Annotated in this window: 51 protein-coding genes and 2 tRNA genes (1 of these 53 only partly in view); 21 read left to right on the top strand and 32 right to left on the bottom strand. The window is 42.8% G+C overall.

Translation table 11 applies throughout. From position 1 onward, the window contains the following. The 7 genes from pqiB to leuC all read right to left on the bottom strand — a co-directional run. Positions 1–1,283: the 5' portion of an intermembrane transport protein PqiB gene (gene pqiB / locus J6578_RS01870; protein WP_287953766.1), read on the bottom strand. 355 nt of this gene lie to the left of the window's left edge; 1,283 of the gene's 1,638 nt are visible here — the first part of the coding sequence; the start codon lies at positions 1,281–1,283; its stop codon lies beyond the left edge, outside the window. Next, entirely contained in the window at positions 1,280–2,593 is a 1,314-nt protein-coding gene (locus J6578_RS01865; protein WP_093093449.1) for a paraquat-inducible protein A, read from the bottom strand. Before J6578_RS01865 ends, pqiB begins: the two co-directional genes overlap by 4 nt. A gap of 109 nt (positions 2,594–2,702) precedes the next feature. After that, a complete protein-coding gene (leuB, locus tag J6578_RS01860; protein WP_287950304.1) occupies positions 2,703–3,773 on the bottom strand; it encodes a 3-isopropylmalate dehydrogenase in 1,071 nt (356 codons plus the stop codon). A gap of 96 nt (positions 3,774–3,869) precedes the next feature. Next, on the bottom strand, positions 3,870–4,511 hold the full coding sequence (leuD, locus tag J6578_RS01855) for a 3-isopropylmalate dehydratase small subunit (RefSeq protein ID WP_287953765.1): 642 nt from the start codon (positions 4,509–4,511) through the stop codon (positions 3,870–3,872). Between the two features lie 65 nt (positions 4,512–4,576). Continuing rightward, positions 4,577–4,717 (bottom strand): entericidin A/B family lipoprotein, encoded by a 141-nt coding sequence (locus tag J6578_RS01850; RefSeq protein WP_051608108.1) that lies wholly within the window; start codon positions 4,715–4,717, stop codon positions 4,577–4,579. A gap of 18 nt (positions 4,718–4,735) precedes the next feature. Further along, a complete protein-coding gene (locus J6578_RS01845; protein ID WP_080701765.1) occupies positions 4,736–4,861 on the bottom strand; it encodes an entericidin A/B family lipoprotein in 126 nt (41 codons plus the stop codon). 85 nt (positions 4,862–4,946) lie between these two features. Next, positions 4,947–6,362: a 3-isopropylmalate dehydratase large subunit gene (gene leuC, locus J6578_RS01840; protein ID WP_287953764.1), complete on the bottom strand. Its 1,416-nt coding sequence runs from the start codon at positions 6,360–6,362 to the stop codon at positions 4,947–4,949. 278 nt (positions 6,363–6,640) lie between these two features. Between leuC and gshA the strand changes: the two genes are divergently transcribed. The 9 genes from gshA (at position 6,641) to J6578_RS01795 (ending at position 15,060) form a co-directional block, all read left to right on the top strand. After that, a complete protein-coding gene (gene gshA / locus J6578_RS01835) occupies positions 6,641–8,002 on the top strand; it encodes a glutamate--cysteine ligase (protein WP_287953763.1) in 1,362 nt (453 codons plus the stop codon). Between the two features lie 100 nt (positions 8,003–8,102). Next, a complete protein-coding gene (trpS, locus tag J6578_RS01830; RefSeq protein WP_093093462.1) occupies positions 8,103–9,113 on the top strand; it encodes a tryptophan--tRNA ligase in 1,011 nt (336 codons plus the stop codon). 67 nt (positions 9,114–9,180) lie between these two features. After that, positions 9,181–10,152, top strand: coding sequence for a glutathione synthase (gene gshB, locus J6578_RS01825; protein ID WP_287953762.1), 972 nt, complete (start codon positions 9,181–9,183; stop codon positions 10,150–10,152). A gap of 51 nt (positions 10,153–10,203) precedes the next feature. After that, the gene (locus tag J6578_RS01820) at positions 10,204–10,611 is read left to right on the top strand and encodes a diacylglycerol kinase (RefSeq protein WP_093093466.1); all 408 of its coding nucleotides are present in this window, start codon (positions 10,204–10,206) and stop codon (positions 10,609–10,611) included. Between the two features lie 117 nt (positions 10,612–10,728). Next, positions 10,729–11,664, top strand: coding sequence for an AEC family transporter (locus tag J6578_RS01815; RefSeq protein WP_239362140.1), 936 nt, complete (start codon positions 10,729–10,731; stop codon positions 11,662–11,664). 51 nt (positions 11,665–11,715) lie between these two features. Then, positions 11,716–12,114, top strand: coding sequence for an EamA family transporter (locus J6578_RS01810; RefSeq protein ID WP_287953761.1), 399 nt, complete (start codon positions 11,716–11,718; stop codon positions 12,112–12,114). Between the two features lie 884 nt (positions 12,115–12,998). Next, the gene (dapF, locus tag J6578_RS01805) at positions 12,999–13,856 is read left to right on the top strand and encodes a diaminopimelate epimerase (RefSeq protein WP_287953760.1); all 858 of its coding nucleotides are present in this window, start codon (positions 12,999–13,001) and stop codon (positions 13,854–13,856) included. Then, positions 13,853–14,506: a DUF484 family protein gene (locus tag J6578_RS01800; RefSeq protein ID WP_093093478.1), complete on the top strand. Its 654-nt coding sequence runs from the start codon at positions 13,853–13,855 to the stop codon at positions 14,504–14,506. Before dapF ends, J6578_RS01800 begins: the two co-directional genes overlap by 4 nt. Then, positions 14,506–15,060 carry a hypothetical protein gene (locus tag J6578_RS01795; protein ID WP_287952627.1) on the top strand — a complete coding sequence of 185 codons (555 nt, stop codon included), beginning with the start codon at positions 14,506–14,508 and terminating at the stop codon, positions 15,058–15,060. The genes J6578_RS01800 and J6578_RS01795 overlap by 1 nt, the downstream gene beginning before the upstream one ends. A gap of 70 nt (positions 15,061–15,130) precedes the next feature. On the opposite strand, the gene J6578_RS01790 is transcribed toward J6578_RS01795, so the two are convergent. Continuing rightward, positions 15,131–15,370 (bottom strand): hypothetical protein, encoded by a 240-nt coding sequence (locus J6578_RS01790; RefSeq protein WP_093093482.1) that lies wholly within the window; start codon positions 15,368–15,370, stop codon positions 15,131–15,133. Between the two features lie 928 nt (positions 15,371–16,298). Between J6578_RS01790 and J6578_RS01785 the strand changes: the two genes are divergently transcribed. Further along, entirely contained in the window at positions 16,299–17,954 is a 1,656-nt protein-coding gene (locus tag J6578_RS01785; protein ID WP_287953759.1) for an electron transfer flavoprotein-ubiquinone oxidoreductase, read from the top strand. Between the two features lie 75 nt (positions 17,955–18,029). On the opposite strand, the gene J6578_RS01780 is transcribed toward J6578_RS01785, so the two are convergent. After that, on the bottom strand, positions 18,030–18,281 hold the full coding sequence (locus tag J6578_RS01780) for an NGO1151 family protein (RefSeq protein WP_037406612.1): 252 nt from the start codon (positions 18,279–18,281) through the stop codon (positions 18,030–18,032). 127 nt (positions 18,282–18,408) lie between these two features. Here J6578_RS01780 and J6578_RS01775 point away from each other — a divergent pair, with 127 nt between their 5' ends. Both J6578_RS01775 and J6578_RS01770 read left to right on the top strand, forming a co-directional pair. Continuing rightward, a complete protein-coding gene (locus J6578_RS01775; protein ID WP_239427829.1) occupies positions 18,409–19,371 on the top strand; it encodes a hypothetical protein in 963 nt (320 codons plus the stop codon). 356 nt (positions 19,372–19,727) lie between these two features. Then, positions 19,728–19,803 (top strand) — tRNA-Thr (locus tag J6578_RS01770). 183 nt (positions 19,804–19,986) lie between these two features. Here J6578_RS01770 and J6578_RS01765 read toward each other — a convergent pair. Both J6578_RS01765 and J6578_RS01760 read right to left on the bottom strand, forming a co-directional pair. After that, positions 19,987–20,967 carry a bile acid:sodium symporter family protein gene (locus J6578_RS01765; protein ID WP_287953758.1) on the bottom strand — a complete coding sequence of 327 codons (981 nt, stop codon included), beginning with the start codon at positions 20,965–20,967 and terminating at the stop codon, positions 19,987–19,989. 316 nt (positions 20,968–21,283) lie between these two features. Then, positions 21,284–22,879 (bottom strand): inorganic phosphate transporter, encoded by a 1,596-nt coding sequence (locus J6578_RS01760; RefSeq protein WP_100120923.1) that lies wholly within the window; start codon positions 22,877–22,879, stop codon positions 21,284–21,286. 115 nt (positions 22,880–22,994) lie between these two features. Between J6578_RS01760 and thiE the strand changes: the two genes are divergently transcribed. Together thiE and hemH are read left to right on the top strand one after the other, a co-directional pair. Then, positions 22,995–23,621, top strand: coding sequence for a thiamine phosphate synthase (gene thiE / locus J6578_RS01755; RefSeq protein ID WP_287953757.1), 627 nt, complete (start codon positions 22,995–22,997; stop codon positions 23,619–23,621). Positions 23,622–23,813: 192 nt separating this feature from the next. Beyond that, positions 23,814–24,821 carry a ferrochelatase gene (gene hemH, locus J6578_RS01750; RefSeq protein WP_093093497.1) on the top strand — a complete coding sequence of 336 codons (1,008 nt, stop codon included), beginning with the start codon at positions 23,814–23,816 and terminating at the stop codon, positions 24,819–24,821. Positions 24,822–24,893: 72 nt separating this feature from the next. Here the strand turns inward: hemH and trhP are convergent, their stop codons facing one another. Then, on the bottom strand, positions 24,894–26,261 hold the full coding sequence (gene trhP, locus J6578_RS01745) for a prephenate-dependent tRNA uridine(34) hydroxylase TrhP (protein WP_093093499.1): 1,368 nt from the start codon (positions 26,259–26,261) through the stop codon (positions 24,894–24,896). A gap of 181 nt (positions 26,262–26,442) precedes the next feature. On the opposite strand from trhP, the gene recO reads away from it, so the two are divergent. Beyond that, entirely contained in the window at positions 26,443–27,174 is a 732-nt protein-coding gene (recO, locus tag J6578_RS01740) for a DNA repair protein RecO (protein ID WP_287953756.1), read from the top strand. A 200-nt stretch (positions 27,175–27,374) separates the two neighbouring features. Here the strand turns inward: recO and J6578_RS01735 are convergent. The 9 genes from J6578_RS01735 to thrS all read right to left on the bottom strand — a co-directional run bounded on the left by J6578_RS01735 (position 27,375) and on the right by thrS (position 35,447). Continuing rightward, positions 27,375–27,451: transfer RNA gene (locus J6578_RS01735), tRNA-Pro, on the bottom strand. A gap of 35 nt (positions 27,452–27,486) precedes the next feature. Beyond that, positions 27,487–27,813 carry a hypothetical protein gene (locus tag J6578_RS01730; protein WP_239362106.1) on the bottom strand — a complete coding sequence of 109 codons (327 nt, stop codon included), beginning with the start codon at positions 27,811–27,813 and terminating at the stop codon, positions 27,487–27,489. Further along, positions 27,797–28,099, bottom strand: coding sequence for an integration host factor subunit alpha (locus J6578_RS01725; protein ID WP_037405883.1), 303 nt, complete (start codon positions 28,097–28,099; stop codon positions 27,797–27,799). The genes J6578_RS01730 and J6578_RS01725 overlap by 17 nt, the downstream gene beginning before the upstream one ends. Positions 28,100–28,199: 100 nt before the next feature. Beyond that, positions 28,200–30,557 carry a phenylalanine--tRNA ligase subunit beta gene (gene pheT, locus J6578_RS01720; RefSeq protein ID WP_287953755.1) on the bottom strand — a complete coding sequence of 786 codons (2,358 nt, stop codon included), beginning with the start codon at positions 30,555–30,557 and terminating at the stop codon, positions 28,200–28,202. 326 nt (positions 30,558–30,883) lie between these two features. Beyond that, complete coding sequence (gene pheS, locus J6578_RS01715; protein ID WP_037405877.1) at positions 30,884–31,873, bottom strand: phenylalanine--tRNA ligase subunit alpha; 990 nt, start codon at positions 31,871–31,873, stop codon at positions 30,884–30,886. A gap of 279 nt (positions 31,874–32,152) precedes the next feature. Continuing rightward, the gene (rplT, locus tag J6578_RS01710) at positions 32,153–32,509 is read right to left on the bottom strand and encodes a 50S ribosomal protein L20 (RefSeq protein ID WP_025330521.1); all 357 of its coding nucleotides are present in this window, start codon (positions 32,507–32,509) and stop codon (positions 32,153–32,155) included. A 12-nt stretch (positions 32,510–32,521) separates the two neighbouring features. Beyond that, positions 32,522–32,719: a 50S ribosomal protein L35 gene (rpmI, locus tag J6578_RS01705; RefSeq protein WP_037405875.1), complete on the bottom strand. Its 198-nt coding sequence runs from the start codon at positions 32,717–32,719 to the stop codon at positions 32,522–32,524. A 280-nt stretch (positions 32,720–32,999) separates the two neighbouring features. Next, complete coding sequence (gene infC / locus J6578_RS01700) at positions 33,000–33,518, bottom strand: translation initiation factor IF-3 (RefSeq protein ID WP_080701923.1); 519 nt, start codon at positions 33,516–33,518, stop codon at positions 33,000–33,002. A 21-nt stretch (positions 33,519–33,539) separates the two neighbouring features. Beyond that, on the bottom strand, positions 33,540–35,447 hold the full coding sequence (gene thrS, locus J6578_RS01695) for a threonine--tRNA ligase (protein WP_037405870.1): 1,908 nt from the start codon (positions 35,445–35,447) through the stop codon (positions 33,540–33,542). A gap of 245 nt (positions 35,448–35,692) precedes the next feature. Between thrS and tgt the strand changes: the two genes are divergently transcribed. The 3 genes from tgt (at position 35,693) to J6578_RS01680 (ending at position 40,800) form a co-directional block, all read left to right on the top strand. Next, positions 35,693–36,808: a tRNA guanosine(34) transglycosylase Tgt gene (tgt, locus tag J6578_RS01690; protein WP_093093546.1), complete on the top strand. Its 1,116-nt coding sequence runs from the start codon at positions 35,693–35,695 to the stop codon at positions 36,806–36,808. 126 nt (positions 36,809–36,934) lie between these two features. Beyond that, positions 36,935–38,317, top strand: coding sequence for an argininosuccinate lyase (argH, locus tag J6578_RS01685; protein WP_287953754.1), 1,383 nt, complete (start codon positions 36,935–36,937; stop codon positions 38,315–38,317). Positions 38,318–39,591: 1,274 nt separating this feature from the next. Beyond that, entirely contained in the window at positions 39,592–40,800 is a 1,209-nt protein-coding gene (locus J6578_RS01680; protein ID WP_093093541.1) for a hypothetical protein, read from the top strand. 401 nt (positions 40,801–41,201) lie between these two features. Here J6578_RS01680 and xerD read toward each other — a convergent pair whose 3' ends face one another. The 8 genes from xerD to rph all read right to left on the bottom strand — a co-directional run bounded on the left by xerD (position 41,202) and on the right by rph (position 47,954). Further along, positions 41,202–42,101, bottom strand: coding sequence for a site-specific tyrosine recombinase XerD (gene xerD / locus J6578_RS01675; protein WP_037490478.1), 900 nt, complete (start codon positions 42,099–42,101; stop codon positions 41,202–41,204). Continuing rightward, the gene (locus tag J6578_RS01670; protein ID WP_100139069.1) at positions 42,095–42,553 is read right to left on the bottom strand and encodes a methylated-DNA--[protein]-cysteine S-methyltransferase; all 459 of its coding nucleotides are present in this window, start codon (positions 42,551–42,553) and stop codon (positions 42,095–42,097) included. Before J6578_RS01670 ends, xerD begins: the two co-directional genes overlap by 7 nt. Then, positions 42,546–42,992 carry a peroxiredoxin gene (locus tag J6578_RS01665; RefSeq protein ID WP_093093535.1) on the bottom strand — a complete coding sequence of 149 codons (447 nt, stop codon included), beginning with the start codon at positions 42,990–42,992 and terminating at the stop codon, positions 42,546–42,548. Before J6578_RS01665 ends, J6578_RS01670 begins: the two co-directional genes overlap by 8 nt. Positions 42,993–43,026: 34 nt before the next feature. Next, on the bottom strand, positions 43,027–43,410 hold the full coding sequence (locus tag J6578_RS01660; protein ID WP_093093533.1) for a cupin domain-containing protein: 384 nt from the start codon (positions 43,408–43,410) through the stop codon (positions 43,027–43,029). Positions 43,411–43,481: 71 nt separating this feature from the next. Next, on the bottom strand, positions 43,482–44,720 hold the full coding sequence (locus J6578_RS01655; protein ID WP_037405858.1) for an MFS transporter: 1,239 nt from the start codon (positions 44,718–44,720) through the stop codon (positions 43,482–43,484). A gap of 8 nt (positions 44,721–44,728) precedes the next feature. Beyond that, entirely contained in the window at positions 44,729–45,661 is a 933-nt protein-coding gene (gene ttcA / locus J6578_RS01650) for a tRNA 2-thiocytidine(32) synthetase TtcA (protein ID WP_287953753.1), read from the bottom strand. Between the two features lie 108 nt (positions 45,662–45,769). Next, entirely contained in the window at positions 45,770–47,011 is a 1,242-nt protein-coding gene (locus tag J6578_RS01645) for an aspartate kinase (protein WP_100150831.1), read from the bottom strand. 205 nt (positions 47,012–47,216) lie between these two features. Continuing rightward, a complete protein-coding gene (gene rph, locus J6578_RS01640) occupies positions 47,217–47,954 on the bottom strand; it encodes a ribonuclease PH (RefSeq protein WP_287953752.1) in 738 nt (245 codons plus the stop codon). 161 nt (positions 47,955–48,115) lie between these two features. Between rph and J6578_RS01635 the strand changes: the two genes are divergently transcribed. Then, positions 48,116–48,988, top strand: coding sequence for a YicC/YloC family endoribonuclease (locus J6578_RS01635; protein ID WP_037405851.1), 873 nt, complete (start codon positions 48,116–48,118; stop codon positions 48,986–48,988). A gap of 100 nt (positions 48,989–49,088) precedes the next feature. Here the strand turns inward: J6578_RS01635 and dapC are convergent, their stop codons facing one another. Beyond that, positions 49,089–50,276, bottom strand: a complete 1,188-nt coding sequence (gene dapC / locus J6578_RS01630) for a succinyldiaminopimelate transaminase (RefSeq protein ID WP_239427819.1) — start codon at positions 50,274–50,276, stop codon at positions 49,089–49,091. A gap of 178 nt (positions 50,277–50,454) precedes the next feature. Further along, positions 50,455–51,624: an NAD(P)H-dependent flavin oxidoreductase gene (locus tag J6578_RS01625; protein WP_287953751.1), complete on the bottom strand. Its 1,170-nt coding sequence runs from the start codon at positions 51,622–51,624 to the stop codon at positions 50,455–50,457. Positions 51,625–51,971: 347 nt separating this feature from the next. On the opposite strand from J6578_RS01625, the gene J6578_RS01620 reads away from it, so the two are divergent. After that, positions 51,972–52,499: a C40 family peptidase gene (locus J6578_RS01620; protein WP_287953750.1), complete on the top strand. Its 528-nt coding sequence runs from the start codon at positions 51,972–51,974 to the stop codon at positions 52,497–52,499. Between the two features lie 58 nt (positions 52,500–52,557). Continuing rightward, positions 52,558–53,763: an acetate kinase gene (locus tag J6578_RS01615; RefSeq protein ID WP_287953749.1), complete on the top strand. Its 1,206-nt coding sequence runs from the start codon at positions 52,558–52,560 to the stop codon at positions 53,761–53,763. A 249-nt stretch (positions 53,764–54,012) separates the two neighbouring features. Here the strand turns inward: J6578_RS01615 and J6578_RS01610 are convergent. Continuing rightward, positions 54,013–57,671: calcium-binding protein (locus J6578_RS01610; RefSeq protein ID WP_502957983.1), on the bottom strand; the 3,659-nt coding region annotated here is incomplete at its 5' end.

The following is a 57,671-nucleotide window of genomic DNA, read 5'->3' as shown; positions in this document are numbered from 1 at the left end:
TGATCCTGAATCATGTCTAGCCCGGTATGACGTGTGCCGATTACGGTGTATCCCTGATAGTGTGTTACCGGTTTGAGCAGTGATTCGCCGGATTTGGCCTGTGTGAGGCTGATATACTGATTACCTGTCAGCAAGTTGTCTTTTTCCAGTGATGCAGATAAGCCTTTATTGAGTGCCTGCTGGATTTGTTGCTGCCAGATTTTGTCATCCTGTCTGCTGGCATTGATTTCCATGCGTCCCGGTTCGATGCGCAAGCGTACCGGTATCCAGCCATGCTGGAACAGTTTATGACTGTCATTCAGGGCAAAATAGGGTACATCGGCCACTGATCCGATGTTGATTCCCTGATACTCTACCGGAGCGCCTACACTCAGACCACGTACGGATTGTTGAAAGAATGCCACGTAGTATTGTGTGCGTGAGGAAGGCTGGTTATTCAGTTCACGTGCGCTATTATATAAGGTAAATTCGGTATTGTTCGCAACAGGCTTGCCTTTGCCCTCAAACATGGTTTTGAAAACAATGGCTCCTGAGAGCAGGGCAGGCAGTGGAGCGGAATCAATATGTACGCCACCACCAGATGCCGTTACCTGAAGGCCGCTTTGCAACCAAAATTTAACTTTGTCGCCGATCAGGCTGTCATATGGACTATTTATATAAACCTGATAATGGACGCTGTTGTCTTTGGGGTCAAAATAGGCCTTTTCTATTTGTCCGGCGCTGATGTCTCCGTAAAGTACGGGGCTGCCGGGGGTTAACAGTTTGTCGCTGTGGCCTTTCAGGCGCAGACGGATACCGCTTTGGGAAATGGCGCTTACTGGTGGTAAATCCCCTACAGTAAAGGTTTCAGCCTTTTCTTTGCTATGGCCGGGGGTAAAGGCAATGTAGGAACCGGATACCAAGGTATTGAGGCCAGTAATGCCACTTTGGTCTATGCGCGGTTTGACAATCCAGAACTGGGTATCTTTACGCAGCATATCTTTAACATCGGCACTCATCTGCGCTTTAATCTGCACTCCTTTTTCATCCGGACTGATGCTGATGGAGGTAACTTTACCTACGGTGACATTCAGTACTTTGATTGCTGTTGTATTAATCTCTATTCCATCAGCATCATTAAGATATAGCGTAATTTCCGGCCCTGTATGGCGCAGGTGCTGGATAAATAGCCAAGCTCCCGTTAATAATGCCAGTACTGGGATGGTCCACACCAGAACATTAAATGGCGGGGTATGTTTTACTGTAGCAGTTGTGTGTGTGGTTTCATTTTCTGTTTGGCTCATGATGAATGCCTTTTATTGCTACTTTTATGATGAGATGGATGTTGTTTTATCTCATCCCAGATTAAGCGTGGATCAAAACTGAGTGCTGATATCATGGTTAAAATCACTACGGCGCAAAAATAAATGGTGGCAGCACCCGGTGTCACGTGTGCCAGTGGTGTGGAAAATGCTGACATGAGTATGATGACAACGAAAATATCAATCATTGACCAGCGTCCGATTGATTCGGTAATGCGATATAAAACGGTTAATTTACGCGCAGACATCAGTGGGCGGTAAGCCGCAGAATAGAGTAATACCAGCATGGATATGATTTTCAGTACTGGAATGGCCATACTGGCACTGAAAATAACGACAGCTATCAGTACATCACCATCATTCCACATGTATTCAATGCCATCAAGAATGGTACTGGCCAGATTGGTACCCGGGGAACGAGTTATCATCATGGGCAGTAAATTGGCCGGAATATAGAAAATAATAGCTGCCAGTAAAAATGCCATGCTGATGCTCAGGCTTAGAGGTTTGCGCCGGCTTAAATAAGAACCGCAAACGTCGCAGACATTCTGGGTATCGGGTTGTTCAAACAGACAATAGTGACAATTAATGGTATCTTTATTATGCTTTTGTAATGTTGGATCATGGCCGGTGAGGCGTTGAATCTGATAAAAAATCCAATGTTCAGGCACGCCCTGAGAGGTACGGATGAGCAGAATGCCCAATACCATCATAAACCAGAAAGCCAGCCCGAAATGTATTTGTGCCATACCGCTGATTTTAATATAGGATACCAGCGTGGCAATATAAAATACATCTACCATGATCCAGTGACGCAGACGTACCAGTGTACGGGTGGCGTATAACATACCCGGTAATACTTGCTGATAACGCAGGCCGGTAAAAACGTACAGGCATAAGAGTAAAAACAGTACTGGGGAGCCAAAGGTCAGAAAAAACATTATTTCCGCCAGCAGAGAATAGTCTTGCTGTGCCAGTGTCGCTACCATATAGGGGATGGTTAACTCTACATGTATGCCAAACAAATCTATACTCATGTATAACTGAGTGTATACGATGGTCATGATGATCAGTGAGGCAATGGCGTAAGCTGTCGGCGTATCAAGCGGATGTATTTCAATTCGTACAAGATGCTGATGGCAGCGGGGACATAAAGCAGATTCACCCGGTGTCAGGGCAGGAATGGATAATGACAGGCCGCAGCAAGGGCAGCCAACTCGATGTGCTGGCAGACTGCTCGCAGGCAAGTTGGTTGAAGGACGATGCGCCGGTTGTGCTGAACGGTAGCTCAAAATATCAGGTTTCTGTAGTGAAAGCAGCTATATAAAAAAATAACTTAACAGAGACTTAATTTCCCTGTTAAGTTAAATATACGTAATTTAAGGCTAATGTGCAATCAGCTTATAGTGCTGCAAGTACCGCATCGCCCATCTGGCTACAAGAAACGCGTTGACAACCTTCCTCAAAAATATCACTGGTACGTAAGCCTTGTGCCAGTACTTTGCCAACAGCTTGTTCAATTCTTTGTGCTGCATGTTCATTATTCAGGCTGTAACGCAACAACATGGCTAGGGAAAGGATGGTTGCCAGCGGATTAGCCAGATTCTGGCCAGCTATATCAGGAGCGGAACCATGTGAAGGTTCATACATGCCTTTTCCTGTTTCGTTGAGAGAAGCAGAAGGTAGCATGCCGATGGAACCGGATAACATGGATGCCTGATCTGAGAGAATATCGCCAAAGATATTGCCAGTAACAATCACATCAAACTGCTTGGGTGCTTTTACCAGCTGCATGGCTGCATTGTCTACATACATATGGGTTACGCTGACATCAGGGTAATCCTTACTCATATCAGTGATGATCTCACGCCACAGTTCAGTGGTTTCCAATACATTGGCTTTATCAACGGAGCACAGTTTTTTATTGCGTTTCTGTGCAGCCTCAAAGGCAATTTTACCAATGCGACGGATTTCACTTTCACTATAACGCATGGTATTGATGCCTTCGCGTTCGCCATTAGGTAAGGTATGAATACCACGCGGTTCGCCAAAATAGATATCACCGGTTAATTCGCGCACAATCAGTATGTTCAAGCCAGAAACAACTTCCGGTTTCAGGGTTGAAGCATTAGCCAGCTCAGGATAGAGAATTGCCGGACGTAAATTACCAAACAGGTTAAGGTCTTTGCGGATGGCTAGTAAGCCGCGTTCGGGTCGTAAAGGGCGTTCCAGTTTGTCATACTGTGGGCTGCCAACGGCACCAAGTAATATTGCATCTGCCTGCCGACAGATATTCTGGGTAAATTCAGGGTAGGGATGGCCGTATTCATCATAGGCGGCTCCACCTAACGGCGCGTACTGATAATCTGCATCCAGCCCCTCTGCAATAAGCTTGTCTAAAACACGTACAGCCTGTGCAATGATTTCCGGGCCGATGCCGTCACCGGGAAGGATAGCAATATGTTTGCTCATTTTTATTCTTTCTGCATGTCAATGACTGACCAGTGGCCTTGCGGTCATCAGTCAGTTTTTTTAGATAAATGGAAAGTAAATTGTTATTTGATTTAATCAGAGCTTGTACAACCAAGGCTGCTGTTGCTGGTGTCTGATTTCAAATGCCTTAATCGCATCTGCATGTTGCAGCGTCAGGCCAATCTCATCCAGACCATTGAGCAAGCAGTGTTTGCGGTGTTCGGTAATTTCAAAATGAAAGTGCTTACCATTAGGTGTACTAACGGTTTGTTCTGGCAGACTGATGCTAAGCTGATAATTTTCCTGAGCAGCAACTTCTTGAAATAGCTGTTCAACAACTTCTTCAGGCAGAATTATGGGTAACAGACCATTTTTATAGCAGTTATTAAAAAAGATATCTGCAAAAGAGGGGGCAATAATGGCTCGGAATCCATAATCTTCCAGTGCCCATGGTGCGTGTTCCCTGCTCGAACCACAGCCGAAATTTTTTCGTGTCAGCAGAATATGTGCACCCTGATAGCGTGGCTGGTTAAGCACAAAATCTGGATTTAAAGGGCGTTTGTTGTTATCCATACCGGGTTCGCCGTGATCCAGATAACGCCATTCATCGAATGCATTGGGGCCAAAGCCGCTACGTTTGATTGATTTTAAAAACTGCTTTGGAATAATGGCATCTGTGTCTACATTGGCTCGATCCAGAGGTGCCACCAGAGCAGTAAGGGTAGTAAAAGATCTCATGCTAGTATTTTGGTATTTTGTAGTTAATGATTGAATTGAGCAAGCCCTGACGGGCTTGCGTACAGTTACATTTCTGAGCGTACGTTGTCAGAAGCATTACTTACTGCCTGACCACCGGAAGAGATATCGCGACCCACACCGGAAACAGTATGACAGCCCGCCAGAAAACCAACAATGGCAATACTCAAAAGCATCAGTTTTTTCATGATATTATCCTTGTTTGATTATTTATCGGCAGCATTAGATAAGTGCTGGCCACCAGCTCTTACATCCTGTCCCATTCCATGAATTGTGTGACAACCGGAGAGTACAGCCATAACCATTGCAGCAATTAACAACATTTTTTTCATGCTTACTCCTTAAACAAAGATAAAAGTTAACAAATTCAATCAGAACTACATGCTTATCATGCACTTGCTGGCTTAAAACTGCAAGTTATTCACTGTATATTTGTCGCACGTCGGTAAAATGTCCGGTAATTGCAGCAGCGGCAGCCATGGCTGGGCTAACCAGATGAGTACGGCCGCCGTTGCCTTGCCGGCCTTCAAAATTACGGTTGGATGTGGATGCACAGCGTTCCTGTGGCTGTAAACGGTCGGCATTCATGGCCAAACACATGGAGCAGCCCGGCTCTCGCCATTCAAAACCGGCTGCAATGAAGATTTTGTCCAGCCCTTCGGCTTCCGCCTGCTGTTTAACCACACCTGAGCCGGGCACAATTAATACTCTTTTCACATTGTCTGCTTTGTGTTGCCCTTCTGCCACTTTAGCGGCGATACGCAAGTCCTCAATGCGCCCGTTGGTGCAAGAACCGATAAATACCACATCAACCGGAATTTCATTTATTGGTGTGCCAGCAGTTAACCCCATATATTGTAAAGCGCGCTGCATACCTTCGCGTTTAACCGGATCAACCTCTGCAGCCGGATCAGGTATGCGTTGATTTATTGCGATAACCATTTCCGGTGATGTGCCCCATGTAACCTGAGGTTCTATATCTGCGGCGTTAAAATGATAAGTTTTATCAAAGTATGCGCCTTCATCAGACACCAGCGTTTGCCAGTAGCTGACCGCCTGCTCCCATAAAGCTTCTTTGGGTGCGAAATGGCGGCCTTTAATGTAATCGATTGTTGTCTGGTCTACTGCAATCAGACCGGAGCGGGCACCGGCTTCAATGGCCATATTGCATAGTGTCATACGCCCTTCCATCGATAAATTGCGTATGGCTTCGCCTCCAAATTCAATTGCGTAGCCAGTTCCGCCAGCTGTACCAATCTGGCCGATGATATATAAGGCAATATCTTTGGCAGTGATGCCGGGTTTGAGAATGCCATCAATTTCAATCAGCATGGTTTGTGATTTTTTGGCGGTAATACACTGAGTTGCCATCACATGTTCTACTTCTGACGTACCGATACCATGAGCAAGTGCACCGAATGCACCATGCGTGGAGGTATGCGAATCACCACATACTACGGTCATGCCCGGTAAAGTGGCACCTTGTTCGGGGCCAACTACATGGACAATTCCCTGATTGATATTTTGAAACGGATAATATTTCTGTACGCCAAAATCATGAATATTTCTATCCAGCGTCTGAACCTGTAGTTTGGATATTGGGTCGGTAATACCCTGATCCCAATGATCGGTAGGGGTATTGTGATCCGCTGTGGCCACAATACTTTGTTCCCGCCAGAGCGGGCGATGCGCCAGTTTCAGACCTTCAAAAGCTTGCGGGCTGGTTACTTCATGCACCAGATGGCGATCGATATAAAGTAAAACTGTACCATCTGACTGTTCTTGGACAATATGGCTATTCCACAGTTTTTCATAGAGGGTTTGTGCTTTCATTATAGTGGCTTTGTTTTGTCATGATTTATGTGTGAGGCATCTTAATACTGTTAAGACAGATTTACAAGTATTTTGTCTAAAAATAAAAAATTCTATGTTTTTTAGTAAAACCCTAAGTTATTTTTAGACTAAATGTCTAATCTTTATTGATTGGTATGGCTGAACCATTCTGTTAATGATTAAATTTACTGTTTTCTGCTGAATTGTTGTTTATTGTTATAATAATAACTGCCATATGAAGCAAAAATGCTGAGTGTGAATGTAGAAAGGAATGAAATATGAGTTTACCTGATGTGGCCGCAGCGCATCGTACTGAGTTGCAGAAATTTGAACGTGCAATTTTAGCCAGACAAACCCAAATTGAATCATGGTTTCGTGCTCAATGGCGACATCACCACGTTCCTTTTTACGGATCGGTGGACATCCGTAACAGCGGATATAAATTAGCCAGTATAGATATGAATCTGTTTCCGGGTGGTTTTAATAATCTGAATCCTGCTTTTCTGCATCTGGCGTCGGTAGCTGCGCAGGATGCGGTGGAACGTGCTTGTGCTGAAGCACATTCAGTATTGTTAATCCCCGAGAACCATACGCGGAATACCTTTTATCTGCAAAATGTTTATGCTTTGTATTCAATTCTGCGGCAAGTTGGTTTAAACGTCCGTATTGGTACACTAAACCCTGAAATTACTCAGATAACCACGCTTGAAACCGCACTTGGTGACCACATTACTCTGGAACCAATACAGCGGCAGTCAAACCGTTTGCAGTTGGCTGATGGGTTTACACCATGTATGATTCTGTTAAACAATGATTTGTCTGGTGGTGTACCAGAAATTTTACAGGGTCTGGAGCAGACATTGTTACCGCCAGTGAAAGCTGGCTGGACCACGAGGCGTAAAAGTACCCATTTTCATGCTTACAATCAGGTGGCGGCAGAATTTGCTCAGCTGGTAGGTATAGATGAGTGGACAATTAATCCCTATTTTGAAGTGTGCAGCGGGCTCGATTTCACTAGTCATGAAGGAGAAAATCGTCTGGCCGAAACTGTGGAACGGCTGTTGCAGCGTATTCAGCACAAGTATGATGAGTTGGGGATTCAGGATAAACCTTTTGTTATTGTTAAAGCCGATGCCGGTACTTATGGCATGGGTGTGATGAGTGTGCATTCGGCTGAAGAAGTACGCGGGCTCAATCGCAAAAAACGCAATAAAATGGCCAAAATCAAAGAAGGGCTGGAAGTTAGCGAAGTCATCGTGCAGGAGGGTATCTATACTTATGAAACACTGCATGGTGCAACAGCAGAACCAGTGGTATATATGATGGACAGATTCGTTATTGGTGGTTTTTATCGCGTACATCAGGATCGTGGACCAGATGAGAATCTTAATGCTGTAGGTATGCATTTTGTACCATTGAATTGCAATATTGCTTCGCTGGAAGAACAGGATGCCGAAGATGAAGCAGCAAGTAAACGCGAGTTTAAGCCCTGGGATCAGCTAGGTATTCCACAAACGGAAAATGCTACTCAGGCCAGTGATTGCGAAAGCACCCGTTTGTATGTGTATGGTGTACTGGCCAGATTATCCTTACTAGCCGCCGCTATTGAGCTGGAAAATATGCCTGAGGCAGCTGTTTAGCTTGTTTAAACTGATTTGATTGTGGTGTAGTGCTGATTTCCAGAAATCCGGAAATCAGCTTCAATTCTCATAAATCGCTATTGATAAAGTTGTATACAGAATGAAAAAAACTCGAGTATTAACCGGCGTTACCCCCAGCGGGATACCGCATCTGGGTAATTATGTTGGTGCAATTCGACCGGCTATTCAGGCTAGCCTGAATCAAGATGTAGAATCATTTTTATTTTTATCAGACTATCATGCCCTGATTAAATGTCATGACCCGGAAAAGGTATATGAATCTACAAAAGCAGTGGCGGCAACTTGGCTTGCCTGTGGTCTTGATCCAGAACGTACCACGTTTTATCGACAGACTGATATTCCGGAAATAATGGAATTAAACTGGATTCTTACCTGTAATACTGCCAAGGGTCTGATGAACCGAGCACATGCCTATAAGGCAGCCATGCAGGAAAATGCAGATAAAGGGCAGGAAGATCCAGATCATGGTATTGAAATGGGGTTGTTTTGTTATCCGATGCTCATGAGTGCGGATATTCTGATGTTTAATGCAGATAAAGTACCTGTCGGACGAGACCAGATTCAGCATCTGGAAATGGCTCGCGATATTGCCGGCCGTTTCAATCATCGTTTCAAACCGTTGTTTACCTTGCCGGAAGCACAAATCGACGACAATGTTGAAACACTTGTGGGATTGGATGGCCGTAAAATGAGCAAAAGTTATGGCAATACCATTCCATTGTTTGAATCTGAAAAGAAATTGCAGAAAGCAGTTAATAAGATTGTCACTAATCTGAAAGAACCCGGCGAAGCGAAACAGCCGGATGAAAGTCCCTTGTTTGATATTTACAAGGCATTTGCCACACCAGCAGAAACCGACCAGTTTACACAGATGCTCGCAGATGGACTGGCCTGGGGTGAGGCCAAGAAAATTCTGGCGGCAAAAATTAATGAGGAACTGGCTGAGAAGCGTGAACGCTTTGCACAACTGAACGCACAGCCTGCTCTGATTGAAGATATTTTGCAGGCTGGTGCTGTAAAAGCGCGCCAGCAGGCACGGCCACTACTGGAGGCAGTACGCGAAGCAGTGGGTATCCGTTCATTAAAATAGAGTATATTTTTATCCGGAAGGGAAAATGACTCTCCCTGCCGGATAAACACTCCGACAGGTAAACTCAATGAAAATCCTATTTATTGCCGACCCGATGGCAGGTTTTAAAACCTATAAAGACACCACGTATGCCATGATGCGGGAGATGGCCAGACGTGGCTGGAAACTGTTTCATACATTAGCCAGTCAGTTGAGTGTGCAACAGGAATGTGTTGTGGCTAGTGCGAGCGAGTTCAGCTTTACTGATGCCAGAAATGAGCATGATCATGACTGGTTTAAACCTTTGCCACCGCAACAATGCCCACTGAATCGTTTTGATGCGGTTATCATGCGTACCGATCCGCCTTTTGATATGCAGTATCTGTATGCTACGCAATTGTTGACACTGGCCGCCAAACAGGGTGCCTATGTGTATAACAGTGGTCAGGCAATGCGTGATTTTAATGAAAAGCTGGCCATTCTGGATTTTCCTGAGTTTACCGCCCCAACACTGGTTACGACGCACGCAGCTGATGTGCGGGCGTTTCTAAATGAATATCAAGATATTATTATCAAGCCGTTGGATGGAATGGGCGGGATGGGCATCTTTCGTCTAAAACAGAACGATCCCAATATTGGCAGTATTCTGGAAATGCTGATGCGTCTGGATAGCCGTACCATTATGGCACAACGTTATATCCCCGAAATTGTTCATGGCGATAAACGCATACTGATTATCGGCGGCAGAGTAGTGCCGTATGCGTTGGCACGTATCCCGCAAAAGGGTGAAACGCGTGGCAATCTGGCTGCCGGTGGCCAAGGTGTAGCACAGCCGTTAAGTGAACGTGATCGACAGATTGCAGAAACACTGGCGCCAGAACTGGTACGCAGAGGTATTTTACTGGCGGGGCTGGATGTAATTGGTGATTACCTCACTGAAATCAATGTCACCAGCCCGACTGGTTTTCAGGAAGTTAGTAAACAAACCGATTGTGACGTAGCCGCATTGTTTGCCGATGCAGTGGAAGAAGCGGCGCGCTTGCATGGTTCACCTGTGTAGCTTTTCATATATTCTATAAAAATCAGATGATAAAAGGGAAAAATTATTGTTATGCCTGAAAATAACAATCAGTACGCCATAAATATTAAAGGTAAAAAAGGTTTACGCCGTATATTCAATGCTTATGGTTATTCTCTGGCCGGTTTGAAAGCAGCCTGTAGCGAATCAGGCTTTCGTCAGTTGTTATTATTAAACAGCGTATTGATTATACTGGTGTTCGTACTGGATTTTGGTATGCTGACACGGATGGTATTGATTATGGCTTCATTTTTAAGCTGGATTGTTGAACTGTTTAATACCGCTATTGAGGCAGCCGTAGATCATACCTCACTGGCTAAACATCCTTTGGCCAAACGTGCCAAAGATACAGCCTCAGCCGCTCAGTTGTTAACTATGCTACTTCTGGCTGTTTTGTGGTCATTGGCATTATGGCGTGATTATCTGGTTAACTGGTTTTAAAAATATTGTATTTCTACTCTAGACAGTTGGATTGCTGATACGGCTATTTTTAACTTTATACAGTAATTGTTGATTGAATATAGGTCTGGCTGCTGTCTGAATAATAGAAAGTAAACAATGCATTTTTTGATAATTCTATTACCTGTATTTGGTATTTTTGTCACAGGTTTTATAGCGCAGAAAGTATTAAAATTTGATATTGCCAGTTTATCAAAATTATCGTTGTATATTCTTTCGCCATTTTTAGCTTTTAAAACGTTTTATACCCATCAGTTAACTGCTGCCTACGCTTATTATGCCTTTTATGTATTGGCTTTATGTGTTGGGCTGATTATACTGGTTTATCTCTGGTCGAAAGTGTGTCATTACCAGAATCAGGATAATTGTGCCCTGATTCTGGCGTCATGTTTTATGAATAACGGTAACTACGGTACGCCGGTAATTCTGGTGTTTTTCGGTTCTGCTGGTTTTGATGTCGCTGTTATCCTGATGGTATTGCAGCAGTTTATCATGAGTACTCTCGGTACTTATTATGCAGCCAAAGGCAGCAGTGATGTCGAAGGTGTCAGCCAGCGGACGATACTGAAAAAAGTTTTACGGATGCCGATTGTCTATGGTGCTTTGTTCGGGCTGATATTTCAATTGCTGCATATTCCCCTGAGTAAAGAAATTATGCTGGCTGTGGGCATGATAGGGGATTCTTCTATTCCGGTAATCATGCTGATTCTGGGTATGCAATTGGCTACGTTACATATCAGACAAATTGAAGTTGCCAAAATAAGTTTTGCGCTGGTAGTCCGATTGATGGTATCACCCTTGTGGGCGTTGCTGCTGGTGTATTTTATGCCGATAGACCTGATGGCGAAAAAAATATTGATTGTTCTTGCCGCCATGCCAACAGCAGCTAATACTACTTTGATTTCCGTGCAGTTCAACACCAAACCGCAATTGGTTTCTTCAGCTACTTTTTTTAGTACGGTATTAAGCCTGATTACCTTGCCGATAGTGCTGATGCTGGTTCAGCCGCCGGTTATCAATCTATTAGCGATTTGAGTGGTGATTTAAGCTAATAAATGTATATTTGATATATGCTTATTTGAATAAATGACAGGTCTTATTATTGGTGTGACAGGATCTGATTTATTCCCTGATGTAACAATACTTATTACCCATCCAATAATGTTCTTTTACTTGAAACGGATTATAACAATATACAGTACAATTTATTTTAGGTTAAAAGACATGAGCATAAACAAGCAACATGGTTGCAGAAGTATTGTTTATTTATTAATTACGGTAATAGGCTGGGGAATTATGTATCCAGCATCCAAACATGCAGTATCTTCAGGTATTGATGGCTATTACCTTACCTTCATCCGTTATGTTTTAGGCGCAGTGCTTGTCAGTGTGATATTAATTATTCTGGAAGGAAAACAAAGTTATCAGACTGAAGGTAAAACCTTACTACTTTGGTTTTCGGAAGTATCAGCTTTGCATGTCTAAATTTTCTCACATTCATAGGAATCGGTTATTCATCAGCAGAACATGCAACTATTATATTAGCACTCATGCCCTTATTATCGTTTGCTTTAACATGCATTATTAATCGTAGTTTCCCCGATACTAAAACCAGTTTCTATATGCTAATAGCTTTTGCCGGCATAGTTTTGGTTATTACTAATGGTAATTTCAGTCATTTGATGGCTTCATCTAGTTTTATTGGTGATTTGTTATTACTGGCAGCCACTGTTTGCTGGGTAATTTATACCTATTTTGCCAATATTATGGATTCAGTATATAGATGGAATATTTAGAAAGAAATTTTCATTATTTGAACCAGATATAGGTGCTTGACAATATTCTTGCAACTAAGTTTCTAGCATTGAATGATTGTGGAATTGTACATTTGTTTAAATTTGCAGTGTATGATGAGCTACAGAATAATAAATTGGTTGAAATTTTACCTGAATATTTTATTAATCATTTATGGCAATTTTGCTTTCTTTACCCTGAATCGCATAGAAAGTCAGAAAAATTAAGGGTTTTTACCGATTACTTCATTCAAAATATCAAATGATTGAGCAAAATTCGAGGTATATTTATGCCGATATATTTGGTATTAGAGTAATCAGGCAGCTTAAATTTTTAATAAATGCTTTATATATCGGAATTACCAAGCCGTAGCCCAAAATATAAATATATATTATTTGCTATTCAGGTTAATTCTGATTTAAAAGATGAAATATGCCAAATTGCAGATAAACTTCTTTTCAAAATCATATCTATGTAAAGATTTTTGTCTTTAGTGATGTTCATAACTTATCGTTATCACGATAAATCGGTATCATAGCCACTTAGACCTGCTGTAATGACAGACTGAGTGGCTTATGACAAAATTAAAATTTACCAAAATGCATGGTTTGGGTAATGATTTCATGGTTATTGATGGTATCAACCAGAAATTTGACTCGACAACAGCACCTATTGCTGCATGGGCACAACGGCATACCGGTGTAGGATTTGACCAGCTTCTTTTGATTGAAGCGCCGCAAACTGCAAAAGCTGATTTTCGTTACCGCATCTTTAATGCTGATGGTTCCGAAGTAGAACAGTGTGGTAATGGTGCACGCTGTTTTGCCCGCTTTGTCTATGATAAAGGTTTAACCAACAAGCAACAGATTGTGGTAGAAACGGCAGGTGGGGTGATTGTGCCGCATTTAAATGATGATGGTACAGTAACCGTGGATATGGGCGTGCCATTATTTGCGCCCGAACAGATTCCGTTTGCTGCCATTGATGAAGATGATGCCCAGCGTATCAGCCATCAGCTGGTTATCGGAAATGATACGGTTGATGTGACCTGTATCAATATGGGTAATCCGCACGCCGTTATGGTTGTGGAAGACATCGACCGGGCACCAGTACATCGGCTCGGCGCAGCAATTGAAAACCACAGACAATTTCCACAGCGGGTTAATGTGGGATTTATGCAAATACTGTCACCACACCAGATTCGCTTGCGTGTTTTTGAGCGCGGTGTTGGGGAAACACAAGCTTGTGGTACTGGCGCATGTGCGGCAGCGGTAGCCGGAATCAGTCTGGGAGTATTGGCTGATGATAAGCCAGTACAGGTTAGTTTACCCGGGGGGCTGCTATCGATAAGTTGGCAGCAACAGCCAGATGCTCATGTCTGGATGAAAGGCCCGGTGCAGACCGTATTTGAGGGGGAGATTGATTATTTATGAGTATTGATGAAGCAAAAGTGCGTGCTTTTTTACATGCACAACCACAGTGGCTGTACGATCATGCTGCTGAATTTAATTTGCGTCCGATTGAAAGCAAAATATTGTCATTTCAGCAGGGCAAGATGCAGGTGATGCAGCGTAGAACCGAAAAAATGGCTTCTCAATTAGTTCAGATGCTAGGTAATGCTGATGCAAACCATACATTGATGACTAAATTTATGGCATTTGATCAGCGCTTGCTCTCGGTGAATACTTTGACACAGTGGCAACGTGCAATCCGAGATGGTCTGAAAAATGAATTTGCTTTAACTTACTATGCTTTGAAAATTGTTACCGCTGTACCGAAAAATGTGCGTGTGCCGGCAACTTTACTGGCGGAAGACAGGATTAAAACTATTGCTGAAAAATTAACTGCTCCTGTTTGCGGTACTTTACCCGTAGCTGCTTTATTAGAGTTATTACCTGAACAGCCACGTCTGGAAAGTTTCCTACAGTTACCACTGCTCTGGAAAGATCAAGTGCTTGCAATACTGGTTATTGGCCACGAAGATGAAGCACATTTTACTCCTGATATGGCCACAGAATGGGTAACAGCTATGGCTGAGAATATGGCTATTGTTTTGGCACGTTTACTGAAACTGGTACGTTGATGGGTACACTAATAAGCTATGTTGTAGTAGTGGTATATGCCGTACTGTTTGTATGGCAATGCTGTAAATATGAGCTCCATGGCTGGCTGGCCGCATCAGTAACTGTCTGGTTGGTTCTGGCCAGTATAAGTAGTGCGATTTTGCCGGGGATTGCTGCTCCTTTTAAAACGGTGAATTCGTTTCTGGTGCCTATGTATGTTTTGCTGGGGTCATGTTTCGTTATGCACCAAGGCCGCAAACTTAAGCATAGCTCTTATTTAACTGTGTTGTTGTACAGTAGCTGGTTACAATTTGGGGCATTGGCTATCTGTCTGGCTTTAGTTTTGTGCCTGATAAAAAAAGCTACATTGATTATTCCTTTTCTCGTAAGTTTGCTTCAGATGTATGCTTGGCAACCCATTTTCTGGATTGGTAGCCAATGGATATTAATGATAATGTTATTTTTGAGTAGTGCCGATAAGGAAAAACCCATATGGCGCTGGCAGACTTTAATGCTTTTCAGCTTGTTTACGCAGCTGGTATATATGATGTTAAGCTTTAGAGGAAAATTGTAATTCTAGATAATAGAAACAGATAACAGAAAAGCCAGACTGTTCAGTCTGGCTTTTCTGAATTTATATATGCTTATTTAGAAGCAGCTGCAGCAGAGGCTTCAGCTTCGGCTTCAGAAGCAACAGCAGGAGCAGAAACTTCAGTAGTTGGAGCTACTACTGGTTCTGAAGCTGGAACTACTGGTTCAGAAGCAACAGCAGGAGCAGAAACTTCAGAAGCAGCAGTAGAAGCAGCAGGAGCTGCTTCTTCTTTATTACAAGCAGCCAAGAACAAAGACATCAGGGCAGCAGCAGCTAACAAAGATTTTTTCATGATTATGTACCTTAATCTGTATCAAAAAGTATTACTTTAATGATGGAAGTCCAGTTTTTGCACACTATATCATTTCTTCAACAAATAGCTATAGTGCGCATAACTTGTGCAAATCGAATTATGCCCCGCCTTGCAAACTAATGCAATCAGCCATGCGTGCATTTTTGTTAAATAAGTAGGTTGGCAAAGTTTGTTGTCTGTCTAAAAAGGTTGCTTGAGCTTACGTTGGCTTGCCTGTGTGATAACAGGCTGGTGGTATAATTTTGCTTGTAATATATTGATGATGTTTAATAAAATAAAGAAATAGTCAAAAATAATTTTACAGTTTAAAGCCAGTCAGCCAGAATTGGTAATGTGAATATTAGTTGTTTTTTTGCAACAAATAAACATGGGTGTGGTTTTATTGACTCATACTATTATTGGATAAATGTATTCAACCTAATATTTATCAATAACACAGTCGAACAGTTCATCAGTAGTTAGCGACAATATCTTTGCAGTTTTAATACTGTATTTTTTATGCGGTGTTCAATATTTTAATTTGTTTAATTCAATATGGGAAATAGCAAACCAGCTATCGCTGAATTAAGTTGATCCAAATATAATTAGAGAAACTCTTTCTTAAATATTGTTAGCTATGGTTAATATATTTAGAATCAGTCATTTGATTAGTTTTAAATCACTATACTAGCAATTTCGGCCATTTTTGCGACTTTTATTCAGCTGGCTTACTAATCTCTATCTTTATCTATCCTGTTTCCGCCATTCGTTGGTCTATCTATACAACTAGTTAAAGGGTGTTTAATGTCCGCAGCACTGCTGGATGCTATTGTTCGGTATAATTACAGGATGCAAAATATCCGGCAATACGTATATTGGGGATGCTAGTTGTTTTTAATTATCATTAATTCAATGCAGGAAGCTTATCATGACAGAAGCCGTAGAACGTGAAAACATGCAGTATGATGTTGTAATTGTTGGCGCTGGTCCGTCAGGCTTATCTGCTGCCATACATTTGAAGCAACTGGCCGCCCGGCAACAACGTGACATCAGTGTGTGTGTTGTTGATAAGGGTTCTGAAGTAGGTGCTCATATTTTGTCTGGCGCAGTTATCGATCCACGAACTTTGTCAGAGCTAATTGAAAACTGGCAAGAAAAGGATGCGCCATTATCTTGTCCGGTCAAAGAAGATCGATTGCTGTTTCTTACCCAGAAAAAAGCTTATCGACTGCCCATTGCGCCAAGCTTTAACAATCACGGCAATTATATTATCAGTCTGGGTGTGTTCTGTCGCTGGTTGGCACAGCAGGCAGAAGAGCTGGGGGTGGAAATTTATCCGGGCTTTGCTGCTGTGGAAATACTATATCATTCTGATGGCTCCGTACGCGGTATAGCTACGGGAGATATGGGGCTGAACCGCGATGGTAAGCCCGGTGATAATTATCAGCAGGGCATGGAGCTATTGGCACAGCAAACTATTTTTGCCGAGGGCTGTCGTGGTTCGCTTACTAAAACTCTGCTACAGCAGTTTGAATTAAACCGGAATTGTCAGAATCAAACCTACGGAATCGGTATCAAAGAATTATGGGAAATCGAACCGGAAAAATCTAAACCCGGCACAGTAATACATTCAATTGGCTGGCCACTGGATCAGCAGACTTATGGCGGCTCATTCCTGTATCATCTGAATGATAATAAGGTGGCTGTGGGATTTGTGATGGGTCTGGATTATCGCAATCCCTATCTGTCACCTTTTGCTGAAATGCAACGCTATAAGACACACCCAGCTATTCGCGAGATTCTTGAAGGTGGCAGACGTATTGCATATGGTGCGCGCGCGCTAAGCGAAGGAGGGCTGCAAAGTTTACCCAAGCTGACTTTTCCGGGTGGTGTGCTGGTAGGTGATACCGCAGGTTTTCTCAATGTACCACGTATCAAAGGTATTCATGCTGCAATGAAATCAGGTATGCTGGCAGCAGAAGCCGTAATTGATGTATTGAGTGCAGACGAAACTAATCATGGTGGTAACCGTGAAGCTGTGAGCTATAGTGAGCTGTTTAAAAATAGCTGGTTATATGATGAATTGCATAAAGTTCGCAATATGCGGCCAGCATTTAAATGGGGGCTGTTTGGTGGTCTAGCTTATGGTGCGCTTGAAGAATATCTGTTCAGAGGCAAAATGCCATGGACACTTCGGCATCATTGTGCTGATCATGCATCTTTACGTAAGGCACAGGATTGCAAGCCTATTGATTATCCCAAAGCTGATGGAAAATTAACCTTTGATCGCATGAGCAGCGTTTTTCTGGCCGGAATCAGCCATGATGAAAGCCAGCCGGTGCATTTACAGTTGCAGAATCCAGAACTGGCCATTAGTGTCAACTATCGTGATTATGCCAGTCCTGAGATTCGTTATTGTCCTGCTGGTGTGTATGAAATCGTGGAACAAGCAGGAGAGGTTCGGTTACAGATTAATGCCCAGAATTGTGTGCACTGCAAAACTTGTGATATCAAGGATCCCACCCAGAATATTAACTGGGTTTGTCCCGAAGGCGGTAGTGGCCCCAATTACGCAGAAATGTAATTATTAAAATCAGCGTGAGCTAGAAAATTCTGGTCAAACAAAGCCACAATAATATTATGGCCAGTCTGTTTTATTTTAATGTTCGCGCTCATGAAAGAATGCATAAGTTGCATCATGAAACAATTCTACTTGGGGATTTTCTTCATACTGCAATTGTGCAATTTCATTATCGAAAGCCGTACGAATAGATTCAGTAGCCAGTTCTGCCATATCAGACGGCAGCGCCCGCAATAAACCTTTCAGTGCAGTAGCCAGAACCCGGTTTTGCATGATTAATGCTTCATTACTTTCTTCAAGAAACTCAATACGCTGTTCGATTGTGCTCATCCTTTTAATCCTAAATTAATTGGGTAAAATATACATTATTTTAGCATTTTAACTTATAAAAGTTGTTATAATTGTCAAGATATAGTGCACTGAAGAATCATGTGCAATCTGTTTAAAATATATCGGGATGAAGAGAAGTGAGGGCATGGTGAAAAAACAGACTGAACAACTAAATCAATTTGTTTTTACTCTGAGTGAAGATAATCCGCCTAAACAGCAAACTGTCTCCAGGACGACTGCCGGTGCAGAAACAACGAGGACAGATACAATGCCCGAATGGGAGCGTAATCTTGAACGGTTGCGCCAGAATAAAAAAAAGCTAGATGGCAAGCCGGCTCGCCATGAGGAAACGAAAATCGTTAAGCCATCAGTAGTCGCTCGTCAAGCCAGAAGGCAGGAACATGGCTTAAATATATCGCCTAAGCCAATGGATAGCGTAGCCGACCGCACGGCCTATACAACTCCGAGTTCCAGAAATAATAAACCGTCTCAACCCAATAATGAGTTTTTACTCGATCCGGTACAGCGGGAACGGGCTTATCGTGCTTATTTGCAGCAATGGCAGCAGCAAAGTATTCGGGAAGCTGAGCAACAGGAATCTGCTTTAAATGATACTGCTTTATTGATTCAGGAAGACTGGCTGGCTGCACAAAGCTGTTTACAAAGTGCTCCTATTGACGAAACTTCGTCTTCTAGCTGCACCATTCAATTAAAAGGCAACCAATCTACTGTTTTACCAACTGAAAACAGCCAGAAAGATGTTGCAGATGATGGGCAGACTGATACAGCAGAAAATGGCCAGCCGGTTATTCATGTACACATGCATGTAATCGAACCACGCGGAATGGCCAACAAGGCAGTGACCTGTATTTCTGAGCAGGCATTATTGCAGCAATTAAGCGAGAAATTACGTCCTCATCTGGCCGATGTATTGTCAGGGATGGTACGTGTTGCCGTACAGAAGCATACTGCCGGATTAGTATCCACTTTGCAGCGAGAATTACTGGCAGAAGTGCCTGTGGCCGTAGAAGATATATTGAAGCATAATCTGGCACAAGTGATGAATAATTTTAAGAAAAGACATCGTTAATAGTAGTTTTTGCGCTTTGTGCGCAGATGGCTGAATATTTTATCTTCAACTTTGCCTATAGCTGAAAACAATTGTATTTTTATGATTTTTTCTGGTTAATCGAAAGATTAATAATTTGGCTGACCAGATATCAGTTTGGCTAAGATTATATTTTTCGGGGCAGGGTGGGTGTTTCGAATAATTGATAATGTTACTTTGATTCGTTTTATCGAAATTGGTGAAACTAACTTTCTAATAAAATATTGTTTTTAAATAAACTTATTATTATTGTGAAAGTTTAGATCATTTTGTCAATCATGGTGAACAAGTAGCAATTATGCTATAATGCGCATAAACTGGATTAAGCACAATGTAAAGCCAGTATAGCTCAGTTGGTAGAGCAGCGCACTCGTAACGCGAAGGTCGTAGGTTCGATCCCTATTACTGGCACCAGTTTAATGCATTGATTTTACAAATATTTTATAAAAATAAATTCATCTGCTTTTAATAGAGAAGCGCTACTGTGTTTATCTGGGTAGTTCGTTTTGGCTGATTTCTAAATGCATTAATAAATTTTTGAGTATTCTATTGGTGAAAATAGAAAATTTTGCCAACTCGGATTAGCTGCTTATCTTGTTACTGTGCAGTTTCGTTTAGACGTGCATAACGTTGTGCCAGTACCGCGCATATCATGAGTTGCAACTGATGAAAAATCATCAGTGGTAACAGCATAATTCCTACTATACTGGCTGGAAACAGAACATTGGCCATAGGAACACCATTGGCCAGACTTTTTTTGGAACCACAAAAAACAATAGTAATTTCATCAGCGCGATTGAAGCCTAGCAAACGTGCAACTAACGTATTAATGCTGAGGACTAAAAAAAGCATCAACAGGCTTAGCATAACAATCATACCAATTGTTCCCAAGTTAACCTTATGCCATAAACCCTCAACTACGGCATCACTGAAAGCAACATACACCACCAATAGAATTGAACTACGGTCAGTACGGTTTATCCATACTTTATGTTTATGGATCCAGTTTGCAAGCAGTGGCCGTGCCAAATGGCCTGCGACAAAAGGCAGCATCAGCTGTAACAGAATGGATTCAATTGCTGCGGTAGTATCAACGCTATTGCCACTGGTTGGCATCATCAAACCAACCAGTATTGGCGAGAGAAACACGCCAAGAATGCTTGAGGCTGAAGCACTGCACACTGCTGCGGCTACATTGCCTCCGGCCACGGAGGTAAATGCAATTGCAGATTGCACCGTAGCCGGCAGTGCGCATAAATACAGGAAACCTAGATAAAGTTCGGGAGAAATCCAGTGTGGTACCAGAATCTGTAAGCCTAATCCGATTAGTGGAAATAATATAAATGTACTGCAAAATACCACCAGATGCAGTCGCCAGTGCCTGATGCCTTCCGTAATAGCCTGGCGAGACAGTTTGGCACCGTGCATAAAAAAAAGCAATGCAATCGCGAGGGTGGTCAGATAGCTGAAAAATGTTTTTGCGATACCCTGACAGGGCAGAATAGTGGCTGTGCCCACAACGGTTAGCATCGCCAGTAAAAACGGGTCAATATAAAATTTTTTGAGCAGATTATTCATGGCAGTAACCGATATGTACGCGTGCGTTACCAAAGTGATTATTTTAACGTAAAAGACTTAAGGGCAAATAGCGGGTAAGTGAGTTAAAAAGGATTAATTTAATCAGGCGATTAGCTGTTAGTCATAAGATATGACTGTTTTGCCTCATTAAAAGGCGATTTATTTCAGCTTATTACTAAATAGTTACAAACATAATCAGGGCGATTATGCTAATTGTTGTCGGTTTGTCATTGGCAAAATAAAACATTCATACCACTGAAAGACATGAAAAACCGGATAGAAGCTGTCTATCCGGCGTGTCCGTTCAGATGTGGGTTCAGAAAAATGAATTGAGTCCGAGAAAAATCAGCACAGAAAGTAGGGCAGCAGATGGCAGGGTAATTATCCAGGCCAGTGCTATCGGTTTCATCAATTTCCAGTTGGCATTGTGGTTAACCAGACCAATACCCAAAACGGCACCAACCAGAATATGTGTACTGGATACCGGTAAGCCCATTAGTGTAGCCAGCATCACAATGGCGGCTGAGGACAGCTCAGCCGTGAAACCAGATGCTGGGTGCATTTTGGCTAAATTGGTACCTACAGTCTGAATAACTTCTTTGCCGATAAACCACAAGCCTACAATCAAGGCAACACCAAAAGTTATCATCACTGGTGCCGGAATCGGGGCGTTAGTATCCATGCCTGTATCACCGGTACGAATAATATCCATAATGGCTGCGAAAGGTCCTACTGCATTAGAAATATCATTGGCACCATGACTGAATGCAAAACCGGCAGCTGTAAATACCTGCATCCAACTGAACATCAGAAAGGTCGACTTGCTCAAATCCTTACGTTTTAATGTTTTGGCATAGATGAATGTGGCCATCCAGATGAGTGCGCCAATCATAATGATTAAAAGAAAATTGGTAACCACAGACAAACCAAGGTGCAGATTGGTTAATCCTTTAAATAGCAACATAGCGGTAATCATCATGCCACCACTGGCAGAAATTAAAGGTACCCAGTTATGCAGTGCTTTGAAAGCATCAATACTGTTTTTGCGGCTTTCAATATCAGCCAGCCCTTTATAATAATCTGACTCCAGCTCATCAACACTGTAATCAGGATCACTGTAGTTTTCAGCATCACGGGCAATTGCAGATGAAATAGTGATTTTTTCTGTTTCGCTTAGTTGTTCAAACCAAACTTTGTGTTTTTCTTTATAAGCTTTTTTTTCCTGCTTGATTTCTTTCAAAGCAGTATTCATGCGGTCGTTGTAATCGAGTACATGTTTTTTTATCAGGCTGAAAAGAATAAATGACAATGCTCCCCCTAGCACTGGAGAAATCACCCATGACAGGCCAATTTCACCCATTTTGTTCCACTGGATTAAATCAAATGCATTGCTGTTACCGGTAACGAGATAGCCCAGACACAGCCCACCACCAATCAGACCACCAATCAGAGAATGGGTTGTTGAGACTGGCAGTCCCTTTTTTGAGGCTATCAGCAGCCAGATTGCCGCAGCCAGCAATGCTGCCAGCATGACATTTATACATTGTGATGGTGTCAAATGCATGGCACCAAGGTCTATAATACCGTGACGAATGGTTTTGGTCACTTCACCACCGGCTATTACTGCTCCGGATACCTCAAAAACGGCAGCTATGCCCAGTGCCTGTGGTATTGTAAGTGTTCCTGCTCCTACACTGGTACCAAAGGAGTTGGCAACGTCATTGCCACCGATATTGAATGCCATGAAAGCACCAAACAGAGTGGCAATGATGAATAACAGTGGTGAGTGATGATTGGTATAACCTAGCCCCCAGTAAATAAAGTAGGCAATGGTGCCAATTAACAATGCTGCGAAAGTGTAATTAACCCGCATAATCAGGGGCGAGCGAACAGATGAAGTGTCTGAGGCCATAATGTATTTATAAAGTGGAGGATTCAGAACAGACACATGCAATCGCTATATGACGAATGCAGTGCTGCGTGAAAAACTGTCATTATAAAGATTTTTATTTCAATAGGAGTAAATTATGTATTCAAATTCATTTTTACCTATAGTTGCGCCACTGAAATTTTACGCAGTTGTTCCTTCTGCCGATTGGGTAGCACGAATGGTGGATGCAGGTGCCAATACGGTACAGCTACGTAATAAAACCGCGATTGGTTCAGCATTGTACCGTGAAATTGAGCGCAGTGTAGCTTATGCAAAAGATTCCCCTACGCAATTATTTATCAATGATTTCTGGTGGGAGGCTGTAGACTGTGGTGCCTATGGCGTGCATCTGGGACAGGAGGACTTGGAAAGTGCTGATTTGGTCATGATTCAGAGTGCCGGTTTACGGCTAGGCGTGAGCACTCATTCTTCTGAAGAGTTGGCAAAAGCACTGGCTGTAAGTCCAAGTTATGTAGCTTGTGGCGCAATTTTCCCCACTAAAACCAAAACTATGCCTAGCCAACCGCTGGGTCTGGACAAGCTCAGACAATACGTTTCACAGGCCGGTAGTATGCCTACAGTAGCGATTGGCGGAATTGATTTGAGTAACGCCAGCGAAGTTCTGGCGACAGGTGTAAGCTCGTTGGCTGTGGTACGGGCAGTTTCAGAGGCGGCTGAACCGGAAAAAATAGTTAAGGCTTTTCAGGCGCTTTGGCAAGAATAAAAATTGACTGGTTTGGCAGTAAAATACAGCGATTTCTAAGTTATTAGCGTAACTTACGCCAATGCAGGCTGCTTTTGAAATATTAATATTTACAAATACATTATGCAGAAAAAAAGGATATAAATAATATGAAGTAAATGATATCGGCTATACTGGTGCGGGATTTTCCTGATAATCAGTTGCTGCAAAATTATGTCGAAATTATTTCTTTCCGAACCAGAAACACCGAAAACGGCTATAGGCGTTCTGTTACTGAATCTGGGTACACCTACAGCACCCACAGCTCAGGCTGTACGCCCTTATCTGCGTGAATTTTTATCTGATCAGCGCGTGGTAGAATTACCACGTTTTCTATGGCAGATGATTTTGCGTGGGATTATTCTGCCTGTGCGCGGGCGTAAAAGCGCCCATGCTTACAGCAGTATCTGGCAGGATAATGGTTCACCACTATTGATTGGTACCCAGGCACTTACTACTGCTTTAGCCAAAATCATGCCCAAGGGCGTTATTACTCGTTTTGCCATGACTTATGGTCAGCCTAGCGTGGCTAATGTTTTGCAGGAGATGAAACAACAAGGTGTGCAATATTTGCTGGTGTTGCCGCTATATCCGCAGTATGCAAGTTCCAGTAGTGGTGCTGCACTTGATCAGGTTTGGCGGGTGATGCTCAGGCAGCGTGTGCAAATGGCGGTACGCAGCATCACCAGCTTTCATGCAGACAATAATTATATCCAAACGCTGGCCAGTCATATTCAGACATACTGGCAGAAGCATGGGCGAGGGCAATATTTATTACTGAGTTACCACGGCATTCCACAGGCGCAACATCTGGCCGGGGATGAGTATGTTGAGCATTGCACCACTACAACCCGTTTGCTCGTGGCGGAACTTGGTTTAAAAGAAAGTGAATATCGGCAGGCATTCCAAAGCCGTTTTGGTTACGCGCCATGGGTAGGTCCAAGTACACAGGATTTACTGGTTCAGTTACCACAGGCCGGAATAAGCAGTCTTGATATAGTCTGCCCGGGTTTTGTGACAGATTGTCTAGAAACACTGGAAGAAATTAATATTCGCGGTAGAGCAGATTTTCTGGCACATGGTGGAAAACAATTTCAGTATATTCCGTGCTTGAATAGTGAGCATGAATGGGTAGAAGTATTAGCACCACTTATCAGGCAGCATTTACACGGCTGGCAATAGTTCCTTATCCATATCGCACAAACAATAAAAACGCCATAGTCTTACAAGCCTATGGCGTTTTAAAATTTGCTTTTAAGCTGCTGCGGTTTGATTAATGATGCGAGCAATCAGCGCATTGTCTTTACCCTGCATCTGTGGAATCTGTACTTCAATTCCATTACCAGCGGCCACTTCCACTGGATATCCCTTACGCGTCATTTTTTCCAACAGGATAATTTGATTACCGCTGGGGTGAATAATTTCCAACTGGTCGCCAACACTGAATTTATTTTTTACTTCAATTGTTGCCCAGCCATCAGCATCTATAGCTGTTACCTTGCCAACATACTGGCTTTGTTTTGATAAAGAATGACCCGACAGATAATTCTGATATTCCTGAGTCTGATGACGTTCCAGAAAGCCAGTGGTGTAACCGCGATTAGCCAAGCCTTCAAGTTCAGCCAGCAGCGCATAATCAAAAGGTTTACCAGCAATCGCATCATCAATGGCACGGCGGTACACTTGTGCCGCACGGGCAACATAGTATACGGATTTGGTTCGACCTTCCACCTTCAGTGAATCCACACCGATTTCCGCCAGTTTCGCTACCTGTTCTACCGCACGTAAATCTTTGGAATTCATGATATAGGTACCATGCTCATCTTCCATAATGGGCATCATGTCACCCGGGCGGTTTGCTTCCTCAATTAAATACACCTTATTTGCCAGCGGATGCCGCTGCTGCTCATTCAGACCTAACAAGGTATCTTCAGCCAGACTTTGCGCCTGTTTAAAATCAAAATCACGCAATAGCTGCGCATCACCATTGTCGCTATCCATCGTATTATGTACCTTATAATCCCAGCGGCAGGCATTGGTACATGTACCCTGATTAGGGTCGCGGTGGTTAAAATAACCGGAAAGCAGACAGCGGCCGGAATAGGCAATGCATAAAGCACCGTGAACAAATACTTCCAACTCGATATCTGGGCATTGCTGACGAATTTCAGCAATCTCATTAATACTCAGCTCTCGCGACAGAATAATCCGCTCAATACCGATACTTTGCCAGAACTGCACTCCCCATGCATTAGTGGTATTGGCCTGAACAGACAGATGTATCGGTACTTCCGGCCATTTTTCACGCACTTTCATAATCAGCCCGGGATCAGCCATAATCAGTGCATCTGGCCGCATGGCAATAATTGGTTCCATATCCGCCAGATATGTTTTCAGTTTCGCATTGTGTGGCAGAATATTGCTGGCCAGAAAAAATTTTTTGCCACGAGCATGTGCTTCAGTAATTCCCTGTTCCAATATGGGCAGATGAGCAAATTCATTATTGCGAGCACGCAATGAATAACGTGGTGTACCTGCATAAACAGCGTCAGCGCCGTAGTCAAATGCGGCACGCATCCGTTCCAGTCCGCCAGCAGGCAATAATAATTCAGGTGCTTTCATGAGTGTGCAAACTTTCCTGATAGTTTTGAATATTTTTAGGCAGCCTGCTATATTGCAGCCGGCTGCCTAAAATAAAGTATCTGTTATTACATTAATTATCCGCTTTTTCCCATACAGGGTCAATTGTCATGCCGTATCAGGCTATAATTAATCACTTGTCTATCCGATGTAAAAACTGGTCATGTCTGCGAACCGTATTAATCATCAAGCCGCCTTTTTACTTACATCCCGCCCGTGGAGTGAAAGTAGCCTGCAAATTGAAATATTTTCTCGTGATTATGGCAGAGTAGTGATGCTGGCTCGCAGTGCCCGGCGCCGGCAAAGTGAGTTACGTGGTGTGCTTGTTCCGTTTGTGCCCTTACAGTTATCTTGGTATGGCAATAATGAACTGAAAACCTTGCATCGTGCTGAGTGGGTAGGCGGCTGGCGGCAGCCACAGGATCAGGCTCTATTCAGTGCCCTGTATGTCAATGAATTGGTGCTGAAACTGACTGCCCGCGAAGACCCCTTACCTCAAGTTTATACCGCGTTGCATACTGCATTACAAAGTATTACTGGCGGTGAACATTTATCAGCATTGCGGTATTTTGAATGGTCATTACTACGCGCTTTGGGTGTGGCACCTGATATCAGTCAGGATAATCAGGGGCGGGCAATTATTGATTATGAACGTTACTGGTTACGCGCCGAACATGCACCAGTTTTATTAATGCAGGCAGAGCTGTCTGCACAAGAAAACGGCATTATCGTCCATGGTCATACCCTTAATGCCTTAACTTCACTGACACTGGCTGCTCAGCCACAATGGCATTCAGAAGCAATCCGTCTTACCCGCATGCTTCTTGATTTTCGTCTGCCAGAAGGCATAATTAGTCGCAAGATATTGAAACAGTTGCAGCAATATACGAGTTAATATATAGCGTGTAATTGTTTAATTATAATTGTTGCTGGGGCGTTGACGAAAATATTAAGTACGGCTACCACTCACAGTTAGTATATTGGCGAGCCATCAGGTAATTTCGGTTTTTATTTATGCTTGATAAAAATTCGATTTTGAATATTTGCATAATTTACAGGCAAAAAAATACAGCCAAAACGGCTGTATTTTTATTTTGGTCGGAGTGAAAGGATTCGAACCTTCGACCCCTTGCACCCCATGCAAGTGCGCTACCAGACTGCGCCACACTCCGACTTCGTAAGGAAAGCGATTATAAGTATAATCGTATTACTTGGCAAGTACGCTATTCAGGTTATCCACTACTTTCTCAATTTGCTGCCGAACCTCCGTGGCATCTATGGCCGGATTACCGTCAGCATCCACCTGATTGCGTGTAAATGGATCAATATATGGTTTAAAGCTATTGCGCAATTGTCGAATTTTAATTACATCAGCACGAGTATAATGCTGGCCGCCATAGCCAACAACTACCCCGTGTATTTGCTGCCAGACAGAAAACTGTTCAGCACTGATGTCAGCAAGACGGCATAATTCGTCAAGGGTGAAGTACCGCTGTGCTGGAATGGGTAACAGCTGCTTATGCTTGTTTTCCATTATAGTGATCAACCATGCCTTTCAATTTTTGTGATGCGTGGAATGTAACAACACGTCTGGCTGAAATAGGTACTTCTTCGCCGGTTTTAGGGTTACGCCCCGGGCGCTGTGGTTTGTCGCGCAGCTGGAAGTTACCAAAACCGGAGATTTTGATTTGTTCTCCTTGTTCCAGCGTGCTGCGAATTTCTTCAAAAAACATTTCTACAATTTCTTTGGCATCATGTTTGCTCATGCCTGCAACTTTTTCTACCAGAATATCTGCAAGTTCAGCTTTTGTCAGCGTCATATCTAAATTTCTTTCATTAAAGAGGATGTAATTATCCCCAAATTAGTAAGTGTTTTCAAGTGTGTAAATTCACATCAAAGTAGCGTGTACAGCGATGATTTTAAGTGCGTAATTGTGCACCAATTGTACCTGCTATATCAATGAATTTTTTCATTATTTCTTCAACTTCTTCATCGGTTAGTGTTTGTTCTGTGCTTTGCAGTATAACTTTTATGGCTATACTCTTGGTATTTTCAGCCATACCTTTTCCGCGATAAACATCGAATATTGATATTTCTTGAATTGTTGGATGGGTTACTGTGGCTAAGGTGGTGATTAACTGTTCGGCGGTAGTTTGCTCCGCTACGATAAATGCCAGATCACGCCGTACCGGCTGGAATTTGGATACTGGCTGATAGGTAATTCTGGCTTGTGTTAATACAGCGTTTAAATCCAGTTCGAATAAAATGGGTGACTGGGGTAAATCATATTTTTGGGTCCAGCGTGGATGCAGTTCGCCAATAACACCAACTACTTTGTTATCAATTATGATTTCTGCTGTTCTGCCGGGGTGTAGGGCAGGATGCTGTGCGGCACGATAATCAATTCTATGTGCGCTTAATAAGCCAGCAATATCGTTTTTGACATCATAAAAATCAACATTTCGTGTTGTTACAGCCCACTGTTCAGGCAGAACTGAACCATAAGCCAGACCGGCAATTTTTTTGGTCTGAGTGTATTTTTCTACCTGTTTGTTAAATACGCGCGCTACTTCAAATAATCTTACTCGGTTTTGTTTCCGATTAAGATTGTTATGCAGTATTTCTATTAGCCCACCAAACAAGGTAGAACGCATAACGCTGAGCTGGCTGGCTATCGGATTTTGCAAGCGAATCGGGTTGGTGTTGCCTGCAAGATCATGTTCCCATGCTTCTTCTACAAATGCGTAGCTGATTACTTCCTGATAACCGCTGTTGGCTAATTGATGATAAATGCTGAAAAGTGGTTTTTGTGTTTCTGGTAAGGCCACCATATTCAGTTTGCCATTGGTGTGGTCGTCCGGAATATTTTCATAGCCATAGACGCGGCCAATTTCTTCAATCAGGTCAGCTTCAATTTCGATATCAAAACGGAAGCTGGGCGAAGTAACTATAAAACCATCATCACAAGATTGGGGATTAAGTCCTAAATGTTGCAGGATAATGCCAATGTCTGTTTCAGCAATGGCAACGCCAAGTACTTTTGCCACTCTTGTTGTACGTACTTTTACTTGTTTTGTGGTCGGCAAGATACCTGTTGCTTCGGTGATTACGCCAATGTCGCCCCCGCAGATTTCTTTTATTAGAGTGGTTGCGCGTTCTATGGCCTGTTGCTGTAAATTGAAATCTACGCCTCGTTCAAAACGGAAAGATGAGTCGGAACCAAAGCCATATTGACGAGCTTTACCAGCAATGCTATCTGGTGTAAACCAGGCGCTCTCGATAACGATATTCTGTGTATCATTCGTAACTGAGCTGGTGGCACCGCCCATTAATCCAGCGATGCTTAATACTTGTTTTTCGTCGGCAATCACCAGTGTATTACTGTTTAAGGTAACTGTTTTGTCATTCAGGCAGACCAGGGTCTCACCTTCATGGGCATGGCGAACAGTTAGGTTACCGGTGATTTTGTCTGCATCAAATATGTGCATTGGCTGTCCCAGCTCAAGCATGACATAGTTACCGATATCAACCAATGCATTAATACTACGCAGGCCACTGCGTTCCAGCCGTTGTTTTAACCATGTGGGTGTGGTGGCATCTGCATTGACTCCGCGCATTACCCGGCTAAGAAAGCGGCCACAGTCTTCCGGAGCATTGATGCTAACTGGTTGGCTGGTATTGATTGTTGGCTGATTTGGGGTAATTTCTATCGGATGTAGTGCTGTCTGGGTTAGGGCACCTACCTCACGTGCTATGCCTTTTATGCTCAGGCAATCTGCGCGGTTTGGGGTGATTTTCAGGGTTAGCAGATTATCATTTAAATCCAGATAATCACGAATATTATTACCAATTGGTGCATTGGCCGGCAAAATCAGCAGGCCGTTTACTTCATCTGGCAGTCCCAGTTCTTTGGCAGAGCAAAGCATTCCATTGGATACCTGACCGCGCATTTTGGTGGGTTTGATTTTGAAATTACCCGGCAAGATGGCGCCAGGTAAGGCGCAAGGTACTTTGATACCAGGCTGTACATTGGGGGCACCGCAAACGATTTGTATTAGTTCACCTGTGCCTGCGTCAACCTGGGTGATGTTGAGCCGGTCTGCATCGGGATGTTTAATTACGGATTTAACTTCGGCAATGACTACGCCGCTAAATTCAGGCGCGGCCAGACTGGTTTCTTCTACTTCCAATCCGGCCATTGTCAGTAAGTGAGCCAGTTGTTCGGCCGATAATTCAGGATTAACCCACGAATATAACCAATTTTGAGAAAATTGCATGATGCTTCCAGTATGTATTCTGTTGCGGTTTAATCCAAAAGTGTGGTGGCTATGCCAGTAATCCATGTGTTACACGATTATTTAATCAGTTTGGACGTTGGGTATTCACTTTTGGGATTAATGTTATTTGCTGATGAGTCTGTTTCGGTTGTTATTCAGTCTTAGGCACTGTTCACAATCTGAAAAATTCATCAGTAGTAGGTATCAGGTTGTTTATGGCTTCGATATTAAAGCTAAAATCAGAAACAAAATATGCTGGGGCTGGGCTTGATGTCATGGTTTTGTTCCTGCTCTTTAATTGTCTTCTGTTTAAATAACAATTAATTTTAATCCTGAAACTGTTTCAGGAAGTTTAGGTCGTTATCGAAAAACAGGCGTAAATCGTTGATACCGTAGCGGAGCATGGCAAAACGATCTAAACCGATACCAAAAGCAAAACCTGTGTATTTTTCAGCATCTATGTTGACATTTTTCAGTACGTTGGGATGTACCATGCCGCAGCCGCCTACTTCGAGCCAGCCACGTTCGCCCATTATGTCAATTTCTGCTGAGGGTTCGGTAAAGGGAAAGAATGAAGGGCGGAAACGTACTTGTAAGTCATCGCGCTCAAAGAAACGACGGATAAAATCGGTAAATACAGCTTTCAGATCGGCCATGGTTACGCCTTCTTCAATCCATAAGCCTTCTGCTTGATGGAACATGGGCGAGTGGGTTGCGTCTGAATCGACTCTGTATACACGGCCGGGAGCAATAATGCGGATTGGCGGTTCTTTTTTGTCGAGCATGTAACGAATCTGAATGGGCGAGGTATGGGTACGCAATACGTTACCATTTTCTACATAGAAGGTATCCTGCATGGCTCGTGCCGGATGATTAGGTGGGATGTTTAAGGCTTGAAAGTTGTGAAAATCGTCTTCTATTTCCGGCCCGTCTGCTACGGTAAAACCCATGCTGTGAAACAGTTCAACAATGCGTTGTAAGGTTAGTGTAACTGGGTGCAAGCCACCCAGATTTTGCCCGCGTCCGGGTAAGGTAACGTCCAGTGCTTCGGCTGCAAGTTGTTGTTGGAGTTTTGCTTCATTTAAGGCTTCGCGTTGCTGGTTATATGCAGCCTGAAACTGATTTTTGCATTCATTAATATGAGCACCTGTAGTTTTGCGTTCTTCTGGTGTCATTTTTCCTAATGTTTTTAATAAGGCATTAAGTTCACCAGTTTTGCCTAGGTAGCGAGCTTTTACTAATTCTAATGCAGGTAAGTCAATGGCTGAGTTAACAGCAGCGATGCCTTCGGCAACGATGCGGTTGGCGTTTTCCATAACGAGATTCTTTACTTAAAAAATAAAACGAAGGTGTGTTTGTATGCTCTTTGCCTTGCTGTTGATTGTGCTGGAATTTTTATCAATACCGAGCCTGAAATGGACAAAATGGGCAATATAACACGCTATAATAAAATATGTGCTAAAAGGTTATTTTAACGCGAAATTCATGTAATCAACAATGCTAAACGATGATTTTGACAATGATTGGGTTGTTTAATCAGGCAGGAATACAAAAAAAGGAAACCGAAGTTTCCTTTTTTTTTCAAAATCAGTCTATCAGGCTAATGCTGCTTTTGCCTGTGCTGCCAGTTGGGCAAATGCGGCTTGATCGAAAACAGCCAGATCCGCCAAGACTTTGCGATCAATTACGATAGCAGCTTTTTTCAGGCCATTCATGAATTTGCTATAAGATAAGCCGTTTTGGCGTGCTGCTGCATTAATACGTACAATCCACAGTTGACGGAATTGACGTTTGCGTTGACGACGGTCACGGTAAGCATACTGACCGGCTTTCATTACAGCCTGTTTGGCAATACGATAGACGTTTTTACGACGACCGCGATAGCCTTTAGCTAACGCTAAAACTTTTTTGTGACGGGCACGAGCGGTAACACCACGTTTTACGCGAGGCATAGTTCAAACTCCTTAAGCGTAGGGTAACATTTTGTGGATAGAAGCCATATCGCGTTCGTTCACCAGTGAGGTGCCACGCAATTGACGTTTATTTTTGGTGGTTTTTTTCGTCAGAATGTGACGTTTGAACGCGTGAGCGCGTTTTACACCACCGTTACCCAATACTTTGAAGCGTTTTTTCGCGCTTGATTTGGATTTCATTTTCGGCATGGGAAAACTCCATTGTTGTTTGATCAGGCGAGGGGTGGCTGTAGACAGCACTTTAACCCACACACCACGGTTTTTGCCGCCTGAATATTGATTTATGCACAGCGGCGATGCATAAGGGAACGGATTATAATATACATGAGCCGGTAAGACAATATGGCAGTCATTATCTGTTATTAATACTTTGTGAACCGGGTAAGATATTGATAGGCTAGTATATGAAAAACCTCATTTTATCTAGGTAAAATGAGGTTTTGGTAACATAGCTGAATTCGGATAATGATTATTTCTTTTTCGGGGCAATAATCATTACCATCTGGCGACCTTCCATTTTGGGGAACTGCTCAACGGTACCAATTTCTATTAAATCAGCCTGAATACGCTTGAGTAGTTCTGCGCCTAGATGCTGGTGAGCCATTTCACGTCCGCGGAACCTTAAGGTGACTTTTACTTTATCACCGTCAGCTAAAAAGCGGGTGATGTTACGCATTTTGATCTGATAATCACCTTCGTCAGTGCCAGGGCGAAATTTAATTTCCTTAACTTGCACCTGTTTCTGCTTTTTGCGCTGTTCGTCGCGTTTTTTGGATTGTTCGTATTTGAATTTACCGAAATCCATTAATTTGCAGACGGGTGGCTTGGCGGTAGGAGCGATTTCTACCAGATCCACATCATGCTCTTCGGCCAGTTTCATGGCCTGCTGAGTAGATACTACACCCAACTGTTCGCCAGTTGGTCCAATCAAACGCACTTCTTTAATGGTGATTTCACCGTTGATGCGTGCTTCGCGTTCTTGAGCGATGGTCGTACTCCTTATTCACGTTTAATGAAGAGACAAGATTTCCTGTTTCAGTTGGGTAATAAATGTTTCAATATCCATCTGACCCAGGTCTTCGCCGCCGCGTTTGCGTACGGTAACCTTGTTGTCCTGTTTTTCCTTCTCGCCTATAACCAGTTGATAGGGTAGGCGTTGCGTACTGTTATCTCGGATTTTGTATCCAATTTTCTCATTACGCAAGTCTAAATGCACCCGGAAGCCTTCTGCGCTTAAATGCGTGGCAAGTTGTTGACAGTATTCGGTCTGTGCTTCGGTAATATTCATAATTACCATCTGTACTGGCGCCAGCCATAATGGAAATGCGCCGGCATGGTGTTCAATCAGGATGCCGATAAAGCGTTCAAGTGAACCCAGAATGGCACGGTGGAGCATTACCGGGCGGGCACGGCCATTTTCTTCGGTCACATATTCAGCTCCCAAGCGCTCTGGCAGCACAAAATCTAGCTGAATTGTGCCACATTGCCACGAGCGGCCTAATGCGTCTTTAATATGGTATTCTACTTTGGGGCCATAAAAAGCACCTTCACCGGGTAATTCTTCCCAGGTAACACCACAGGCTGTCAGTGCCTCACGCAATCCTTGCTCGGCTTTGTCCCAGATGGCATCAGATCCAGCGCGTTTTTCTGGGCGCAGGGATAATTTGACGGCTACGTCGTTAAATTCAAACTGGCGGTAAATGCGCATTACCAGTTCGTTAAATGCTTTGGCTTCGCTGACAATCTGGTCTTCTGTACAGAAAATATGCGCATCATCCTGTGTAAAGCCACGTACACGCATCAGGCCGTGTAAGGCTCCAGAAGGTTCGTTACGATGACAGGAACCAAATTCAGCCAGACGCAATGGTAAATCGCGATATGAGCGCAGGCCTTGATTGAAAATCTGGATATGGCCGGGGCAGTTCATGGGTTTAACTGCATAAACACGTTTTTCCGATTCGGTAATGAACATGTTTTCTTTGTAGTTATCCCAGTGACCGGATTTTTCCCACAGGCTGCGATCCATAATCATTGGTGTTTTGATTTCCTGATAGCCGGCAGCGGCAAGTTCGCGGCGCAGATGCTGTTCAATAATCTGCCATAGAGACCAGCCTTTGGGATGCCAAAATACCATACCCGGTGCTTCATCCTGCAAGTGGAATAAATCCATCTGTTTGGCCAGTTTGCGGTGATCGCGCTTTTCTGCTTCTTCAATACGCTGAATGTATGCGTTCAGATCTTCTTTGCTCGCCCAGGCTGTGCCATAAATGCGTTGCAGTTGTTCGTTTTTGGCATCTCCGCGCCAGTAAGCGCCGGATAGTTTGGTTAACTTAAAGTTTTTCAGGAAACGGGTGTTAGGGACATGTGGCCCCCGACACATGTCTACATATTCCTGATGGTAATAAAGACCCATTGCTTTTTCATCTGGCATGTCTTCAATCAGGCGCAGTTTGTAGTCTTCTTGGCGCTGTTTGAATACATTGATGACTTCATTTCGTGGTGTAACTTTTTTGATTACATCGTAATTCTGTGCAATCAGTTCTTTCATGCGTGCTTCAATAGCTGCAATATCTTCGGGGGTAAATGGCCGCTCGTACCAGATGTCGTAATAAAAGCCATCTTCAATTACTGGCCCGATAACCATTTTAGCCTCAGGATACAGTTGTTTTACAGCATGGCCGACCAGATGTGCGCAAGAGTGGCGAATGATTTCGACACCTTCTTTATCTTTGGCGGTTATGATGCTGACTTGAGCATCTTCTGCTACCTGATCACATGTGTCTACCAGCTTGCCGTTAATTTTGCCGGCAATTGCGGCTTTGGCTAAGCCTGCACCTATGGAAGCGGCAATGTCTGCTATGCTTAATGGCGCTTCAAACTGACGGACGGAACCGTCTGGCAGGGTAATGTTTAACATGCATACTCCACAAATAACAGACCAGGCTCGCTTGCTACAAGTGAGAAAATCAGATGGCTGCTTTTGATTAGATTTATAAATTAAAGGGATTAGGTAAAAGCGTCTGTTGCTGGTGAACGTCCGCTTCAGTTAAGGAATTTATTTTAACGATTTGAATTTTGCTTGGCAATGCTTACGCGGCGAAATGTGTTGGTTTCGGCTATAATGGGATGTTCTGTCATAATTGTTGTCATTAAATTGGTTATATGCTGAAATTTACTTTACAGCGCACTGATGGTTTTGCGCGTCGTGGTACTCTGGAGTTGAATCATGGTACGGTGGAAACACCAGTATTTATGCCGGTTGGGACATATGGTTCAGTAAAGGCCATGTCGCCACGTAATCTGGAGGAAATCAAGGCACAGATTATTCTGGGTAATACTTTCCATTTGTGGTTGCGGCCGGGGCTGGATGTTATTCGAGATTTTGGCGGGTTGCACGATTTTATTGGCTGGAACCGGCCGATGCTGACTGACTCCGGCGGTTTTCAGGTGTTTTCTTTGGCACAGATGCGTAAATTAACGGAAGAGGGCTGTACTTTCCGCAGTCCGATTAACGGAGATAAGCTGTTTTTGTCGCCTGAAATTTCCATGCAGATTCAAACGGTGTTAAATTCAGATATTGTGATGCAGCTGGATGAATGCCCAGATGGCAATGTGGATGCGAGAGAGGCTGAGAAGTCTTTACAAATGAGTTTGCGCTGGGCAGAGCGCAGTAAAAATGAATTTGAACGCCTGAATAATCCAAACGCTTTATTTGGTATTGTTCAGGGGGGCATGTATGAGGATTTGCGTGAGCAATCACTGGCTGGTCTGGAGAAAATCGGTTTTCCGGGCTTGTCTGTGGGTGGTTTGTCTGTTGGTGAACCGAAACCGGAGATGTACCGTATTTTACGGGCTATTGGCCCTAAACTTCCGGCACATAAGCCACATTATCTGATGGGTGTCGGTACACCTGAGGATTTGGTATATGGGGTAGCTTATGGCATTGATATGTTTGATTGTGTAATGCCAACCCGTAATGCACGTAATGGCTGGCTATTTACGCGTTTTGGTGATGTGAAAATCCGAAATGCGATGTATCGCCATGACCAGCGCCCATTGGATGAAAGTTGTGACTGCTATACCTGCCGTAATTTCAGCCGTGCTTATCTGCATCATTTACAGCGTGTAGGTGAGATTCTGGGCGCTCAGTTAAATACTATCCATAATTTGCGTTATTATCAGATACTGACTGCGGAAATGCGCTCGGCCATTGAGGCTGGTAAATTCAGTGAATTTCAAGCTCACTTTCATGATGATCGCGCCCGTGGCGTTCTGTAATCAATCTTTTTTGTATGGGCACTGCAGTAGTATTATCGATAAAGTTAATGTGATGCGGATGGAGGTAATGCGCTGTCGGCAATTTTCTTTGGATGTTGTTTGGTCTTAGTATAGTGGAGAGGTAGTATGGATGAAAAAGTCTGGTCAGGCCGTTTTCATGAGCCGGTAAGTGAGCTGGTTAAGCAGTATACTGCATCGATTACATTTGATCAGCGGCTGGCTCAATGTGATATTCAAGGTTCACTGGCACATGCACAGATGCTGCAACAGGCTGGTGTGTTGAGTGTAGAGGATTTGTCTGCAATTAAGGCTGGTATGCAGGAAATTTTGCAGGAAATAGCTGCCGGCAAAGTTGAATGGTCAGTTGATCTGGAAGATGTGCATATGAATGTGGAACGTTTGCTAACCCAGAAGGTGGGCGATGCTGGTAAGCGTTTACACACGGGGCGCAGCCGTAATGATCAGGTGGCTACTGATATTCGGTTATGGCTGCGTGAAGAAATTGATCGTGTTGTGGTTTTAATTAGGGATTTGCAGTCTGCACTGGTTGATTTGGCTGATAAAAATGCAGAAGTGGTGATGCCGGGTTTTACACATATGCAGGTAGCTCAGCCTGTGAGTTTTGGTCACCATATGCTAGCGTATGTTGAAATGCTGGGGCGTGATGGTGAGCGTATGCTTGATTGTCGCCATCGGGTTAACCGGATGCCATTAGGTGCTGCTGCACTTGCTGGTACTACTTTTCCGATTAAGCGTGAAGTTACTGCGCAATTACTTGGTTTTGAAGCAATTTGCCAGAATTCTCTGGATGCGGTATCTGATCGTGATTTTGCTATTGAGTTTACTGCTGCTGCGTCGATTCTGATGATGCATTTGTCACGTTTGAGTGAGGAGCTGATTTACTGGATGAGTCCGCGCTTCGGTTTTATTGATATTGCTGACCGTTTCTGCACGGGTTCTAGTATTATGCCGCAGAAGAAAAATCCAGATGTGCCGGAGTTGGTACGCGGTAAAAGTGCCCGTGTGGTGGGGCATCTGATGGGATTGATTACTTTGATGAAATCACAACCACTGGCCTACAATAAAGATAATCAGGAAGACAAGGAGCCACTTTTCGATACGGTAGATACTCTGGTGGATACTTTACGTATTTATGCAGATATGATGCGAGGTGTTAGTGTGAAACCTGAGAATATGCGTGCTGCTGTGTTACAGGGCTTTGCGACAGCAACTGATTTGGCTGATTATCTGGTGAAAAAGGGCTTACCGTTTCGCGATAGTCATGAGGTAGTTGCACGTGCAGTACGGCTGGCGGAAGAGCAGCAGCAGGAATTAAGTGAGTTATCGTTGGATGTGCTGCAATCTTTTTCCAGTTTGATAGATGAGGATGTATATCAGGTTCTTTCACCTGAGGGTAGTCTTAATGCGCGTAATCATGTTGGTGGTACAGCACCTGCACAGGTACGTGCGCAGGTAGCACGCTGGCGTGAGTATTTGCAATCTGTTTAAATTTTATTATACTGGCTGTTTTAAGTAGTTCGTTTGAAAATCAGGTAGGTTATTTTCTACCTGATTTTTTATTTTGTTTGAATGTTCTTTGATAATGTTTGTTTTAACCGTTTTATCTTTAAAGGAAGATGATAAGGTATGTGATTTATTGTCTGTATAAATTTTATTTGGATTAAGCTAAGAATAAGTAGTATAAATGTTAATTGGAAATAATTTTTTTGCAGATAAATGATACTGATATTTATGAAATACAAGTATGCATTGATTTAGATTAATATGTTTAATGGATAAGATAGAGATTTTATGTTTATTGATTGCAGTAATTTGTAATGTTGTTATGTAATAATTGATTAGATAAGTATATTGTTATTTTTAAAAATTATGATGATAAGGTAAAGTAGAAGATATGGGTAGTTAAATGTTACCTAGCTTTGATTTTAGTATATTTTATTGTTGTGATGCTGTTATTTATGTTTATGCTTAATGAATATCTATTGTTGATGTTGAGTAGACGGTAATACGGGATGCAAATATGCTTGGTTCTTCGGTTCCGCTTCTTTTAATTTTGCAAGGTTGTTTAAATACTGCTGCAATTTATTTATAAGGCAATTCCCGAGCAAAATTTGTTGTCTGTGGGGGATAAAACAAAGCTATATCAGCTGTTGAGGTAGGTGTAATAGTTAGTTATTTGATTCCAAATGAATTAGATCCGGGTAAGTTATCTTGAGGGTACTTTAACTCTTACTGGGTAGCAGTTTTTATATGTAAATAAAGTATGATTATTAGGTAAAACACTGGTGCTGATATGTGGTTTCTACGTTTTGCGCTTGGTGATGCTAATCAGTTTTGATGGATTTATATGCCAAAAAGAGGTTTTATTTGTTTGATAATATGGTTAAGTTTTTTAGAAATGCAAATTTTAGGGTAATGTTTGAATTCTGTAATGGGATTCTAGGTTGTTATGAATGATGTCATACTGGTAATAATCTAAATTTTAAGATTAGGCTTAAGTTTGTGTTAGTTACAGGTTTCTCTTATTAATAAGCACTTTTGGTGGAGGAAATAACAATTTTTTTACAATGAGTTATTTTCGATTGTATAAAATACCTAAAATTATTTCATTGAAATTTAAATACTATTTAAATGGTGTTGTAATAATCGCAGTTGATATTAAATAAAATGCACAATATGCTGGTTATTTGTTGTAGAATCATTTACAATTATTAACTTATTTAAATTAATCTTAGTATATATCTGATTTTAAAAGGGTTGTTATGCGATTGCAAATTACAAAGTTGATTTTGGCGTTGACTGTTGCGGGACTGGTATCGGCATGTGGGAATAAGACAGAAGAAGCTCCTGATAAGATGGTGCGTGCTGGTATGCAACGCATGATGAAAGAGGATAATCAGTTCAATTTTACCAGTACTCTTAAATTGGAATTAGGAGATCAGGCAGGTATAAATACTGCGGATAAGGGTTCTGAAGTGTCTGATGTGATTGTACAGCAGGCAAGTGGTGCTTCCGCGGAGCTTTTATCAAGTGACGATCAAGACGAGCAAAAACTGGCAGAAGAACTATCTGTTTATGAAAAACGGCAAATGGAATCTGTTAACAAGATGGTGAGACTGATTAGCAAATCAGTGTCGATTCCGGTTACAGGTGCGGTGGATTTTAAAAAGGGTCTCGTGGAAGTTATTCCAGAATTTCGTTATGAGAACAAAAATGCACTGATTTCTTATAAATTTCCTCTCTATTTAGACTTTAATAATTTATCTATGTATGTGGATGCTTCTGCATTCACTAATATATCAGATATGATGAATGGGGAAAATAATCCTCAGTGGGTAATAGGTGACCGATATGTGCAACTGGCTTTGCCGCAGGACAGAGTACAGCATTTACCTGTTGCTGACTTGTTAAAGAGTCTACCTAAGGCTATTGATGATGGTTATACTGCTATTGAGTCCAGCGCATTTAGCAAGGTGGATGTGGACGAATTTGGCAAAAGTCTGGAAGCAAAATCTCAGGTTAGAATTAATTCAACTTATGCAATGAGTATGAAATATGATGTTGCTATGTTGCAAAGTGTTTCTCAGGCTTTGAAGCAGGCTGCTGCCAAGGCTGGTTCGGATAGTAAGTATCAGCCACAGGATTATGCAGTTCTACAAAATATTGTTGACGGTTTGGTATCAGTCTATTCAGGTGATGTTGAAACAGCGAATACGCCTTTCGGTTATTATATGGCACAAATGAAGAATAAATCGATACCAATTATCTATAATTTCTATTTTGATTCTAAAGGCCGAGTGATAGGTATGCGTTCTCAGACGGCGTTACCGCTGGATGAAATGAAAGAACTGAAAGGACCGATAAATATTGATTATAAAATTCAGTATGAATACACAGGAAGTCCAAAATTTACTATGCAACCTACGCCGCAGAATTCAGTTAATATTGGTTCTCGTTTAGGTCTGTACTGATAATCAAATAAAATTATTTTTTGATTTGAATAACTTTTGGCCAGTATGCTTTGCATTACTGGCTTTTTTATATTTTGCTTTCGTTTGTTTTTTATGCTTAGTCTGAATATTGTAATTGGGATGACTAGATGAGAAATTTTGGTATGTTGTTGCTGTTGTTTTGTTAAATTGTTTAATATTAATAATAAGTTGATGTTGATAAGCTGATAATTGAATTTATTAAGCTAGATATAATCTAAGTAAACTTTTATTGCAGAATGGTGGCTGTCAGCTATGTGATTACTGAGGTCAAGGTATTATGTCTATGAGCGCCTATTGTGGATGTATTTTGTTTCAGTAGGATGATCGCTTAATTATTATTGTGATACGTTTGTTTATTGTGCGTTGTGTTTTGATATGGTTTATCCGCGCGGATGATGCTGCTGTACTAGTTGTTTCAAACGCTCATTGGCTACATGGGTATAGATCTGGGTAGTTCCTATATCGGCATGTCCCAGTAATAGCTGCACTACCCGTAAATCAGCACCATGGTTAACGAGATGGGTGGCAAATGCATGGCGCAAACCGTGGGGGCTGAGATGATGAATACCTGCTGCACTGGCATATTTGGTGACGATCATCCATGCCAGCTGGCGTGTAATGGCGGTTTTTTTCTGGCTGACAAATACTGCATCACACGCTCTGCCTTTAAGTAAAGCAGGGCGGGCATGAGTAAAGTAATTTTGTAGCCAGTCTGTGGCTTCTTCTCCCATTGGTACCATACGCTGCTTGTTTCCTTTACCGATGGTACTAAGTACGCCATTATGTAAATCAATTTCGTTAATGTGTAAGTTAACCGCTTCACTGACGCGTAAGCCGGTAGCGTACATTAGTTCCAGTAGGGCTTTATCGCGCAGACCATGTGCTGTATCGGTGTCTGGGGCAGTCAGAAGGGCGTCTATTTGGCTTTCGGAAATGATATCGGGCAGATGCTGGCCTTTTTTGGGCATTTGTAGCTGCTCGGTAGGTAAATCCTGACGCCGGTTGTATTCCTGCATCCAGCTAAATAAACGTTTACATGCGGATAGAGCTCGTGCCTGTGATGATGGTTTTTCACTATCGATAAATACCGCAGCAGCCAGTGATAAGGAATCTACGTTGAACCAGTTCAGTTGCTGAAGTTGTAAACGGTGGGCAATTTTGCTCAGGTCGCGCCGGTAACCCTCCAGTGTGTTGAATGCCAGTTGTTCACTTAGCCATAGGTGCTCAAGCAGTGATTCAATTGGTTCGAGCAGTTCTGCTGGTAATGGTTCGTTTACCATGTTGCTCCCTCATGGGTAAGTAGCCAGCGTTTGATATTGAGTTCGAAAGGATTATTACTCAGGCTGAAACCACCCAGACCATTGGCGGATACTATTCGATGGCAGGGAATAACGATTGGCAGGGGATTTTTGCCACAGGCCTGTCCAACTGCTCTGGCAGCACTTCCCAGTATGCGGGCAATATCGCCGTAGGTGGCTACCTGTCCGTAGGGAATATTGGCAATTGCCTGCCACACTCGTTGCTGGAATTCTGTACCAGCAGATGAGGGGGGATAGTTAAATGTTTGCAGCTTGCCAGAGAAATAGGCATCAAGCTGTTGAGCCCAATATCCTGTCAGTCTGGGTAAGGTTGGCGACGTGGCTGTTTGCCAGTGGATTGCCTGTAGTTGTTGCTGCTGGCTAAAATCTAGAATTAATGGACAGCAGGGCGCAGGGTAGGAATAGCTAGGCATGCTGTTGCAGGGTATCTAAAACGGTCTGGGCGTGTCCGGCGGCTTTAACTTTGCGCCATTCATGGATAATATTGCCATCCTGATTCAGGATAAATGTGCTTCTTTCAATACCGAATACTTTTTTGCCATACATGTTTTTTTCTTTGAGGACGTCAAACTGGTGGCACACTGTTTCTTCACAGTCTGACAACAGGGTAATGTTGAGTCCGTATTTGCAGATGAAATTATGATGGCTTTTTTCTGTATCTCGAGAAATGCCGATAACGTGATAACCCATTTGGGTAAATTGTGGCAGTAGTGCACTGAACTCCTGTGCCTCAGTCGTGCAACCGGGAGTATTGTCTTTCGGATAAAAATAAACCACAGCTGGCAGGTGTTCGGCGATGTTGAAGTTGCCACCTTCAGCATTGGGCAGGCTGAACAGCATGGATTTTGACATTGTATATTTTCCTTTGTAAATTTTGTTGATTCGGTTAGTTGCGGACAAAGGCGGTAATCAGAGGATCGTTGCCAATTAGGCGACTACAGTGTCCGTGAATGTGCGGATCAAAGGTAGTGCCGGCGGGTAAGGTATCAGCAGAATAAAAATGCTCACCTGGGCCAAAACGGCGGGTGCTTCCATCTCGCAGGCCGATTTCCATGATTCCCTGTAGTACAAACAGCCATTGTGGCTTGTCGGTACAGTGGAAATCGCTTGTAAATCCAACTGGGCTGTGACGTAATTGTAAACTTTGTGCATTTAACCACGGTGATAATTGGCTTTTTTCATTGCCGTGGTTTAATTCGATTTTTTCTTCTTTGAAGCGGGCATAGCCATCGCTATCGGTATATAAAATAACTTTGGTAAATGTTGTCATGGTTTTGCCTGATGTGTTGATGGTAATAATCAGTACAGGGTATAGTAACTCTGTACTGATGAGTTAATTAATTAGCCGATTACGCCAAGGTTGTCATCTTTGGATGGGGTGGTGTTATGTCTGGGTAGTAGCCATAAGGTTGCAATGATGTCTAACAGGTAGATAGATGCCAGCAGACACAAGGCTGCATAGAATGACCATTCTTTGACAAAAAAACCGATAACCAGTGGCCCGAAACCGCCTACTCCACGACCGAGATTGAATAGTACATTCTGTGCAGTGGCGCGGACATGTGGTGGAAAGTTATCAGATATCAGTGCACCATAGCCGCCAATCATGCCGTTGACAAATAGACCCATAATGGCACCACAGATAAGTAATGCGGTAGGGTTCTGTAACTGGGCATATTGTGCCACCATGATAAAGGAACCAATCTGGTAAATCAGGAAGATTTTCCAGCGGGCAAAGTGGTCGGCCAGAAAACCGAACAGCCAGATACCGATAATCATGCCAATTACGGTGACTGCTGTCCAGTTACCGGAAGCGGTAAGACTAAAGCCCAGTTTACTGGCCAGATAGCTGGGCATCCAGATCATTAATCCATAGTAACCAAAGTTTTGTACTGCGCACAGGATAAAAATACCCAGACTGGTTTTGGCTGTTTGCCAGTCTTTAACCAGTAAGCCCAATCGTGCTGTAAATGACAGTTCGCCTTTGGCTTTGTGTTCGCGGGTAAACTGTTCTGGTTCGCTGGTATCATGACGAATAAAATAAGACGCGACAGCAGGAAATAATCCCACGAGAAACATGCCACGCCAGCCGATAATATTGAGCAGAAATGGGGTGATAAATGCAGCAGCAAGTACGCCTAATTGCCAGCCAATGCCGACATAAGCCGAGGCACGGTTGCGTTTTGCAGCAGGCCATACTTCAGCAATCATGGCCATGCCGATGCCAAATTCACCGCCCAATCCCATACCAGCAAGTGCACGGTAAATTAGCAGGTCGTAATAACCCTGTGCAATAGCACACAAGCCGGTAAATACGGCAAACATAAGAATGGTGAGCGATAACATACGTACCCGCCCGAAGCGGTCGCTCAGGTGGCCAAATACGATGCCACCGATAACGGAACCGATAAGGGTCCATGTTACCAGTGAACCGGCCTGTGAGGTATTCAGTCCAAGGTCGTTGCTGATGGCACTGAGCATAAAGCCGAGTATCAGTAGGTCAAAACCATCCATTGCGTAGCCACTGATTGCGGCTACCATGGCTTTTGCGGGCGTTAATTTTTTTCTTGCTTCATTCATAGGTTGGCTTAATGACGGGAATCTAAGATGTTAATAATGGGTTTGTCTGTTTGTACAGGCTGTTTGATTTCACTGGTCTGTACCAGTGTTGCTGTGGAGGGAAAATTTTCGCGGTCAAAGGCAATATCGCCACCGTGTGGCAATTTTTGCCCTTGTTGCAGGCTGGTGAAGTTAAATAATCTGTAGTCCGCCAAATGGGAGGGTACAACGTTTTGCAGGGCTGAAAACATGGATTCAATGCGCCCCGGAAACTGTTTATCCCATTGTTGCAGCATGTCCTTGATTACTTGTCGTTGCAAGTTGGGCTGTGAACCACACAAATTGCATGGAATAATTGGAAATTCCTGCATTTGTGCATAGCGAATCAGGTCTTTTTCCTTAACATAGGCTAATGGTCTGATAATGATGTGTTCACCATTGTCAGATAACAGTTTTGGCGGCATCGCTTTGAGCTTTCCTCCGTAGAACATATTCAGAAACAGAGTTTCCAGAATATCATCGCGATGGTGACCCAAAGCTATTTTGGTGCAGCCATTTTCTTTGGCTACGCGATACAGGATGCCACGGCGCAAGCGGCTGCACAGGCCACAGGTGGTTTTACCTTCATTTATAACACGTTTGACTACGCTATAGGTATCTTCTTCGATGATTTGAAAAGGTACGCCCAGACTATGTAGATAGTCAGGCAATATATGAGCCGGAAAGCCGGGTTGTTTCTGATCAAGATTAACGGCCAGAATTTCGAATTGTACCGGAGCGGATTTCTGTAGCCTCAGCATAATATCCAGTAATGCATAGCTATCTTTGCCGCCAGAGAGACAAACCATGATTTTGTCGCCCTCGGTAATCATCTGGAAGTCGTTAATTGCAGCACCAACCTGATGACGGAGTCGTTTGATCAGCTTGTTGTTTTCGTATTCGCGTTTGGGTGTATGAGACATGAATGCAGCACTAATTAAGCAAATAGCTGCCATTGTACAATAATTAAAGGTCGGCTGATGAGACTCAGCCGACCTGTATTAAACTTTACAAGAATTAGAAAGGGATTCTTAGCTTCTTTTCTCTGGTTCTTTATCCAGCTCGAATATTTGGTGGAGTACTCGGGTAGCCAGCTCCAAATATTTTTCATCAATTAATACGGAAACTTTGATTTCGGAAGTTGAAATCATTTGGATATTGATATTTTCTTTAGCCAGTGTGCGGAACATAGTAGAAGCTATGCCCACGTGGGAACGCATACCCATGCCAACTATAGATACTTTACACACGGTGTCATCGCCACAAATTTCATGTGCGCCGATTTTTTCCTGAGCTTTGTGCAGAATATCCAATGTATTTTGATAATCGCTACGTGGTACGGTAAAAGAAAAATCAGTGGTACCAGCTGAACCGAAATTCTGAATGATCATGTCTACTTCAATATTGGCATCGGCTACTGCACCGAGTATCAGAGATGCTATTCCCGGTGTATCCGGTACACCACGTACATTAATTCGTGCCTGATTTTTATCAAAAGCAATACCGGATACTGCCGCATGTTCCATCATATTTTGATCCTCTTCAAACGTAATTAATGTGCCTTTACCACTGTTTTCAAGGCTGCTTAAAACGCGCAGTCGCACTTTGTATTTACCGGCAAATTCTACCGAACGGATTTGCAATACCTTACTGCCTAAGCTGGCCAGCTCGAGCATTTCTTCGAATGAAATGGTGCTAAGGCGCCGCGCTTCAGGTACAACACGCGGATCAGTAGTATAAACGCCATCTACATCAGTATAAATCTGGCACTCATCGGCTTTCAGTGCCGCTGCCAGAGCAACTGCTGATGTGTCTGAACCGCCTCGGCCGAGAGTTGTAATATCATTATTGGCATTGATGCCCTGAAAACCGGCAATGATGACTACTTTGCCTGCATCCAGATCAGTGCGGATACGTATTTCATCAATTTTATCAATCCGTGCTTTGGTATGGGCGCAATCGGTTTTAATTGCTACCTGCCAGCCGGTATAACTTTTGGCGTCTACGCCAATGCTATGCAGTGCCATGGCCAGCAGGCCGATTGTAACCTGTTCGCCGGTTGATAACACAACATCCATTTCACGAGGACTGGGCTTTTCCTGAATTTCATGCGCCAGTGCGACCAGCCGGTTGGTTTCCCCACTCATGGCAGATACAACTACGACAACATCGTCACCGTTGGCTTTTGCCTGTGCTACCCGACGTGCTACATTTTTTATACGCTCTACCGTTCCTACTGAGGTACCGCCGTATTTCTGTACGATCAACGCCATAATACTGCTTGCTTTCTGAGTTATTTTAATGTCAAAAAAGGAGAGACTGTGTTAACACTGCCTGCTTAATTATCCTGTCAGGACATTCTTTTTAGCATTTTTATCATGCAAAAACAAGCTGCTGAATTAGTATTTTGTCAGATTCAAGTAGCTTGTTTTCAATAATCTCGAAGTTCAGAACAATAGGTAATTGTATTTATATGTATTAATTGCTCGCTAGTGCTTGTTGCTGAACAGCAAGAATCTGCTCAATTCCTTTTTGTGCCAGACTGATTAATTCATTTAATTGCTGGATACTGAATGTAGCACCTTCAGCAGTACCCTGAATTTCAATCAGTTGCTGTGAAGCAGTCATGACTACGTTGATATCGGCATCACAGGCTGAATCTTCTGGATAATCGAGATCAAGTAGCAGTCTGCCATTAAGTATGCCAACTGAAATAGCAGCCACGGCTTCACGTATCGGATTTTCACTGATTACGCCACGGGCAAGCAGTTGGTTAACAGCCAGTGACAGGGCAACAAAGGCTCCGCTGATGCTGGCTGTACGTGTACCACCATCAGCCTGAATGACATCGCAATCAATCAGTATCTGGCGACTGCCCAGCTTTTCCATATCCACAACTGCGCGTAAGGAACGACCTATCAGGCGCTGAATTTCCTGCGTGCGACCAGTTTGTTTTCCGGCTGCGGCTTCGCGGCGCATACGTCCGTTGGCTGAAGCTGGCAGCATTCCGTATTCTGCAGTCACCCAGCCACGCCCTTGATTTTTGAGAAAAGCCGGAACATTTTCGTCGATGGTGGCAGTGCAAATTACTTTAGTCTGACCACAACAAATCAGTACGGAACCATCTGCATGTGCCAGAACGTTAGGGGTAATACTAAGCTCACGTGGTTCATTATCAGCACGATCAGTGCGATCAGGTATAGGTATATTTTTCATACAGGCAGCTTTAATTAAGTAATGAATAAAGAATTATATAGCTAGTGTACTGCTATTCATACCAATTAAGCCTTTTGTAGATGAAGAGGTTTTGGTTATACTTGATTTAATTGCCAGTTTGAATGTAACCAGGCAGTAAAAAACAATTTAAGGAAAATATTATGTTATACAGTATGACTGGCTACGCAAATGCTTCAGGACAGTTTGGCAATCGCCAGATCAATATTGAGCTTAGGGCAGTTAATCATCGCTATCTGGATATTCAGTTTAAAGTTGTTGAAGAATTACGCCGGTTTGAGGGGCAGATGCGCGAATTAATCAATGCGCAAGTAGCAAGGGGCAAACTGGAGTGCCGCGTACAAATTAAGCAGCTACCCAGCCAAAATACCGAGGATTTACCTATTGATCATAAATTGGTAAAGCAATTGGCGGTATTTAATCAACAGATACGTCGTCAGTATAAAGATTTGGGTAAGTTGACGGTTGCAGATATTCTGCATTTTCCCGGCGTAATTGTCGCCACGACGGAAGATGAAGAGGTACTGCTCAATGGCGTGTTGACGTTATTGAAGCAGGTGTTAACCGAATTTAAGACCGCCCGGGCGCGGGAGGGCGAAAAACTCCAGCAGCACCTGCTGAGCCGGCTCGATGATATGAGTGATATTGTGGCTGCGATGCAGCAGCTGTTTCCTCAGCTATTACAGGATTATATGAACAAAGCTGAAACCCGCTTGCGTGAAGCAGTAGCACAGGTAGATGCAGAACGGCTGAAACAGGAATTTGTTTTGTTTATGCAGAAAGCGGATGTTGATGAGGAGCTGAATCGTTTAACTACTCATATTGCTGAGGCACGACGTCTGATAGAGGAACACCGTGGCAGTGTGGGCAAACGTCTGGATTTTCTGATGCAGGAGCTGAACCGAGAAGCCAATACTCTGGGTAGCAAAGCCATTGCTATTGAATGCACTCAGGCTTCTGTTGGTCTTAAAGTGCTGATTGAGCAGATGCGCGAGCAGGTGCAGAATATTGAATAAATTGTAATGAATCTTGGATCAGTTATAACCAGAATTATCTGAGGAGTTAACAGATAATTCTGGTTTTCTGTAGCCTGCCTTACTGTATGAAAAAGCGCTGTTATAAAGATAAATTAATTATGCGTTCGGCCGCTTCTACGCATTCTTCAACACTGGATACTAGCGCAATGCGGACATAACCGGCACCGGCATTGCCGTATGGGGTGTTGCGGGCAAGATATCGTCCCGGTAGTACTCGGATGGCTGCTTTTTGCCATAACTTTTTAGTAAAGGCTAAGTCATCACCATCGGGGACTGATAACCACAGATAGAATGACGCATCTGGTTTCTGTATGGCAAATTTCCGTTGTAATATTGGAATAACTTTCTCGAATTTTTCCCGATAAAGATTACGATTGGCAATAACATGTTCTTCATCGTTCCAGGCTGCAATACTGGCATATTGTACTGGCAGGCTCATGGCACTGCCATGATAGGTACGATAAAGCAGGAAATTGGCCAGAAGTTTACTATCACCTGCGACAAAGCCGGAGCGTAAGCCGGGCGCATTGGAGCGTTTGGATAAACTGGTAAACATAATCAGGCGGTCAAATGTTCGCCCCAGTTGTGTGGCTGCCTGTAATGCGCCTAAAGGTTTGTTGTCATCATCAAAGTAGATTTCTGAATAGCATTCATCCGATGCAATTACAAACCCATATTCATCCTGCAAGGTAAATAATTTCTGCCATTGCTCCAGATTCATTACTGCACCGCTTGGATTACCCGGAGAACATACAAATACCAGCTGTACTTTAGACCATGTATTGCTATCGATTTCCTGCCACTGCGGCATAAAATGCGGTGCCCGGCAATTAACATATTCGACGCGTGCGCCAGCTAGTACTGCTGCGCCTTCATAAATTTGATAAAACGGATTGGGACTGATAACTACTGGCTGAAATTGGCAGCTGGTATCAATAATGGTCTGGGTAAACGCAAACAGAGCTTCACGACTACCTAAAATGGGTAGCACTTCAGTATCTGGATTGACATTTAATCCTGCATACCGGTGTTGCAACCATTGGGCACAGGCCTGACGCAGTTCGGTAATACCAGCTGTAATCGGATAAACAGCAAGCCCATTCAGATGCTGAATCAGGGTATCGGTGAGTATGGTTGGTGTGGGGTGTTTTGGTTCACCAATGTGTAATGAGATTGGTTGCAGATTTGCCGGTGGTTCAAGGCCGTCCATTAATTTACGCAAGCGGGCGAAAGGATAGGGCTGTAATAATTCCAGTTTCGGGTTCATGATGATAAATACAAATAATTGTAAATGCTATGATACTACCATCAATCAAATTATCACGGCAGTAGGTAATGGTTATTTGTAAAGCAATATACGGTTTATTAGCATCCTGAATGATACAAAATAGTGTAACAAATAATAAAAAGCCACATTGCAGTGGCTTGGCATACTGAAAATGGGCTTAAGCAGACTTCTGCTCCGCTTGTTTGTTTCCAGTCAGTAAGTAGTCAATGGTTTCTTTTACCGTGCGCATAGCACTACCGAACGGCAGAGGGTCTTTTCCACGGAAGAATAAGCCTTTATCAGTTTCGCCCCGCCATGCAGCAGCAAGTTTCAGGTCAATACAGAACTGGCCGACTTTCTCCAGCCCGTCACGCAGGCCGCATACTGATAAACAATTAATCCCCTGAGTGCAGCGACGCGGGTCAGCTTTGGCATTGGCCTGTAATATGCTTTCGCGTTTCAGATAACTGTCAAGAAATTTAGTTTTAACCCCACGTGCTGGCAAACCGGCGACAGACATAAATTCCACAATTTGTTCACCCTCTGCACCAGCCAGAGTTTTTTTGAAATTAATATGTGCATCACCTTCCTGAGTAACTGCAAATGCTGTACCAATCTGCACGGCGGCAGCACCCCATTCCTTTAGGGCAGTAGTGATTTTCTGGAAGTTAGCCATGCCGCCAGCCACAATTAATGGAATTTTCTCCCGTTCCAGCTCAAGTTTTTTAAACAGCTCAAAAGTTTCTGTGAGTACACGTTTAAATTCAAAACGTTCATCATTTACGCCGGCAACGGTGGCCGCCCCCAGATGGCCAGCTGCATGAGCAGGATGTTCTATTACAATTGCATCGGGCAGGCGGTTTTTTTTCATCCAGCGTTTCAGTACGATGGCTATCCCTCGCGATTCAGATAAAATTGGCATTAAGGCAACATCAGGAAAATTTTCTGTCATGTCGGGTAAGTCCAAGGGCAAACCTGCACCCATTACAATTGCATGTGCTCCTGATTCACAGGCTTGCCGTACCATGGCCGGATGATCTTTGACTGCTTTCATCACATTAACTGCAATCATGCCATGCCCCTGGGATTGAGTTAATGCAGATTTAATTTCACGATCAAGGGCAATCCGGTTTAAAGTGTCATATTTTTCCTGCGTTGGATTTTCCAGAGATTGCTTCAGTAAATCGGGATGCAGATGACGTAAGTCTACACTGGCAATTGTACCCACGCCATTTTCACGAGCTACTGCACTGGCTAAACTAGACGCAGACACGCCTACGCCCATACCACCCTGAACAATCGGTATCAGGTGATGATTGCGGATAATCAGTGGTGCAAATTGCTGCATATTGCTTCCTGTCTTTGATGTCAATAAGCAGCACACTTTGATAGTGCCACTTAAGTGTCAAGCCTGTAATTACTGCTGCAAGCCATTTAAAATCGTGCCTGATTCAGCTGGCTCTTTATAAATTAGTGTATCTACTCTATTCTTGCTCAAAGCTGCTGTCAAGATAATCAAAGCTACTTAATGACTCTCGATTTGGCTTTGTTGCTGGTTTGTAGGATTTGTACGACAAGGTTAGGTAATGTAAGGATTGGAAGATTAACCTTAGTGCTTAGAGAAATAATTGCCAACCCATGTTATATTCACACAGTGAGCATGAATCAGGTAATCACAACAGGGTAAATAATTAAATGGTTACATGTAATGCGCAGCGACGTGTTGTTCTGGGTGCGCTGGTTTTATTTCTGTCAGCTTGTGGCACGGGTAATCAAAAAAAGGTTCAGTTAGATAAGCAATACCATCTAACTCCAATCAGGATTACCAAAGTTAGTCATCAGCAGGGAAGTCAGGAATTGCTGCTGCAAAGTATGAGTCTGATTGGCAGACCTTACCGTTATGGTGGCAGTACTCGTGATAACGGATTTGATTGCAGCGGTATGGTACAATATGTTTATCAGCAGGCATTACAGGTTAACCTTCCTCGTACCGCACGTGATATAGCTGCTGTTTCCACCCCAATCCGCATGCGTGACTTGCAGGTTGGGGATTTGGTATTTTTCAACACCTCGGGACAGATCTATTCACATATAGGGTTGTATATAGGTAACGGTGAATTTATCCATGCTCCTTCTAGTAATGGTGTGATTCGTACAGCCAGACTGGATCAACCCTATTTTAGCCAGCGTTTTACAGGTGCACGAACGCTGTTTGCCCGCTAATTAAAAGAATTAACCATTCTTTTTTATGACTAAGTAATCGCAAAAACAGGACAACAACATGAGTGAGCAAGATTTAGTATTGGTACTTAATTGTGGCAGTTCTTCCGTAAAGGCTGCAGTAATGGATGTAGCCAAAAAAGAAGTTTTAATGAGCTGTCTGGCTGAAAAAGTAGGCAATACTGATGCTTTCATTACCTTTAAGATAAATGGTGAAAAACATAAACATACTTTAACTGACGGTCATGATCATGTTGCAGCCGTAATGGCCTTACTGGGACAGTTAAAAGAGCTGGGTTTATATGATCGAGTAAAAGCCATTGGTCATCGCGTAGTACATGGTGGTGAGCGTTTTACCCAGTCTACTGTAATTACACCTGAAGTAATGCGTGACATTGAGGCATGCATTGTATTGGCACCGCTGCATAACCCAGCTCATATTCTGGGCATCCGAGCTGCACAACAGGCATTCCCTGAATTGCCACAGGTAGCCGTGTTTGATACCGCTTTCCATCAAACCATGCCTCCACATGCTTATCAATATGCCATTCCGTCAGCTTTGTATACCCGCTATGGTGTACGCCGCTATGGTGCGCATGGCACCAGCTATCGCTTTGTAGCACAGGAAACCGCGGCATTTTTGCAGCGCGATATTAATGATATGAGCATGGTTATTGCTCATTTGGGTAATGGCGCATCCATCACTGCTGTTAAAAATGGCTGCTCACAGGATACCAGTATGGGGCTGACGCCTCTGGAAGGTCTGGTAATGGGTACGCGCTGTGGTGACATCGATCCAAGTATTTTCTCTTTCCTTGCTTCGAATGCCAAAATGAGCATTGAACAGATTACTGAAATGCTGAATAAAGAAAGCGGATTGTTAGGGCTGTCTGATCTTTCCAACGACTGCCGTACGCTGGAAGAGGCTGCCGCCAATGGGCATAAAGGTGCAATACTTGCTCTGGAGGTATTCGCTTACCGTTTGGCTAAATACGTAGGTGGCATGATGGTTGCCTGTGGTAGTCTGGATGCGCTGGTGTTCACCGGCGGTATCGGTGAAAACTCTACAATGCTACGTGAAAAAGTTGTGAATTACCTGAATGTATTTGGCATGATTATTGACCACGATGCCAACAAAGTAGCCTGCTTCGGCACGCCGGGTGTGATTAGCACCAAAGACAGTAAAGCTGCTGTTATGGTTATTCCAACCAATGAAGAGCTGATGATTGCACAGGATACTGCTCAGTTAACTGGTATGCAGCTGTAACAAACCGGATATCGAAACACAGATATTAAAACTGTGTACGTTTCTAAAACTGACTTTGTATCATTACAAAGTCAGTTTTTTATATCTTTCAATGCTTTTGATGGTTTTAATTTCAAGTAATAGCTTTATAACGCCAGTAAAATATATTGAACCCAGTATTAATTAATCATAAAAAAAGGAATCCACAAAATGGATTCCTTTTTAAGTAGAAGTAATATTTGATTTACTAAGTTACAAATTGACTTCACATTATGTAATGATAATCTTGCGCAACTGAGCCAGAGTAACGGTTTTATCTTTAAAAACGAAGTTTTCTATTGTATAGGTATTATTTTGGAAGAAAAATCTCACCGTAACAGAATCATTATCGTTATAGCCATAAATGATTAAATCATTGTTGTTCCTGCGGAATTTAACTTCTTCGAAATCAACATCGGTAAACTGGATGGTATCTTCACCCTGACAATCATAAATGATATCCTGTCCATGTCCTTTGGCAAAAATATAGGTATCATTACCCTGACCACCTTCCAGATAATCATTGCCGGTGCCACCAATCAGAGTATCATGTCCATTATTACCAAAAAGTTCATCATTACCGGCACCGCCATCCAGAACGTCATTGTATCCTCCTGTAATAATTTTGTCGTTACCATCTCCGCCATAAACAAAAGCGCGGCCATTAGTTAGGGAAATGGAGTCGTTGCCACTGGTACCATATAGCTGCATACCATCCTTACGCAACTGAGCCAGAGTAACGGTTTTATCTTTAAAAACGAAGTTTTCTATTGTATAGGTATTATTTTGGAAGAAAAATCTCACCGTAACAGAATCATTATCGTTATAGCCATAAATGATTAAATCATTGTTGTTCCTGCGGAATTTAACTTCTTCGAAATCAACATCGGTAAACTGGATGGTATCTTCACCCTGACAATCATAAATGATATCCTGTCCATGTCCTTTGGCAAAAATATAGGTATCATTACCCTGACCACCTTCCAGATAATCATTGCCGGTGCCACCAATCAGAGTATCATGTCCATTATTACCAAAAAGTTCATCATTACCGGCACCGCCATCCAGAACGTCATTGTATCCTCCTGTAATAATTTTGTCGTTACCATCTCCGCCATAAACAAAAGCGCGGCCATTAGTTAGGGAAATGGAGTCGTTGCCACTGGTACCATATAGCTGCATACCATCCTTACGCAACTGAGCCAGAGTAACGGTTTTATCTTTAAAAACGAAGTTTTCTATTGTATAGGTATTATTTTGGAAGAAAAATCTCACCGTAACAGAATCATTATCGTTATAGCCATAAATGATTAAATCATTGTTGTTCCTGCGGAATTTAACTTCTTCGAAATCAACATCGGTAAACTGGATGGTATCTTCACCCTGACAATCATAAATGATATCCTGTCCATGTCCTTTGGCAAAAATATAGGTATCATTACCCTGACCACCTTCCAGATAATCATTGCCGGTGCCACCAATCAGAGTATCATGTCCATTATTACCAAAAAGTTCATCATTACCGGCACCGCCATCCAGAACGTCATTGTATCCTCCTGTAATAATTTTGTCGTTACCATCTCCGCCATAAACAAAAGCGCGGCCATTAGTTAGGGAAATGGAGTCGTTGCCACTGGTACCATATAGCTGCATACCATCCTTACGCAACTGAGCCAGAGTAACGGTTTTATCTTTAAAAACGAAGTTTTCTATTGTATAGGTATTATTTTGGAAGAAAAATCTCACCGTAACAGAATCATTATCGTTATAGCCATAAATGATTAAATCATTGTTGTTCCTGCGGAATTTAACTTCTTCGAAATCAACATCGGTAAACTGGATGGTATCTTCACCCTGACAATCATAAATGATATCCTGTCCATGTCCTTTGGCAAAAATATAGGTATCATTACCCTGACCACCTTCCAGATAATCATTGCCGGTGCCACCAATCAGAGTATCATGTCCATTATTACCAAAAAGTTCATCATTACCGGCACCGCCATCCAGAACGTCATTGTATCCTCCTGTAATAATTTTGTCGTTACCATCTCCGCCATAAACAAAAGCGCGGCCATTAGTTAGGGAAATGGAGTCGTTGCCACTGGTACCATATAGCTGCATACCATCCTTACGCAACTGAGCCAGAGTAACGGTTTTATCTTTAAAAACGAAGTTTTCTATTGTATAGGTATTATTTTGGAAGAAAAATCTCACCGTAACAGAATCATTATCGTTATAGCCATAAATGATTAAATCATTGTTGTTCCTGCGGAATTTAACTTCTTCGAAATCAACATCGGTAAACTGGATGGTATCTTCACCCTGACAATCATAAATGATATCCTGTCCATGTCCTTTGGCAAAAATATAGGTATCATTACCCTGACCACCTTCCAGATAATCATTGCCGGTGCCACCAATGAGAGTATCATGTCCATCATTGCCAAAAAGTTCGTCATTGCCATCATCACCATTTAGTATGTCATTACCATCTCCACCAGATAAAATGTCATTTCCTTTACCTCCATTAATAAGATCGTTTCCCCAATGGCCAGTAATTTTATTATCGTTATCATCACCGTTCAGTGTAACTGTAATTTTGCTATTTATATCCTGTGCTCCAATAGTTTGGTCTTCAAAAATAAAATTGAATGCACGGCTGTAACCATTATTAAAATAGCCAGACAAAGTCACAGAATCTGAGTTGCTATAAGCTTTAATAACTAAATTGTTGCCAGAACGATGGAAGAGAGCATCAGTAAAATTGGCACCTTTGAAAATAATATCATTGCGCTGATTCTGATAGCCTGCGTCTCCTTGATCATAGATCACATCCTGTCCATGGCCTGCTGCAAATTCGTAGCGGTCTTTCTCCCAGTCACCGCCCTTGAGAGTATCATTACCGGTACCGCCAATCAAAACATCGTAGCCGGCACCACCAATCAGGGTATCATTACCGGTTCCACCATTAAGGATATCGTCACCATTACCACCATCTAGAAAATCATCCCCGTTACCGCCACTTAAATAGTCATTGCCATTTTCTCCATACAGTTCATCATTACCAGCGCCTCCAAAGAGATTGTCTATGCCATCTCCTCCATATAGTTTGTCATTACCTGGTCCCCCAGCAATAATATCGTGAGAATTCCAGCCTCTCAGTACATCATCTCCTGATGTGCCACCTAAAGTAAAGGACATCGCTGCAATATCATCAACATTTAATGTTTTATCGTCAAAAATAAAGTTAAATGCTCTGCTGAACTCATTTTTGTAGTTGAAGTAATCAGGCAGGGTAACAGAATCATCTTCACCATAAGCGTAAATAACTAGATCAGTACCGGAACGGGTAAACTGAGCATCAGCCAGATTAGCACCTTTAAAGACAACATCATTGTAATGATTCGTATAGCCGGGATATTCTTTATCGTAAATCACATCTTGTCCATGCCCTGCTTCAAACTCATAGCGATCTTTGTGCCAGTCACCACCTTTGAGGGTATCATTACCGGTACCGCCAATTAAGATATCGTAGCCGTTTCCGCCATTTAAGGTATCGTTACCGGCACCACCATTAAGAATATCATTGCCATCTTCACCATTGAGAATATCATCGCCATCATCGCCATTGAGAATGTCATCACCATCGCCACCTGATAAGGTGTCATTACCGGCTCCACCACTTAAAATATCTTTACTATGCCAGCCGACGATAACGTTATCATCATCATCCCCGGTGATGGTAAAGGTGTAGTTACTCTTGATTTCTTCAAGGCTAATGGTTTGGTCATCAAATACAAAATTAAATGCTCTGCTATAAGAATTGTTGAAATAATCAGGCAGGGTAACAGAATCATCTTCACCATAAGCGTAAATAACTAGATCAG

The sequence above is a fragment of the Snodgrassella sp. genome, assembly GCF_024103505.1.
GTDB lineage: Bacteria > Pseudomonadota > Gammaproteobacteria > Burkholderiales > Neisseriaceae > Snodgrassella > Snodgrassella communis.
This window is presented reverse-complemented; position numbering and strand designations above follow the sequence as displayed.

Coding starts and splice junctions, on each gene's coding strand:
- leuB (WP_287950304.1), bottom strand. CDS start 3,773: ATGAGCAAACATATTGCTATCCTTCCCGGTGACGGCATCGGCCCGGAA.
- leuD (WP_287953765.1), bottom strand. CDS start 4,511: ATGAGATCTTTTACTACCCTTACTGCTCTGGTGGCACCTCTGGATCGA.
- J6578_RS01850 (WP_051608108.1), bottom strand. CDS start 4,717: ATGAAAAAACTGATGCTTTTGAGTATTGCCATTGTTGGTTTTCTGGCG.
- J6578_RS01845 (WP_080701765.1), bottom strand. CDS start 4,861: ATGAAAAAAATGTTGTTAATTGCTGCAATGGTTATGGCTGTACTCTCC.
- leuC (WP_287953764.1), bottom strand. CDS start 6,362: ATGAAAGCACAAACCCTCTATGAAAAACTGTGGAATAGCCATATTGTC.
- gshA (WP_287953763.1), top strand. CDS start 6,641: ATGAGTTTACCTGATGTGGCCGCAGCGCATCGTACTGAGTTGCAGAAA.
- trpS (WP_093093462.1), top strand. CDS start 8,103: ATGAAAAAAACTCGAGTATTAACCGGCGTTACCCCCAGCGGGATACCG.
- gshB (WP_287953762.1), top strand. CDS start 9,181: ATGAAAATCCTATTTATTGCCGACCCGATGGCAGGTTTTAAAACCTAT.
- J6578_RS01820 (WP_093093466.1), top strand. CDS start 10,204: ATGCCTGAAAATAACAATCAGTACGCCATAAATATTAAAGGTAAAAAA.
- J6578_RS01815 (WP_239362140.1), top strand. CDS start 10,729: ATGCATTTTTTGATAATTCTATTACCTGTATTTGGTATTTTTGTCACA.
- J6578_RS01810 (WP_287953761.1), top strand. CDS start 11,716: ATGACAGGTCTTATTATTGGTGTGACAGGATCTGATTTATTCCCTGAT.
- dapF (WP_287953760.1), top strand. CDS start 12,999: ATGACAAAATTAAAATTTACCAAAATGCATGGTTTGGGTAATGATTTC.
- J6578_RS01800 (WP_093093478.1), top strand. CDS start 13,853: ATGAGTATTGATGAAGCAAAAGTGCGTGCTTTTTTACATGCACAACCA.
- J6578_RS01795 (WP_287952627.1), top strand. CDS start 14,506: ATGGGTACACTAATAAGCTATGTTGTAGTAGTGGTATATGCCGTACTG.
- J6578_RS01790 (WP_093093482.1), bottom strand. CDS start 15,370: ATGAAAAAATCTTTGTTAGCTGCTGCTGCCCTGATGTCTTTGTTCTTG.
- J6578_RS01785 (WP_287953759.1), top strand. CDS start 16,299: ATGACAGAAGCCGTAGAACGTGAAAACATGCAGTATGATGTTGTAATT.
- J6578_RS01780 (WP_037406612.1), bottom strand. CDS start 18,281: ATGAGCACAATCGAACAGCGTATTGAGTTTCTTGAAGAAAGTAATGAA.
- J6578_RS01775 (WP_239427829.1), top strand. CDS start 18,409: ATGAAGAGAAGTGAGGGCATGGTGAAAAAACAGACTGAACAACTAAAT.
- J6578_RS01765 (WP_287953758.1), bottom strand. CDS start 20,967: ATGAATAATCTGCTCAAAAAATTTTATATTGACCCGTTTTTACTGGCG.
- J6578_RS01760 (WP_100120923.1), bottom strand. CDS start 22,879: ATGGCCTCAGACACTTCATCTGTTCGCTCGCCCCTGATTATGCGGGTT.
- thiE (WP_287953757.1), top strand. CDS start 22,995: ATGTATTCAAATTCATTTTTACCTATAGTTGCGCCACTGAAATTTTAC.
- hemH (WP_093093497.1), top strand. CDS start 23,814: ATGTCGAAATTATTTCTTTCCGAACCAGAAACACCGAAAACGGCTATA.
- trhP (WP_093093499.1), bottom strand. CDS start 26,261: ATGAAAGCACCTGAATTATTATTGCCTGCTGGCGGACTGGAACGGATG.
- recO (WP_287953756.1), top strand. CDS start 26,443: ATGTCTGCGAACCGTATTAATCATCAAGCCGCCTTTTTACTTACATCC.
- J6578_RS01730 (WP_239362106.1), bottom strand. CDS start 27,813: ATGGAAAACAAGCATAAGCAGCTGTTACCCATTCCAGCACAGCGGTAC.
- J6578_RS01725 (WP_037405883.1), bottom strand. CDS start 28,099: ATGACGCTGACAAAAGCTGAACTTGCAGATATTCTGGTAGAAAAAGTT.
- pheT (WP_287953755.1), bottom strand. CDS start 30,557: ATGCAATTTTCTCAAAATTGGTTATATTCGTGGGTTAATCCTGAATTA.
- pheS (WP_037405877.1), bottom strand. CDS start 31,873: ATGGAAAACGCCAACCGCATCGTTGCCGAAGGCATCGCTGCTGTTAAC.
- rplT (WP_025330521.1), bottom strand. CDS start 32,509: ATGCCTCGCGTAAAACGTGGTGTTACCGCTCGTGCCCGTCACAAAAAA.
- rpmI (WP_037405875.1), bottom strand. CDS start 32,719: ATGCCGAAAATGAAATCCAAATCAAGCGCGAAAAAACGCTTCAAAGTA.
- thrS (WP_037405870.1), bottom strand. CDS start 35,447: ATGTTAAACATTACCCTGCCAGACGGTTCCGTCCGTCAGTTTGAAGCG.
- tgt (WP_093093546.1), top strand. CDS start 35,693: ATGCTGAAATTTACTTTACAGCGCACTGATGGTTTTGCGCGTCGTGGT.
- argH (WP_287953754.1), top strand. CDS start 36,935: ATGGATGAAAAAGTCTGGTCAGGCCGTTTTCATGAGCCGGTAAGTGAG.
- J6578_RS01680 (WP_093093541.1), top strand. CDS start 39,592: ATGCGATTGCAAATTACAAAGTTGATTTTGGCGTTGACTGTTGCGGGA.
- xerD (WP_037490478.1), bottom strand. CDS start 42,101: ATGGTAAACGAACCATTACCAGCAGAACTGCTCGAACCAATTGAATCA.
- J6578_RS01670 (WP_100139069.1), bottom strand. CDS start 42,553: ATGCCTAGCTATTCCTACCCTGCGCCCTGCTGTCCATTAATTCTAGAT.
- J6578_RS01665 (WP_093093535.1), bottom strand. CDS start 42,992: ATGTCAAAATCCATGCTGTTCAGCCTGCCCAATGCTGAAGGTGGCAAC.
- J6578_RS01660 (WP_093093533.1), bottom strand. CDS start 43,410: ATGACAACATTTACCAAAGTTATTTTATATACCGATAGCGATGGCTAT.
- J6578_RS01655 (WP_037405858.1), bottom strand. CDS start 44,720: ATGAATGAAGCAAGAAAAAAATTAACGCCCGCAAAAGCCATGGTAGCC.
- ttcA (WP_287953753.1), bottom strand. CDS start 45,661: ATGTCTCATACACCCAAACGCGAATACGAAAACAACAAGCTGATCAAA.
- J6578_RS01645 (WP_100150831.1), bottom strand. CDS start 47,011: ATGGCGTTGATCGTACAGAAATACGGCGGTACCTCAGTAGGAACGGTA.
- rph (WP_287953752.1), bottom strand. CDS start 47,954: ATGAAAAATATACCTATACCTGATCGCACTGATCGTGCTGATAATGAA.
- J6578_RS01635 (WP_037405851.1), top strand. CDS start 48,116: ATGTTATACAGTATGACTGGCTACGCAAATGCTTCAGGACAGTTTGGC.
- dapC (WP_239427819.1), bottom strand. CDS start 50,276: ATGAACCCGAAACTGGAATTATTACAGCCCTATCCTTTCGCCCGCTTG.
- J6578_RS01625 (WP_287953751.1), bottom strand. CDS start 51,624: ATGCAGCAATTTGCACCACTGATTATCCGCAATCATCACCTGATACCG.
- J6578_RS01620 (WP_287953750.1), top strand. CDS start 51,972: ATGGTTACATGTAATGCGCAGCGACGTGTTGTTCTGGGTGCGCTGGTT.
- J6578_RS01615 (WP_287953749.1), top strand. CDS start 52,558: ATGAGTGAGCAAGATTTAGTATTGGTACTTAATTGTGGCAGTTCTTCC.